We start from the raw sequence: 57,671 nt of genomic DNA, 5'->3' as shown, positions 1-57,671 counted from the left end.
GACCATTCCAGAACTCCATGTAAAGCATTTACGTCCAACAGGGCATGGCTATAGCTCCAAAAATTTTCAAGCTAAAGGAGCAGCGCTTTACAAAATGCGTTACGGAATTACTCTTACCAAAATAGCTGCCTTAAAAATGTCCTGGCAAGCCAAAAATCCATTTTTGTACTTCTCCATGCTTGTAGGCTATCTGAAAGCTATGGCAGCCAGCACCCCGCGTTTTGTCTCCAAAGAAGAAGGTGTTTTTATAAGAAAACTTAGATGGAAAGGAATAAAAGCCAAATTAGTCTAACACTTCTCCAATAGGTCTTCCTGTAGCTCCGTTGGGAAATGCTGTCCCCAACAAGGTTGCTATGGTAGGGGCAATATCTGGGATTTCGGTTCTATTGGCGGTGCTTCCGTGTTTAACGCCCTTTCCAAAAAACAACAAGGGTACATGGGTGTCATAAATCATTGGGGAACCGTGGGTAGACCCGGTTAATTTATATGAAATGAATCCGGGCTTAGGTACCATCAAAATATCTCCAGAACGTTTTTGATTGTAACCATTCTGTAAGATATAGGGAATTCCTTCGCGATATTCGTTCTGCCACATCTGATGTCCAGTGAACACCCTATCCAGTTGATTGTAACTTAGCAGTTCCATGGCCATTTCCTCTTGTGCATCATCCAAATCAATATCCAAATTGGCCAAAATCTTATGATTTAAGAAAATCTGGCCGTTAGAAATGCTCTTTACCACATCCGTGGTTCCGTATTTGTACTTCAAAAACTCCGTGAATTTTTCCTGCATGTTGTCCATATCCAAGTATCCAGCAGGTATTTTTTCATCCTTTAAATAGCTCGGCACATGAATAGCTCCATGATCAGCAGTGAGAAAAACGGTATACTGTCCTTTACCTACTTTTTCATCCAAAGTATTAAAGATTCGAGCCAAATCCTGGTCCAATCGCATATAGGTGTCCTGAATTTCCTTTGAATTGACACCATAAAAGTGTCCCACATAATCCGTACTGGAAAAACTTATGGCTAGAAAGTCAGTTATAGCATCCATCCCTAAATTCTCGGCTTCCAAGGCTGCTAGGGCAAAATCAGCAGTAATGCTGTTTCCATACGCAGTTTTTCTTAAGAGATCAAACTGCATGTTAGCTTCCCATAGTCCAGGTAAGTCATGCGGAAATGTTGTATTGTTTTCACCCTCCAGCTTGCCTTCATAATTATTATTGTCCTGGCCACTTTCTAGATAGATGTTTATAGGCTTCAATGTGGTCCAAGGTTTTTTATAGACCTCAACTGCATCGGAAGCGTTAAAATCGTTTACCCATTGCGGCAATGTATCCATATAGTATGAACTGGTAATCCAGTTGCCGTTTTCGCCACCTTCAAACCAATATGCGGCATTGGCCATGTGTCCTCCAGGCAATACCGCCCCCCTGTCCTTTAAAGCAACTGCAATTACTTTTCCTCTTTTTTGGGTATGCAATCTTAGCTGATCGGTTATTGTTGTGGAGAGCATTCTATGAGGGGACATTTTTCCAGCATCTGAAGAGCTCCCAACCGAAGAATATCTGTCATCCGCAGCACAATAAACCTCTTCATCCTGAAATTTGTCATACCAATCATTGCCAATAATTCCGTGGGTGGCCGGCGTAGTTCCCGTATACACCGAAGCGTGTCCGGGCCCAGTACTGGTTGGCGCATAATTGAAATGATGGTTCTTACAATTGAATCCTTCTCCAACCATACGCTTAAAACCTCCTTCTCCATATTGCCCCCAAAAACGGGTCAGGTAATCATAACGCATCTGATCAACCACAATTCCCACAACCAATTTGGGTGTCTCTACAATTTCAACAGGTTTTACTTCTTCGGTATTTTTCTTTTTTCGTTGGGCGTTGGCAACGTTCAAAATACAAATTGACATCAGCACAAATAAAAGTCTTGTATACTTCATGGATGGAGTTTATCTAGTGATGCAAAACTATTCATTTCTCCCTTTTATAAATTTAAATGAAGGTTAAATGCTCCACAATATTCTTATTTTTATCACCGCAAGTCTATTTTTAGCACATGAAATACCTTGAAGCGATTGGAAAGTACTTCATCATGGTATGGGAAGTATTTAAAAAACCAACCAAGTGGCCAATCATGAGATCCCTGATTCTTAAGGAAATCGATGAGTTGATTTTCGGTTCCATGGGTATCATCATATTTATTTCCTTTTTTATAGGAGGGGTGGTCACTATCCAAACTGCTTTAAACCTCAATAGCCCCTTTTTACCTAAAAGTTTGATTGGTTTTGCAACCAGGCAATCGGTAATCCTAGAATTTGCCCCAACCTTTACCTCCATCATTATGGCAGGAAAAGTGGGGTCCTATATCACCTCGAGTATTGGAACCATGCGCGTTACAGAGCAGATTGACGCCTTGGAAGTAATGGGTGTCAACTCGCTGAACTATCTGGTATTTCCAAAGATTATTGCGATGCTCATGTATCCGTTTGCCGTGGCCGTGGCCATGTTTGTTGGTGTTTTTGGAGGTTGGATTGCTGCTGTTTTTGGTGGATATGCTCCCAGCGGAGAATTTATCAAAGGTTTACAGATGGATTTTGACAGCTTCCATGTTACCTATGCATTCATAAAAACCTTTGTTTTTGCGTTTGTCATTGCCACCCTGCCCTCCTATCATGGCTTTTATATGCGCGGTGGCGCCTTGGAAGTAGGTAAGGCCAGCACCACTTCCTTTGTGTGGACCAGTGTGGTCATCATTATTCTGAACTATATCCTAACACAATTACTACTAGGCTGATGATCATTGTTGAAAATCTACATAAATCGTTTGGCGATTCGCATATACTAAAGGGGATAAGCACCACCTTTGAGCAAGGAAAGACCAATCTGGTAATTGGACAAAGTGGTTCTGGAAAAACGGTGTTCTTGAAGTGTCTTTTAGGTCTTTTTGAACCCGAAGAGGGCCAAATCTGTTACAATGGGCAATACTATTCTGAACTTTCCATTAGTGAACGTCGCGATTTAAGACAGGAAATGGGAATGGTCTTTCAGGGAAGTGCGCTCTTTGATTCCATGACCGTTGAAGGAAACGTAATGTTTCCCTTGGACATGTTCACCAAACAATCTAGGTCCGAAATGCAAGATCGTGTGGATTTTGTCCTGAAACGCGTCAATCTTATTGATGCCCATAAAAAGTATCCTTCAGAGATTTCCGGAGGAATGAAAAAACGTGTGGCCATTGCCCGTGCCATTGTAATGAATCCTAAATACTTGTTTTGTGATGAACCTAATTCTGGTCTGGACCCCAAAACAGCTATCTTGATTGACAATCTTATCCAGGAAATCACGCAAGAATACAACATCACCACGGTCATCAATACCCACGACATGAATTCGGTGATGGAAATAGGGGAAAAGATTATTTTTCTTAAAAATGGTTATAAAGAGTGGGAAGGCACCAACAAGGAAATCTTTAAAACGGACAACAAGGCAGTAACCGATTTTGTATACTCCTCTGAACTGTTTAAAAAAGTACGACAGATGTACCTAGAAGAACGGAATTGAACTACTCCACCTCTTTAATGACCAAAGTAGAATCTTGAAGCCTTAGTTTCAGCCAGGCCAACATTTTTTGGGCGTCCGTGTTCTTTTGGCTCTGTCGGATTCCATCTTTCCATTTCACTTCAAAAACAGGAACAGTATCCAATTTGCTAAAGTCCGTTCTCATTTGATAAGAGAACCCCAAACCAGCTATATTCTCATAATTGGCCTTGGCTTCAGCACTGATATCCGTAAAAGGGATTTGTTTACCAGCATTTTTGGTCAGGCTGGCCACTTCTTCTTCCAACAGTCTGATTTGCTCATCCTTGTTCAGTAATTCTGCTTTGTTCTTCTCATAAAGTTCACTTACATAATTGAACTTTTCTTCGGAATCGTCCTTACCCCCCTGGATAATGTGCAATTCAGCTTCTTTAAGTCTGGAGAATTCATTTTTTTGAGTTCGCCAGGTATTCACCACATTTTCCGGAATAATCTCGTCTCCCATGCAGACGAGCTCAATCAATGGAGTCTTTCCATCATTGTACTCCAATTTGGTTAGATTATCCACATATCTTCCAGCCCCCTGAAACTGGTATACCTCGACGGTCTCTTTTAGAAATTCCTGTGCCTGTTTTTTAAATAAGGATTCTTGAAAAACCTTATAGAAGGTAAATCCGGCAGGTACCATTACTAAAATTCCGGTAATGGAAGCAACTCTGGCTATAAACCTCCTTTTTTGGGAGTTGGCATAACGTACCATCGGAAATCGTAAAAACTTGATGACCAAAAACGTGGCTAAACCTATAAAGATGGTATTGATAATGAACAAGTACATGGCTCCGGCTGCATACCATGGTTTGCCAATGGCCAATCCAAAACCTACCGTACAAAGCGGTGGCATAAGAGCTGTGGCAATAGCAACACCAAAAATCACACTGGCTATAGTCCCTTTTTTTGCACGTGCAATGACCAGGGCAAGACCCCCGAAAAAGGCAATCAGTACATCTCGAATGTCCGGTTTTGTACGGGCCAAAAGTTCAGATGATTCATCACGAAGTGGAAAGAGGTAAAAGAACAAAAAGGCGGTAACCACACTCAAGACCACCATTACGGTAAAATTCTTTATTGAGCGCCTCAGCGTATCAATGTCGTTGATGGCCAATGACATGCCCATACCCAAAATAGGGCCCATAAGCGGGGAAATTAACATGGCACCGATAACAACAGCGGTAGAATTAGCGTTGAGTCCAACAGAGGCTATGAAGATGGAACAGATTAGAATCCAGGAAGTATGTCCCTTAAAAGGGATATCATCAATGATAGATTCCTTGGTTGCAGCGGCATCCGTGTTGGTCCTTATTTCCAAAAGTTCCGAGAGAAACTTTCGTATACTGCCCAAAAGTCCTTTGAAGTCCTTTTTTACTTCATCTCCACTATCCTGCGGAGTAGGGGGCTCATTATCTGCAAATAAATGTTCACTCATATGCTATGCATACTGATCTCCAAATTTGTCTTTTACCTGGTTCAGTACTTTTTTAATATCCTGTTGTTTGGATTTGGGGTAAATCAATAAAACTTCCTCCTTGTCCACTATAATATAGTCTTCCAGGCCATCCACTACCACAATCTTACCTTTCGGCGAACGTACCATATTACCTTTTGCATCTTCCATGAGCGTCTGGGCATTGACAACGGCATTTCCTGACTCATCTTTATCCAGTTTATCATATAATGCCCCCCATGTTCCCAGGTCGTTCCAATCAAAAGTGGCCGGTAAGGTGAAGATGGACTTGGATTGTTCCAAGATAGCATAATCTATGGATATGTTTTCGGCCTTGGCATAGTTTTCTTGTATAAAAGCCTGTTCATCAGCAGTATTATAACAAGAAATACCTTCCCCAAAAAGTTGGTATTGTTTGGGTTGATAATTTTTAAACGCGGTTACTATGGTATTCACACTCCACATAAAAATACCGGCATTCCAAAGAAAATTGCCCTGGGCCAAAAATTCCTTTGCGGTTTCGTAATCGGGTTTTTCTCGGAATTGTGACACCTTTTTCAACTTTTCGTCACTTCCCTTTTCAAATTCAATATAACCGAAACCTGTATTGGGAAAAGTAGGTTGGATTCCCAAGGTGCACAACACTTCCTCTTTTTCACATTTATCAAAACACGCCTTGACATCATTCTCAAAGGCTTGTTCATCTTCAATCCAATGATCACTGGGTGCTACGATCATTACCGCATTGGGATTCATTTTTTGGATTTTCAACGCGGCATACAAAATACAAGGCGCGGTATTCCGCATGGCTGGCTCCAACACCACCTGCTCCTGTTTTACCTTAGGTAATTGTTCCAAAACCAAATCATTGTACCGCTCGTTGGTGAGTATCAAGATATTTTCGGTGGGGATAAAACGATTCAACCTATCAAAGGTTTTTTGAATCAACGTCTTCCCAGTACCCAGCATATCGTGAAACTGCTTGGGATTAGCTGTGGTACTAACTGGCCAAAAACGGGAACCAACTCCCCCGGCCATCAAAACTGCGTAATAATTTTTGTTCATTTTATCTTGATTCTTATTTAGAAGGGTGGTTCAAAGGACGTATCATTAATCAACTCCACCTCGGCATTGGGTTGAAACAAATATAATCTGCCCGAGGACAATTCCACACATTCGTATCGTTTTACTTTTTTCTTTCCCTTTTTGAACAATCGCCCGTTGTACAACCTAAACACGCTTCCCATGGGCAATTCATACACATAACTTTTATCACTTTCCTGCGAATCAAAGCTTTTTAGGGCTATGGACAATCGAGCATCCGTACTGCTACTTGCCTTAGGGTTTTTAAAATGATGCGCTATAATGGGCAATAGTTTAGAAGGAAACACTTCGGGTCTAATAAAGGGAACCATCAGATGTTGAAAGGTACGTTTCCATTCGAGCCCATGAGGTTTAATTCGTCGTCCGTAGGTTTCAAAAGCAACCAAATGGGCAATTTCATGAATCAGCGTGATTAAAAACCGATATTTATTGAGAGATGCATTAACGGTAATTTGATGTAGACCATTGGGCATCCTTCTATAATCCCCGTGGCGGGTAACCCGATGGTTGACAACTTTTAAATGCACTCCATGCTTCTTGATCAATTCAAAACAAGGTTCAATGGCGCGTTCAGGTAAATATTTTTGTAAAGTGGTGTTCACTGCCACAAATTTACAAGTTTGCCGCTAGCGCGACTTCGAAAAGTTAGTTTTCCGAAAAAGGGTATGAAAAATTTCGTCCCCAGCTGACATAAGGCTGTCATAACCCCTTCCTATTTTTGCATCAGTAAAACAAAATAATATGGCAGAACTCTTAAAAACTATATACAGTGATTCATTCTTCGAGCGGTTCCTTAAATCGTTCGAAGAAGTTCTACCGCAGTTTGATTCAGCAGGTTTTATGAAGAGTGTGCATGATGCTGAATGGGAAAGCAGGGAACTAAAACAACGAATGCGCCATATTACCCTCTGCTTGGGAAACTATCTGGGTGATGATTATAAAAAGAACGTTGGCACCATACTGGATTTGGTCGAGATACTTAGACAAGATGATTACGGTATTGATACATTAGGTTTTATTTTTCTACCTGATTTTATAGAAGTTTATGGCCAGGACGAGTTCGAGATTTCCATGAATGCCATGGAAACTGTCACTCAATTTGTTTCTTGTGAATTTGCGATAAGACCTTTTACCCTTAAAAATCAAGAAGCTGCTTTTGCAATTTTATTGAAGTGGTCCAAACACCAAAATCTACATGTTAGAAGATTATCTTCCGAAGGTTGTCGACCTCGTTTGCCATGGGCAATGGGCCTTCCCAATTTAAAGAAAGACCCCAGTGCCATACTTCCCATATTGGAAAACTTAAAGAATGATGAGTCGGAATACGTACGACGTAGTGTGGCCAACAATGTCAATGATATTTCCAAGGACCATCCTGCCATTGCTATTGATTTGGTAAAAAAATGGCATGGAACCAACCCGAATATGGACTGGGTTGCCAAACATGCCAGCCGTACGCTATTGAAGCAAGGGAACAATGAGATAATGCAATTGTTCGGTTTTGGAGATATTGACCATATCAAATGCAAGGATTTTAAGGTTATAACTCCCAAAATTCGAATCGGAGAGAGTCTCGAGTTCAGTTTTAAACTTCAAAACACGAATACCGCATCTTCAAAAATTCGAGTGGAATATGGTATTTATTACCAAAAGGCCAATGGTACACTATCCAGAAAAGTGTTTAAAATCAGTGAAAAAGAATATCCCGGAAAGAGCATTTCAGAAATCATACGAAAGCAATCCTTTAAACCCATTACCACAAGGGTATATCATTTAGGGAAACATGAAGTTTCCATTATTTTGAATGGAAAGGAAGTGCAGCGAAAAAAGTTTGAACTGATTTAATTGAAATTGTACCCCAAAGCGCGTGCAGGAATGACATGGATCAAGGGGTACTATTGCTTACCTGCAATAGTTTACCATTGTACAACTTGTGTCCGGTCAAAGCAAAATCCTTGATGTATGATGCCATTTCCAAGGCCGTAACCGGGGCTTGATAGCCTGGAAAGGCTTCTTCGAGCATTTCTGTCTGCACTGCGCCCAAGGCCAACACATTAAAACTTGGTCCTGTTTCCTTGAATTCTTCGGCCCAAAGTTCCGTGAGGGTGATTACAGCTCCTTTACTTGAGCTATAAGCGGAAAGTCCGGGAAACTTTACGCTCCCTTGCACTCCTCCCATGGAACTAACGGTCACCACATGCCCTTCCCGCCCCATTTTCGGTAAAACGGTTTGGGTCAACTGCGCTACACCAAATACATTTACTTTGTAAACCGATTCAAATTCGGTCAAGGAGGTTTCTACAAAAGGCTTGTTGAGCAAACTTCCGGCATTATTGATCAACACATCCACCTTATCCCATTGTTCCAAAAAGTTGGACACTTTTGAAAAATCTTGTGAATTGGACAAATCAAAAGGAAAAGTATGTACTTGAGGTAAGTTTAAATCCGCTATAGGTTTTTCGTTTCGGGACAAAGCCAATACCTGATGGCCCTCCTTTGCAAAGAGTTTCACCAATTCAAAACCAATACCCCTACTAGTTCCAGTTATTACAATATTTGCCATGAATGGATTTCTTAATCAATTCATTTTTATCTCTTGTGTGGATGAATTTGCTATACCCTCAAGCACGGGCAACATTCGGTTCACCAAAGTGGCCATGTGGTCAAAGTCCATGAGTTCAACCTCATCCCCAACCTTATGATAGTGGTCAAAATTGGTGAAATCAAATGTGCAATACGTGTGGGAGGGTACTCCAAACTCCTTATGAAAAGGGTAGTTGTCTGATCTTTGGAACAGGCTGTACTCTTTAGCCGTGGGTAAAAACCCTACCAAGTTATCCCCAGCATATTTGTTGCTCACTTCAGCAAGATTAGACCTGTGATATCCTGTGATGTACACATAATAATCTTTTCCTTTCAATGGGACACCAGTCATTTCAAAGTTGAGCATGCTATATAAGTTCAGTTCCTCTTTCTTCATTCTTTGGGCCAGATGTTCGGAACCCAACAATCCTTTTTCCTCGGCACTGAAAAGTGCAAAAATCAAACTGCGTTTGTTGGTTTTTTTGGTCCCAAAGTATCGCGCCATTTCCATTACAGTCGTTGTCCCGGAAGCATTGTCATTTGCACCATTTGCTATGTAGTCCCCATGTTCCGGAGAGATGGTACCAATATGGTCATAGTGTGCACCAATAACAATATATTCCTTTTTGAGTTCAGGGTCATTCCCCTCAACAATACCGACAATATTATAGGATGGTTTTTTAAAATTGGTCAGTGTATCTCTGTACGATTCATAAAAGGGCTCCACTCCATAGGACTTGAAATAATTTTCAATATAGATAGCCGCCATTTCAATTCCTTCACTTCCTGAATCTCTTCCTTTAAGGTCATCTGAGGCCAAGTAATTCATGATATCCCCTACTCTACCCGAATCAGTAAAAGCAAAATTTGTATCCGCGGAAGTATTGTCGGGGTTAGCACCCACTGCACTTCCTTTTACCCCTTCTGGTCCTGAAACCGGAGCTGTTTTAGTTTCAACTATTTGTGCTGAACCGCAACTTAACAGCAGCACCAATCCAAAGAAGCTAAAAATTTTCTTCATCTTGTTCAATTTATGTTTTTAAAGATAAAAAAAGCATCCTTAAAAGGATGCTTCATTATAATCGGTTATTCTTTTTTCAAAATATAAAACTAGGCCAACATAGTTACCGGATTCTCCAGATAAGCCCTCAAGGTTTGAAGGAACTGTGCCCCGGTTGCACCATCTACCGTTCTATGGTCGCATGCCAAAGTTACTTTCATGGTACTTCCCACTACAATCTCTCCATTTTTGACCACTGGTTTTTCCACAATGGCTCCAACGGATAATATTGAAGAGTTTGGCTGGTTTATAATGGAAGTAAACTCCAATATGCCGAACATTCCCAGATTGGAAACTGTAAAAGTACTTCCTTCCATTTCATCGGGTTTGATCTTCTTGCTCCTGGACCTACCTGCCAAGTCTTTTACAGCCGCACCTAGTTGGGTTAAGCTAAGTTGGTCTGCGAATTTGATTACAGGAACCACAAGGCCTTCATCAACGGCAACGGCCACACCCATATGTATATGATGTTTGTATACCGTAGTATCACCATTCCATGAAGTATTTACCTGTGGATGTTTTTTAAGTGCCATCGCGCAGGCCTTCAATACCATATCATTGAAAGACACTTTAGTGTCCGGCAGATTGTTGATCTGCGCTCTTGATGCCTTGGCATTGTCCATATCCACTTCAATGGTCAAATAATAATGTGGGGCAGAGAATTTGGATTCACCCAATCTCTTGGCAATGACCTTACGCATGGTAGAGTTCTTAACTTCCTCCATGCTCTCCTCTCCAACAGGTAAACTTATTGGTGCCGCAGGGGCGGAAGCTGTAACGGCTTCTGAAGGTTTTTCAATAGATGGAGCTGGTGCTTGTGAGGGTTGATAGTTTTCAACATCTCGTTTCACAATCCTTCCATGGTCTCCAGAACCTTTTACATCAGCAAGGTTGATTCCTTTCTCACTAGCAATTTTCTTTGCCAATGGCGATGCAAAAACGCGTTGTCCATTTTGAGATACTACTGGTGCTTCAACCGCAGCTTCTTGTACTTGTTCCACATTTTTTGGAGCAGCATCCGTCTCCGGCGCGCTTTCAGTGGTTGCTCCATTTGATTGTGCATTGAGTACTGCATCAACATCAGTGCCCTCTGGGCCAATTATGGCCAGCAAAGAGTCTACAGGTGCTCCTTCACCTTCCTGGATTCCAATATGTAGCAGCGTACCCGAGTAGAACGATTCAAACTCCATGGTAGCCTTATCTGTCTCAATCTCTGCCAAGATATCACCTTCCTCAACAGCATCCCCTACTTTCTTTAACCAGCTGGCCACGGTACCTTCTTCCATGGTATCGCTCAAGCGTGGCATGGTAATTATTTCAACTCCCTCTGGGATGGAGGCCCCTGCAGGAGCGGCAGTTTTTTCAGGTTTACTTTCAGTTGCCGGAGCTGGAGCTTCCTCTGCCTGGGCAGGGGCGGAACCTCCTGCCAACAAGCCTGAAATATCTTCACCTTCTTCTCCAATAATTGCCAAAAGTGAGTCCACGGGAGCCCCATCTCCTTCAGCAATACCAATATGCAAAAGGGTACCTTCATGAAAGGATTCAAACTCCATGGTAGCTTTATCCGTCTCGATTTCAGCCAAAATATCGCCTTCCTCTACCTTATCCCCGACGTTTTTGAGCCATTTTGCCACGGTACCTTCCTCCATGGTGTCGCTCAAGCGGGGCATGTTGATCACTTCTGCCATTTACCTATAATTTATGTTGTAAAAATGGATAATCTTCTTGTTCGTAAACGGTATCGTACATTTGCTCCAAAGGTGGAAAATCCGACTCTTCAGCAAATTTTTCGCATTCCGATACCAATGCCTTTACTTTTTTATCTATTTCCTTTATGTCTTCTTCTGAGGCATAACCTTTCTCAAGAATCACATCTTTTACTTGGGTGATAGGGTCAATCTTTTTGTACTCTTCCACCTCATCCTTGGTACGATAGTGTTGTGCATCGGACATAGAGTGACCGCGATAGCGATAGGTCTTCATCTCTAAAAATGTTGGTCCGCCTCCAGTACGAGCTCTTTCTACAGCCTTGTCCACTTCCTTGGCAACAATGGCAGGGTCCATTCCATCTACCGGAGCACATGGCATTTCGTAACCCAAGCCCAGTTTCCAAATATCCGTTGTATAAGCAGTTCTTGCAACCGAAGTTCCCATAGCATACCCATTGTTCTCACAGATAAAAACTACGGGCAACTGCCAAAGCATTGCCAAGTTGAATGCCTCGTGCAAAGCACCTTGTCTAACTGCTCCATCTCCCATATAGCAAAGGGTGACTGCATCTCTTTTAAAGTATTTATCCGCAAAAGCCAGTCCTGCTCCCAAAGGAATCTGTCCTCCTACAATTCCATGTCCACCATAGAATCGGTACTCTTTAGAGAAAATGTGCATGGATCCTCCCATACCTTTGGAAGTCCCAGTAACCTTTCCATAAAGCTCTGCCATTACTTTTCTGGGGTCCACTCCCATTCCAATTGGCTGCACATGGTTTCTATAAGCAGTAATCATTCTATCCTTTGTAAGGTCCATTGCGTGCAATGATCCTGCCAGTACGGCTTCCTGCCCATTGTACAAATGCAAAAATCCACGTACTTTTTGTTGGATATAAACTGCGGCCAACTTGTCCTCAAACTTTCTCCAGAACAACATGTCCTCATACCATTTAAGGTAGACTTCTTTGGTGATTTTTCTCATCAACGGTAATATTATGTGAAAATGCCCTCTAATAGGGAAGAGCAAAAATACATATATATCTGTTTTGGGAAAAGAATTGGTCTAAGAATCACCCAAAAATGAGCTACTGAATGCCAAGGGCAAAATATCTGCCATGGAAGCACATTTATATATAGGCCCTACCTTCCCCCGAAATAGTATGGGAATAGGACTTTTTTGCTTTTGCTCGTATTCAATAATTGCTTGTCTACAATTGCCGCAAGGTGCAGCGGGAGTCTTTGTGACATCTTTTTTGGAAGAAGCACTTATAGCAATTGCCTTGATGGGAACCCCAGGGAATTTTGCCCCAGCGTAGAAGACTGCAACACGCTCCGCACAAAGCCCGGAGGGATAGGATGCATTCTCTTGATTGTTACCATGTACTATCTCCCCATTTTCTAAGAGTACGGCCGCACCAACCTGAAAATTTGAATACGGTGAATATGCATTATCTCTGGCGGTTTCTGCCTCACTTAACAATTTTTGATCGTTTTGTGATAGCTCTTCGGGAGTTTCAAAGATGGAAAGTTCAAAACTGATCTGTGTTTTCTTCATGATTCAACCTATCAGGTATGTGCTAAAATAAGAAAACCTGTCCAAGGACAGGTTTATTACGAATATTGATTTTGTTTCTAATCGTTTAGGTATTCTTCCCCCAAATTAAAGGTAAGGGAAAACCTAAGGGTGTTTTCAAGCGGGTTTCTGACCTGCGAAGTCGAAAACAGGTAAGACAAATCTATTTGAGCAGCCTTAAACTTGAATCCTGCACCCATGGTAAAAAACTGTCTTGCCCCTTTGTCTTCGCTTTCATTGAAATACCCTCCGCGAAGCATAAAGGCTTCACGAAACTTATACTCTGCGCCTAAGGCCCACGTTATTTCCTTCAACTCTTCGCTAAATCCATCCGGAGCATCTCCGAAGGATTCAAAAACACCATTAAAAAAGGAAATGTTCTGATATTCATCGTTATCCTCAGGAGTAATAAGTCCATCTCCTGTAAAATCACGTGGAGTAGGCACCAAAAGTTTATTGAACTCAGTATGAAGTCCCAAGACATTATCTTGATCGAAAATAAAATCGAACCCGGCCCCAAACTTTAGGTTAGTAGGTAAAAAATTCTGCTGACCTCCCTCATCGTATTGCAGGGACCCTCCAAGATTTGAAATATTAAAGCCTGCTCTCCATCTTCCATCAAAACTATTGTATGCAATTTCTCTAGAACGGAAAAATCCAGCTATATCAACTGCAAAAGCATTGGCAGCCTGAGAATCCTGTGCTCCATCCTGAAATCTTAGATTGGAACTGATAAATCTTCCCCCAACAGCCATGGAAAAGGTTTGGCTCAACTTTAGGGAATATGATCCATCTATGGCAAATTCGTTTGGTTTGACCAAAGTGGCAGGATCACTAATTGTTTGTCGAAGTTCAATTTCCCCGAGGCCAAAATATCTCAAACTAAAAGCAAACGCGCTTCTATCATTGATTTTGTTGTAAAAACTGGCATTTAATAAGGATACATCATTGACGATACTCTCCAAATACGGAGTATAACTCACTCCAATTCCTGTTTTTTGTGTGGCAAAGGCAAACTTTGCAGGGTTCCATTGTTGGGAAAAAGCATCAAATGAAGTCGCCACACCCATATCGCCCATACCGGAAGCTCTAGCATCGGAGGAAATGGTCAGAAATGGGACAGCTGTTGTAATTACTCTTTCTTGTTGTGCGCTTAAACGTGCAATCGTTGCAAGCAACACCGCCAATATCAGTAACTTTTTCATTTTTAATTTTTAGCGTTTAGTTCATTGTTGAGGCCTAAATACTTTTAGACGTATTACATGTAAACGAGCATTTCCTTAATTTCTTATAATAACCGAATAGTTTTTTTAAGCTTCCGTTAAGAATAATAGCCAACCTATATTTAACAGGGGTAGTATACACCTACTTAATGTGCATACAGTTAAAACTTAGGTGTTTCATACTATTTTGACATGCTGTACGTTACAAAAGTATGGCCAACGCCCGTACCGGGCTTGCCAGATTTATTTGAGAAGCACAAAATATTATGGCCAAAACATCGTTTTAAAGCCATCAAAGGATTTTAAAAATCAAAACAAGTTGAAGTTACTGAGGGTCTAAAGCCCTGAGTTTTAAAGTACTCAAGCCCAAATTATGAAAAAACACTTTATCAAAGTTGTACTTTCTTGCGCTATTGTGATAGGAGGTTTTACCAGTTGTAAAAATTCCTCATCTTCCTCTAAGAACGTCTCTAGAGCCACGGGATGGAAAATAAATGCAAAAGAAGGTGGATTTCAATACAATTCAGATTTCAAGGAGCAGGAAACTCCTCCAGGGACCGTATTTGTTGAAGGTGGAACTTTTACCAAAGGTAAAGTCCAAGATGATATCATGCATGATTGGAACAATTCCCCTACACAACAACATGTACAATCTTTCTACATGGATGAGACCGAGGTGACCAATGTAATGTACTTGGAGTACTTGGACTGGCTGAAAGCCGTATATCCACCAGAAAATCCAAGCTATGCCAATATTTATAAAGGAGCACTTCCTGACACATTGGTATGGAGGAACCGATTGGGCTTTAATGAAACTATGACCAACAACTACCTTCGTCACCCTGCCTACGCAGAGTATCCGGTAGTTGGTGTAAACTGGATTCAGGCTTCACAATATGCTGAGTGGAGAACCGACAGGGTAAACCAAGCCATGTTGGAAAGAGAAGGATATTTAGCTCAGGATTCAAGGTATCAAGTGCTTAGTGGAGAAGTGGAAGGGACTTTTAGTACAGAAGCTTACCTGAACAATCCAGAATCTGTTTATGGTGGACAAATAGACTCCCTACAAGGAAAACAAAAGAGAGATTCTATCAATGTATTTGCCAAAAGGAGCAGTGGTGTAATTATGCCAGAATATAGACTCCCAACGGAAACTGAATGGGAATATGCCGCGCAGGCCCTAATCGGTTCCAGAGAATACAATAACTACAGAGGTAGAAAAAAATATCCTTGGGAGGGTGACTATACCCGAAACGGTCAACGTGTAGGCCGTGGAGACCAACTTGCCAACTTTAAGCAAGGAAAAGGTGACTACGGTGGTATTGCTGGATGGTCTGATGATGGTGCTGATATTACTGCCGAAGTAAAATCCTATAAACCAAACGATTTTGGTCTTTATGACATGGCCGGTAATGTAAGTGAGTGGGTGGCTGATGTATACAGACCCATTGTTGATGACGAAATCAGTGACTTTAATTACTATCGTGGAAATATCTTCTTGAAAAAAGCTATCGGTGAAGATGGCAAGGTAGAGATCCTTAAAGATCAAATTGTTTATGATACCCTACCTAACGGTAAAATTGTAGCAATCAACCTTCCAGGAGAAATCAAGGAAGTTCCAGTTTCGGATGAAGAAACCTATTTAAGGACCAATTTTGACAAGAGTGATAACAGAGGATATAGAGATGGTGATGCTGGTTCTTCAAGATTCTTCCAAAGATTCAGCGATGAAGCCGATAACCGTAAAATGTACGATTCTCCAAAACATAAGGTAGAGCGTGATTCCACCGGAAAACTACTTCGACAGTACGACACCTCTAACTATCGTACCTCATTGATCAATGATGAAGTGCGTGTTTACAAAGGTGGTTCTTGGAGAGATAGGGCATTTTGGTTAGACCCTGCACAAAGAAGATACCTGCCTCAATATATGGCTACTGACGATATCGGGTTTAGATGTGCAATGTCCAGAGTAGGATCAAAATCAAAATCCAAGAACAAAACTGTTCGACATAAAAAAGCAAAATAAGTTTTAAGTTGTGTATTAGAAAGGCCCTGATTTAAACATCAGGGCTTTTTTTTATCTTCGACCAATGAATTTGGAAGAACTTCATTCGTTGTTTTTGCAGCATCCAGATGTTTGCACCGACACCCGTAAGATTACTGAAAATTGTCTGTTTTTCGCCCTTAAAGGTCCAAACTTCAATGGCAACAAGTTTGCAAAGGAAGCTCTGGAAAAAGGAGCGGCCTACGCAATTATTGATGAAGAATCCTATAAATTATCCGACAAGTACGTTCTATGTGATGATGTATTGGAAACCTTGCAAAAACTATCCACCTTCCATAGAAATCAATGCAAGGCTAAAATCGTATCACTTACAGGAAGTAATGGTAAAACCACTACCAAGGAACTTATCCACGCCGTGCTCTCCGGAAAATATAGCACCATTGCCACAAAAGGAAACCTGAACAACCACATCGGGGTTCCCCTTACCCTATTGTCGATAAAGCCCGAAACCGAGATAGCGGTGGTGGAAATGGGTGCCAACCATAAAAGAGAGATAGCATTTTTAAGTTCTATTGCACAGCCGGACTTTGGGTACATCACTAATTTTGGTAAAGCCCATTTAGAAGGTTTTGGTGGTGTAGAAGGAGTAATTCAGGGCAAAAGTGAACTTTATGAATACCTGACCTCCAACAACAAGTATGTTTTTCTAAATGCCGATGACCCCATTCAGATGCAAAAACTGGATTCCTATGTTAAAAAGATAGGGTTCAGCACAACCAATCATCAATATTTCAACATCACGTATATAGAAGCCAATCCGTTTGTGGTTTTGGAAGTAGAGGGGACCAGCATCAAAACTCAGCTTATTGGCAAGTACAATTTTACCAATTGCTGCGCCGCCATAATTATAGGCAAATATTTTGGAGTTCCTTTGGAAGAGATAAAAATTGCCCTAGAAGCATACCAACCTCAAAACAACAGATCTCAGGTCATGTCTCAAAGTGGCTTTAAGATTGTTTTGGATGCCTACAATGCCAATCCATCTAGCATGCAGGTTGCATTGGAAAATTTCAAGGAAATGGAAGGTGATGAAAAATCTCTTATCCTTGGAGATATGTTTGAGTTGGGAAGTGAAGCCGCACAGGAACATCAACGAATAGCAGATTTGGCCAAAGGATTGGAGTTCCAGGAAGTATTCCTAGTGGGAGAGAATTTCCATTTGACCGAAACACCGTTTAGAAAATTTAAATCCTTTGAAGCGCTTAAAGATTACATTGGTCAAAATCCATTGAAAAAGGGAAACTTGCTTATCAAAGGTTCAAGAGGAATGGCTCTGGAAAGAGTTCTTGATGTCCTTTAGCCAGTATTGGTTTTATACAACAGACATTTTTCAACCTTTGGTTGAAGAACCTTACCAAAATCCTCTCTAAAGTAAATGTTCCCGAAGATGATTTACGTAATTCCTTATCGGTAAAAACTTCAACTCATTGATTTTGTAGTAACTAGAAGCATAGTTTCCACAAAACAGCTTTTGATGAGAACAATTTTGAAACATTGGTTTTCAGGAAATAAAGGACAACCAGACTTGCAGAATGGTGTTTTAGTGACCAAATATGCCAAATCTGGACTGACCCAACAGGAAGCTTCCGAAATAAAACAGAAAATCGAGAGAGCCTTTGAATTGGACAAGCTTTTTAAGGACAATTCCATTGGTCTCAACGACCTATCCCACCATATAGCTCAAGACCGATACAAAGTTTCCCAGGTACTCAATGAGTATCTGAATAAAAATTTCTATTCCATACTAAATTATTATAGGGTAAGAGAGGCACAAGAATTACTTCTCAACCATCCACATATGAGTGTCAAAGCCGTTATGTATGAAGTAGGATTCAATAGCAAGGCCAGTTTCTACAGTGCCTTTAAAAAAGAAGCAGGCCTAAGTCCCAACGACTATAGAAATTTGGTCCTCTACGCCTCATAAACTACACTTTTCAAGCTGTATCAACACAGCTTCCCAATCCCAAAACCCAGATTAACAGCATTTTCCTTTTATTCTTTCCAGACTAACAGGAAATTTTTGCTATTCTAATCAGAAGTATCAGATAAAAAACTGTTAAAAAGAGTACTTCCCGTTGGGCATATATAGAATATAGGTTCTCCCCGTTTTAGAAGTACTCCTCTCGCCGCATGATGCCCTTGTTTTGCTACTGCAATTGTAAAGGTAAGGCGGTGAGAGGCCTTACTACCATATAATAGAGACTTTCCATTAAGTTTTGTTTTCGTATTAGGGAGTATTATTTGAATTAGCTATCAAACCCCTTCTCCCGCCTACCTTTCTCAGTTGCGCTAACTCATTTTAATTACTAACAAAACTTTTAACTCTATGAAAGTAAAGAAACTGTTTGGGACATTAGTCTTCGCCTTATTGTGCGTAATGGCGGCAAGGTCCCAAGAAAAAACAATTACGGGTACCATCGTGGACCAATCGGGAATACCTCTTCCCGGGGTTAACATTGTGGTTGAAGGAACCACCAACGGTACCCAGTCCGATTTTGACGGTAATTATGCGATTACCGCCAGCGAAGGGCAGACATTGGTTTACACATATATTGGACAGCGTGCAGAGAGACGTTCAGTAGGTCCTCAGAATGTAATCAATATCCAGATGGAAGAAGATACCCAAGCTCTGGAAGAGGTCGTGGTTACCGCATTGGGTATAAAACGTGAAAAGCAGGCTCTGGGTTATGCTGTAACCGAGGTAAACGAAGAGCAACTAGAACAACGTCCTGAAGGTGATGTGGCCAGGGTTCTACAAGGTAAAGCATCTGGTGTACAGATTATCAACCAAAGTGGACTGTCTGGATCGGGTACTAACGTAATAATCCGAGGACAAACCACCTTTAGTTCAAGTAACCAGGCATTATTTATTGTGGATGGTGTTCCGTTTAGTACCGACACCAACTCGCAAGGTAGACAAGGTGATCGCAACGATTTTGTGAACGGAAATAACGGTTCCAGTCGTTTCTTGGACCTTGACCCCAATAATATTGAAAGTGTTAATGTCTTAAAAGGTTTGGCCGCCGCCACCCTATATGGTTCCCAAGGAAGGAACGGTGTGGTTTTGATCACTACAAAAGGTGCTTCAGCTGGAAACGTTGGACCGAAAAAAACCGAGATTACGGTGAATTCGTCCATTTTCTTCAATGAAATTGCTTCTCTGCCCGACTATCAAAATGAATATGGGAACGGATTTGATCAATCCTTCGGTTGGTTCTTCAGTAACTGGGGACCAAGCTTTAGTCGAGAAGGTGCAGCCGGATGGGCCAATCAAGCTGCCATTGATGATGCCGGAACACTGGAACACCCTTATTCCAGCGCCAATCCAGCAACTGGTATTCCTCAGGCATTTCCTGAATTCCAGGGAGCTCGATACGCATGGAGGCCTTACGATAGCGTTAGAAATTTCTTTAAAACCGGAACAGTAACCAATACATCAGTAAATGTGCGAGGTGGTTCGGATGATGGGAAATTAGCCTACAACATGAATTATGGATATTTGAAGGACAATGGTTTCACGCCAAACAACAGTGTAACCAGAAATACTTTATCCATTGGTGGTCGGGCTCAGCTCAGTAATAAATTTACGGTAACCGGAACCCTTAATTTCGCCAGAACAAAATTTGTATCTCCACCCGTGGCCTTAAGTCAGGGTAACGGAGCCACAGGTTCTGGGTCTTCCGTCTTTGGAGACCTTTGGTTTACTCCAAGAAGTATTGACATTCTTGGACTTCCATTTCAGAATCCGCTTACCGGAGGTAGCGTTTACTACAGACAGGACAATACCATACAGCACCCGTTATGGACCGTTGCCAATGCGGAATCAAGACAAGACACAAATCGTGTTTTTGGGCAAGCCGCGGTTCAATATGATATCAATGATAATCTAAATATTATATATAGGGCCGGTATAGACATCTACAGTGAAAACAATACCAACTCCCAAAATAAGGGTGGTATCAATAGTAACAGTGGTGATATCCGTTTGGCCAGTGGCGTTTACGAAACCTGGAACAACACCAATACCATTTGGGATCATAACTTGGTACTGAACGGGGACTATGACATAAATGAGAAGATTGGGGCAACCTTCAATGTGGGAGCCACTTCCAGAAGAACGGTCTTTGACCAAAATGGGGTTTCCAGTGACGGACAGCAAGTTTTTGGAATATTAAGACATTTCAACTTCTTGAACCAAAATGAGATTCAACTGTTTTCAGAAAGAAACCTAGTAGGGGTTTATGCTCAAACAGATTTCGATTACGATAATTTCGTCTACCTGACATTGGCAGCCAGAAATGACTGGGTATCAAATTTTGCAGTGGAAAATCGTTCTCAATTCTACCCCAGTGCCAGTTTATCATTCATTCCAACTGCAGCTATTGATGGGTTAAGGTCCGAGAACATTTTGAACTACTTGAAGATAAGAGGGGGAATTGGTGTTTCCGCCAACTTTGAATCCTCTGCCTATCCTATAGCAAGAACCCTATCCTTGGACACGCAGGATGCACAGGACGCATCTGGCACCAACATCGTGACCAATACTACTGGGGTTCGACTTGGAAATCCAGACTTACAACCTGAAACATTGCAGGAAATTGAATTGGGTATCGAGTCAAGATGGTGGAACAGCAGAATTACTTTGGATGCCTCCATATATAAAAGGAACACCAATGATCTGATACTTGACAGGCCTTTGGATCCAACAAGTGGTTTTACTGTTACAGCCACCAATATTGGTGAGATCGAATCGGAGGGTGTAGAAATTGATTTAGGTGTTCAATGGTTAAGACCAAAGGAAGAAGGAGGATTCGGTTGGAACACCAATCTGAATTTTACCGCCTATGAGACCACAGTTACTGATTTAGGACTGGACACAGACCAAGTTGTTTACTCCGGATTCAACAATTTAGGTAATGCCGCCATTGAAGGGGAGCCTCTTGGAGTTCTTTTTGGAACTAGAATACTTACCGATGATGATGGCAACTATGTTGTAGGTGCCGATGGACTTCACGTGCAGGCCCCAACAGACGGTATCATTGGAGATCCAAATCCAGATTGGGTAGCTAATTTGCGAAACAGCTTAAGCTACAAAAACTTTACACTGGGCTTCCAATGGAACTACACCCAAGGAGGGGATATCTACTCTTCAACCATATCTACATTGTTGGGTAGAGGTTTAATTCCAGAGACCAACAACAGGGAAGATACCTATATCCTACCAGGGGTGGATAGCTCCGGAAATCCAAATAACCTGCAGATCAACAACTCCACCTTCTGGTTCAGCAACCAGTTGTTTGGTCCTAGTGAATTGCAGGTATTCGATGCTACAACAATCCGTCTACAGGAAGCATCCCTTTCTTATAGGGTACCCCAAAAATTCTTGGACAATACACCATTTGGGGCCTTGTCATTCACCGTTTCCGGTCAAAACCTATGGTTTAGGGCAGTTAACACTCCCAAGGGAGCAAATTTTGACCCAAATACATCAGGTACCGGAGTTGGAAATGGGTTTGGTTTTGATTTTATCAATGGACCGAGTTCAAGAAGATATGGTTTCAGTGTAAAGGCATCATTTTAAGTAAAAACTATGAAAAAAATGAAAAACATCAATAGATACATAACAGCTGTTTTACTTGGAGCCATACTTGTTTTTGCTTCCTGTGAAACAACAGAACTGGATTTAACGGAAGATCCAAACTTTTTGACTCCAGAACAGGCCAGTGTGGACTTTTTCCTTAGTTCTATACAGGAAGATTTTGTGAGACAATTTGAAGGAGATGCGAACTTTGATCCAAATGACAATTGGGTATCTGGTGGCGTCACCAATGGAGATGGTTTCAACGAACTTGGTATGCAGCTTACCCGTATCATCAACATGAATGGGAGAAACTATCCTAGCGTTTACCAAGGAAGCGACATGGCTGATGAATGGACAAATGCCTACCGAGGTATAATGGCGGACATCAGAACAATGACCCCACTTGCCATAGAAGCAGAACAAACCCGTCATTTAGGAATTGCCCAATTTATTGAGGCCTATTTAATGGTTACCATGGTAGATTTCTTTGGTGATGTCCCTTATTCCGAAATCTTTCAGGCAGAGGAAGGAAACTTCAACGCCTCATTAGATTCTGGAGCCGAAATATATGATACCATGCTGTCGTTGTTGGACGAGGCAATCGCCAATTTCAACACCACGCCTCCTACAGATCCTGCCGCTGATTATTTCTACGGCAATGATTATGAAAAATGGGAGAGGGCAGCAAATACCTTGAAGATGAAAATCTATTTGCAGCGTAGATTGGTTGACGCCAACGCAATAGCCAGCTTCAATGCCATAGTGGATTCCGGCAACTATATTCAGGATACCGCTGACGATTTTCAATACAACTGGCCTGGTACCAGTGCCTCCCAACCGGATACGCGTCATCCTAGATATGGGCTAAACTACACGGCAGGTGGAGGGCCCGACTATATGTCCAATTGGTTGATGAACCTTATGGACACTACCGATGACCCAAGAATCAGGTATTATTTCTACCGTCAGAATGAATTTGTACCCGGAGCTGAAATTCCACCAGATGAAGAAGTATTGAACTGTTCTTTGGAGGCTCCGCCACAACATTACATAGATGGTGGCTTTACCTTCTGTTGGTTGGACAATGGATACTGGGGGCGTGATCACGGAGATGCTGACGGAACTCCTCCGGATGGTCTTCTTAGGACCAATTTTGGGACCTATCCCGTTGGAGGAAAGTTCGATGATAATTCCTTCACTGGAATCAGTGCAACCGCAGGTTCCGGAGGAAATGGAATCACAAACTTGTTAACCGCCTTTGGCGTGGACTTTATGCGAGCTGAAGTGGCAATGGTCACTGGAGATGATGTAGCCGCAAGAGGTTTCATGTTGGCAGCATTGGATAAATCAGTGATCAAGGTCCAAAACTTCCTAACAGGTCGCGAAGCAGGAGCAGACACTTCTTTTGTTCCCACCTCTGGAGAAGTGGACAGTTACAGAAGCAGCATTGCTTCCAATTTTGACAGTGCCGACATGGATGGGAAATGGGATGTTATTGCAGAACAATACTGGATTGCCCATTTTGGTAATGGAGTTGAGCCATATAACTTCTACAGAAGAACTGGTTTCCCTACTACGCTACAACCTAATTTGGAGCCTAATCCAGATGTCTTTATTAGATCCATGTATTATCCTACCAATGCGGTAAACAATAATTCCAGTATTTCCCAGAAGCCAAACCAACAACAACCGGTTTTTTGGGACAATAACCCAAGTGCGCCAGTAGCGAACTAAATACAAGTTGAATGAACAAAAATTTAAGTGTATGAAAAATCTAAAATTATATTTTATGTTCGCCTTGGGGATGCTGATTGTTTCCTCTTGTAGCGAAGACGATAAGATTACCAACGAAGTGGTGGATGCCACCACTAGAGGTGCTGTAATAAGAACCGTCAATATAGACCCTAATTCCTTTAATGTTTTTGATCCATCATCTGTTTGGACCATTACAGCGGAATATCAAGATGTAACCGACGGAGAATTACTTTCTGACATAGATGTATTCCTGGATTTTGTGGACAACTCCGAAGAAAATGGCACAACAACTGCAACGGAAACACTGTTTACCAACATTGCAGCTTCTGCCTTTTCGCAAAGTGTAAATGGACTCCCCGAGACCACTTTTTCTATTGGGTATGGGGAAGCTTTGAATCTTTTGGGAGTACCTAATGATCCAGCTTCTGTAACAGGAGGTGACCAAATCAATATAAGATTGGCCGTAAACCTTACGGACGGGCGTTCTTTTACCGATGTGGATGCGACAGGTAATGTTTCTGGGGGATCGTTCTTTTCTTCTCCTTATGCATATAGAGCCAATATTGTATGTCCTCCTACGGTACCTACCCCGGGTACATGGAGTATAGAAATGCAAGACTCTTTTGGTGATGGTTGGAACGATGCCAGTCTTGATGTTACCATTGACGGCACCACAACACAATATACATTTACCACCGGAGGGGCAGCAAGCTTTACTTTTGATGTACCCACGGGAACCGAAGTAATTTCGATTATTTTCACTTCAGGAGATTTTGATGAAGAAGTAACCGCTCAGGTAACTTCTGCGAATGGCAATGAAGTGGTCGATTTACAACCAAGCCCGGCAGCGGGAGTGGAACTTTTGGATTACTGCTTGGACAATCTCTAGCACAATCCATATAGTAACAGTGTTTAAAAAGGGGCCTTAAAAGGCCCCTTTTTCTATGGAACCAAAAGAATTCCATAAAGTATGGTGATTGAGAACAAATTTCCGATATTGCACCCTCTTTAATGGGATATTAGCTCAGTTGGTTTAGAGCGCTGTCTTGACAGGGCAGAGGTCACTGGTTCGAATCCAGTATATCCCACACAACTGGACTTCTTCCCTTCTTTGGTCGAAGTCCTTTTTTATTGCCCTTATTTTTTCAACTCAGTATCCAGGTTGGGCCAATAAAGTTCAAACATGCTGGTTCAATATGTTCTCGTAAAGCTCTTGTTTACCACTTATTTGTTCTGGCTCCCCTCCTACTTTTGCATATTCATACAAATCATTCATGGTTAGAGATCCTCGAACAAAGTCAAGCCCTTTACCAGATTCAAAAGAGGCATACCGATTTGCCAGTAGTTGTTCATAGTTGGAGTTGTTCAACACGGAATCAGCCACCAAAAGACCTCGTGCAAACGTATCCGCCCCGCCAATATGCGCCAAGAAAATATCTTCCAGATCAGTAGAATTTCTTCTGGTTTTGGCATCAAAATTAATTCCACCACCTTGCAGACCCCCGGCCTTTAAAAATACCAACATGGCTTCTGCGGTTTCAAGGATGTTATTGGGAAACTGGTCCGTATCCCATCCATTTTGGTAATCCCCCCTATTGGCATCTATGCTTCCCAGCATACCAGCATTGGCGGCCACCTGTAGTTCATGTTGAAAAGTATGTTGGGCCAATGTAGCGTGATTGACCTCAATGTTCAGTTTAAAATCATCCTGTAAATCCTGTTCGCGGATAAAGTTTATGGAAGTGGCCGCATCAAAATCATATTGGTGCTTTGATGGCTCCATAGGTTTGGGCTCAATAAAGAAAGTTCCCTTAAAACCTTGCCCTCTTGCATAGTCCCTAGCCATTCTCATAAAACGTCCTATGTTGTCCTGCTCCAACTTCATATCGGTATTCAAAAGTGACATATAGCCTTCTCTTCCTCCCCAGAAAACATAGTTTTCCCCATTAAGTTCCATGGTGGCATCCAAGGCAATTTTCACCTGAGCTCCTGCACGTGCCACAACATCAAAATTGGGGTTTGAAGCCGCGCCATTCATAAACCTCGGATGTGAAAACAAATTTGCCGTACCCCAAAGTAATTTTACTCCAGAGGCTTTCATTTTTTCCTTTAGATATTCCACCGTTTGGTGTACTCTTTTTTCCGATTCCACCAAAGTATCGGCCTCATCCACCAAATCGTAGTCATGAAAACAGTAATAATCAAAACCCATTTTGGTCACAAACTCAAAAGCGGCATCAGCTTTCTCCCTAGCAGCTTGCACAGGGTGGTCCGCGGAAGTGGTCCAAGGAAATTGCTTTGTACCAGGACCAAAAGGGTCTCCTCCGGTTCCACAGAGCGTATGCCAATAGGCCATGGCAAACCTGAAATGTTCCCGCATGGTCTTTCCTGCTACAATTTGATCAGGATTATAGAATTTATATGCCATGGGATTATCGGATTCCTTTCCTTCAAATTTGATTTCTTTGATTCCCTTGAAATATTCCTTTTCTCCAATTAATGCTGCCATTTTTTTGATTTGTTATTTATTTAATATCAATTCCAGTTCAGTTTTCCAGTTGTCATATGCTTTTTTGTAGGCCGATTTATCCTTTAGGGGCATATAGGTCATCACATGGTCATTTTTGGCAAACGATGAAAATCTTTCATAATCCCCGTCCTTAAGAGTGCATGCCCTTGCTGCACCAATGGCTCCAGTGGTATCGTATATTTCGATTTCCTGGTCTATAAGGGTGGCGATGGTATTGGCAAATATCTCAGACCGGAAAAGATTGTCGTTTCCGGCTCGAATCACCCGAGGGTCAATGCCATCAGATTGCATAATTTCAAAACCGTAAACAAAGGAAAATGCAATACCTTCCAAGGCCGCCCTACACAAATGTCCTTTATGATGTCGATTGAGATTTAGATTCACAATCCTTGTCCCTATATTTTTGTTGAGAAGCATCCGTTCTGCACCATTCCCGAAGGGAATTAAACCAACCCCATCTGAACCAATCTCAATATCCGAAGCCAATTGGTTCATTTCTTCATAAGAAGAAACAGCCAGATTGTTCAATAACCATCGGTATTGAATTCCTGCTCCATTGATGCAAAGCAACTTTCCAATATTCTGAACTTTATCCCTTTGATAATTGACATGTGCGAAATTGTTCACCCTTGCACATTCCCTTACAGAAAGGTTATCGGTAACCGCGTACATAACACCACTGGTCCCACCGGTTGCAGCTACCTCACCAGGATGGAACACATTTAAAGAAAGGGCATTGTTGGGTTGATCTCCCGCTCTGTACAAAATAGGAGTCCCTTCTTTTAATCCGCTTTCCTCAGCCCCAATTTTTGAAACCAAAGCTTGTTCCGAAAAGGTTTCCACAAGGTTAGGCACAAGTTTTTGGTCAATATTGAAATGATTCAACACTTCAGTTGAAATTCTATCCTCTTTAAAGTCCCATAAAATACCTTCGGACAGTCCGGAAACGGTAGTGGTGATCTCTCCAGAAAACTTGAATGCGATGTAATCTCCCGGAAGCATAAACTTGTGGATTTTGGAATAAAGCTCCGGTTCGTTATCCTGGACCCATTTTAATTTGGAAGCGGTGAAGTTAGCTGGAGAATTCAGAAGATGATCTTCGCAAAAACTCTCTCCCATTTCACTAAATGCCTTATTCCCAATAGCAACAGCACGGCTATCACACCAAATAATGGATTTTCGTAATGGAGAACCTTCAGAATCAACAACCACAAGGCCGTGCATCTGATATGATATGCCTATACCCTGAATCTCATTTTTTGAAACATTATGGGCTTTCTTGATTTTCTTTATCCCTTTACAAACACATTGCCACCAATCTTCAGGTTTCTGCTCGGCCCAACCTTTTTGTGCAGCATACATGGACATTTCTTCTTCTGGCTCCTGAACCACACCAAGGTTTTTACCGGTTTTGCTATCTACCAAGGCTATTTTAACTGAGGAGCTTCCTATATCCAATCCTAAAAAATACATCAGTGCAGCATTGTGTTTCATCAAATATAATTACTAAAGCTTCCGAAAGATTAAAATTCAATCAATTATGTTCAAAAAACGGATTCAACCTGGAAGCATGCAGCTATGAGACCAGTATTTTTCTTGCTTTTATTTTTAGAAATAACAGTGACACTAGTTTTAGTGCCATTTCAAACAAAAAAGCCATCCATAGCCAAATTATTTTAGCAATTGACCTTCATGATCATAAAAACTTTTAAAGCATCCCAATAGAAATGCTTATCTTTCCAATTCTGACCTAGGCCCATATTGGGGATATATCCATCGGTCTAACTACCATTATTGATAATACTTAATAAGCAACCAATGACCAGTAAAAAGAACTCCTTAAAACTTGTGTTTGTAAGTGCCATTGCCGCCTTGGGCGGTTTCCTGTTCGGATATGATACAGGAGTAATCAACGGCACACAGTTTTACTTTAGTAAATTCTTTGAATTAGATCCGGCAACCAAAGGCTGGGTCGTAGGTAGTGCTTTGTTGGGCTGTTTTGTTGGAGCAATAGTTTCAGGTCCTTTGAGCAGAAAATTTGGACGAAAGTATTCACTTATATTTTCGGCATTGTTGTTTACCGTTTCGGCTTGGGGGTCTGGATTGCCGGAGTTTTTACCGCAAACCGTCCCAGTTCTTGTAATGTTTCGACTTATAGGAGGTATGGGAATTGGTATTGCTTCCATGAATGCTCCCATGTACATTGCGGAATTGTCGCCAGCTAACATTCGAGGTAAAATGGTTACCCTATATCAAATGGCGATCGTACTCGGCTTTTTCATTGTCTTCTTGGTCACCTATCAAATTGGTGCAGGAAAGACGGAAGCTTATAATACCGAAACAGGATGGCGTATGATGTTCTGGTCAGAATTGATCCCCTGTCTTCTCTTTTTGTTGCTCTTATTCTTTGTTCCCAAAAGCCCCAGATGGCTGATGCTGAAAAAAAGGGAGGAAGCATCGATAAAGGTCCTCACTAGTTTACATGGTTCTGAGCAAGCTATTGAAGAAGCCAAGGAAATCAAAGAGTCTATTGAAAAAGATACTAGTATTGGCTTCAAGCAGATTTTCGCCAAAGGAATACTTCCAATTATTGTTATAGGAGCTGTCCTATCCTTTTTGCAACAGTTTACAGGAATAAATGCTGTTTTGTACTATGGTGCTGACATTTTTGAAAAAGCACTTGGTTTTGGCCAAGAGGATGTTCTTGCTCAGCAGGTTTTATTGGCCGGGGTCAACGTGGCTTTTACCATTTTGGCCATGACCACTGTAGATAAATGGGGTAGAAAACCACTTGTTATTGTCGGTTCATATGGCATGTTTCTAGGTTTTGGCCTACTAGGTGTAACGCTTATGACCGGTAACGTAGGTATACTGTCATTAATTGGTATTTTACTTTTTGTTGGTGCTTTTGCCATGTCCATGGGCCCTGTGGTATGGGTAATGTTGTCTGAAATGTTCCCAAACCGAATGAGATCTATTGGAATGTCGATTGCGGTTGCCGTACAATGGGCTGCCAACTATTTGGTTTCCCAGAGCTTTCCCATTGTTGCGGAGAGCGAAGTAAATACCCAAGGAATTTGGAATGGCTCCCTTCCCTATTTCTTGTTTATGATTTTTATTGCAATCATAATCTGGTTTGTAAAACGATTAATGCCCGAGACCAAAGGAAAGACTTTGGAGGAAATTGAGACCGTTTGGCAGGAAAGGTATAAGGATTAAAACATTTTTATCAGGAAACTAGAAGTCCTTTCTATTGGCTTTATAAGCCAATCTGAAGATAGGGAGAATGGTCCATAACAAGAGAATGGCAATAGAAACGAACAGACCAAAATCAGTTCCAAAAAACTTCTTGAACACAGCACCGGTATAACCCAGCAAAGCTGAAATATCCAATTTTAGCAGAATGAGGGTACGAGAAAGATCTATCGGATTCAACATGGACGCAACAAGCGAAAATGTATCCAATGGGTAATCCTCTAGAATTATAAGAGACATCAGGAAAAGCCCATCATATATAACCGCCAAAAAGAGCCATAAAAGAACGGCATAGCCGAAACCTTTTATCTTGTTTTCATTGGATATGGCAATATTGAAGGCCAAGGCAGTAAAAATTAGGGTCAAGAAGGCTCCAGTGACCAGTAGCAGGGAAAAATCCCAAATGACATTGCTTCCAAAAAGTCCGTAGAGAACAAAGGGAATACCAAGTCCTAGTACAAGACTCAATGTCAAAGAGAAAGCTACCCCCAGATACTGTCCTAGAAAGATTGAAGACCTTTTAATGGGTTGGGCCAAAAGCAATTCGGTGAATTCCCTGGAATTATAATAGTACATTACCCCAAAAATCGTCCCGATAAGGGGAACCAATACTATAATCACGTTCATAAGGGTTATTACAGCCTTAGAGACATCGTTGTTTAAAAACAATAGGACAAAACCCAACAACAAATAGAATATGAAGTATACATAGCTCCATCGGCTACGCATAAGGTCATAAAAGCTATATTTTAAAATCTTAATCATTGGATTGTGATGCTATGGCAGCTATGGCGTGTTCAAAATTATCTTTTCCAGTCTTTTTTCGTAGGTCAGCTATGCTACCCTTGAAATATATTTTTCCTTCCAACAGATATATCACCTCATCTGCAACTTCTTCTACAAATTGTAGAATATGCGAAGTGATCAGAATCATCTTCCCGTTCTTCTTTTCTTGGTCCAACAATTGCTTTAGCTGAATCAACGCGTTGGGATCTAATCCAGTAGTCGGTTCATCCAGAATGTACAGTGGACTATCAAACATAAATGCTAGAACTATGTTTACTTTCTGTTTGGTCCCTCCTGAAAGAGTCGCCAATTTTTTGTTCAAATGTGGCTCTAAATTGAACTGTGCAATCAACTTCTCCGCATCTACTGGCTTTTGTCTAAGATCCATTATCATGGAAATCAGCTCTTTTACTTTAAGGTTTCCTGGAAAATTGGCTATTTGCGGAAGGTAATTGATTTCTTTTCGGTATTTCCATTTGGTCTTGACCCGGTTTCCTTGTACCGATATATCTCCCTTGTTTGGGATGACCATACCCAGAATACTTTTTATAAGGGTAGTTTTTCCCGAGCCATTTGGGCCAAGCACCGCAAAAATGCCCCCATTATCTATGGAGAGGTCCAATCCTTGCAGCACCTGATTCTTTCCAAATTTTTTGTGGAGATCGTTTACCTGAATCATTGTACTTTTTTCATTAAAGGGGAACTGTCCATTAGATTATCCGGGGTAAAGACCGGTGATACTTTTTCAGAGAAGTCGATGATATCCATGAAAAGGCTTCTTAGCAAAACAATGGTCTCTGGAGTCCTGTTTACAATATACGAAAAGAGTTTAACCGGTCGGTACGGCACATCTCCGATACCATTTCTATCCAAATCGTAACCAGTATAGCTGCTCCAAAAGTTTCCTTTGAACTCATTATCGTTCAACTTGCTGTTATAGGAAACATCAAAGGAATTGTACATAAAATTGTTTCCTTCAAAGGAGTTGCCATAGCAGGCTCCCCTAACCTTAAGTGCCCAACCATTGTTGGCAAAATCGTTTCTGTGGTATTTAATCCTATTGGAACCTTCGATACTTATACCTACGGTATTTTCCTCAAAAACATTGTTAATGATATCAGCATCATTGATTTCCTTGAGCAACAACCCAAAGGAGGCTGTACCCCAATTCTTTCGAAAAATGTTATCCTTCATCTTAATGTGCTTGGAAAACATTACGGCAACACCAGCGCCATTGTTTTCAAACGTGTTCTTTTCATAAGAGTCGTTGTTGGAGAACATAAAATGAAGTCCGTACCTAACGTTATTTATGCTTATGTTGTTCTTGATCTCAACTTCATCCGAAAATTCAAGATAAATACCATCCCTTACACGCTGAACATTGTTCTGCTCCACTTTTATGTTCTTGCAATACCAAAGCTGTATACCATTACCCGAATTGAATTCCTCTACGGCATCACCTATAATTTTATTGTGATAAACAATTCCGTCCGTGGCCTTTTCAAGATAAATTCCAAAAAAGAGCTTTTCCAGAACTACATGCTGAATCTTAAAGTTTTTGCTCTTTATAACTCGAATGGCTGCATAATCCCTGGTGTAACTTGTTCCTACATTGATGATAAAAAGTCCATCTACCGTAACGTCATCAGAGACAATGGTAATAATTTCCCCTTGATCTTCACCATCGATCACAGGATACCCCTCCCCCAATAAAGTCAGTGGTTTGTCCACGCGGATATCAAATTCTTTGTAGGTTCCTTTTTTAATCAGTAAGGTATCATAAGGCGATGCCAGGGAGACTCCCTGTTTAACGGAACTTACTGGACACGAAGGGCAAACCTCGATCGTGTTACCATGAGATAGCCAGCTGCCAAGTACAAGAAAAATAAAAACTAGCCTATCTAGAAATTGCATGGTATAGGTTTATTGGAAGATACGGTTTAGTATCCAAAACTTTTTATAATCTTTTAAAAATGTTTGTTTGTGAGCTACCTGATAATCAAAAACTTGGAATTTTCGTTGGCCTCCACCCAATGCTTTTCGTCCTTAGGAAAATTGAAATGTTGATGGGCCGTAAGACTATATTTTGAATTGTTGATATGAAAATCAATGCTCCCTTCCAAAACAAGCAGTTGGGCATCCTTAGGTGATGCATGTTCGGGAAAAACCGAGTCTTTTTCCATACTTATGGATAAGACTTCAAAAGACTCGGTTTTGATCAAGTTGTGTAATTGTAGCCCATTATAGGTCTCGTTCTTGATGTGATTGTCTATGGTGTACATTTTTTTATTCAAATTTTATCTATTGAACTTGGTCAACAACTCATCCCAGGAATACAATTCTCCTCCGTTATCTTTTTGTTGGATATGTGCTTCGTCCGCCGTTTTAAAAGCGGTCAAGAATTCACCCATAGGACTGGGAATATTCTCGCTTATCAAAAAGGTGGCTTGTGTAGCATCTATAAGTTCTTTGGGTTCTGAATAATGATTGCATAGGTACAGGGAAATTTCATTTGGGTCTATTTCCTTTCTGTAGTTCACCATACATTCCACTGCATCAAACTTAAAGACCTTACCTTTGTTAGTGACCACCTCTGCTGCATGAAGCGCATCAACAATGGTCATTCTACAAAAATGGCAATTATCCGAACCGTACTCAATGGGCTTTGGCTTAGGGTTGCAACCCAGAAAGAGTAAAACAACAACTCCAAAAAAGAGATTACGAGTATACATGGCTAGGTTTTCACAATGTGTTTTTTACCCAAACGATATGCTACAAAGCCCAAAGCAATTCCCAATCCCAAACAATAAGCTCCAAGCTGGGGATAGGAGTGTGCCGTAAAGTTCAAAATATCCTTAGATCCGAAGAAGGGAGGTTGAAATCCCATAATTGAACCATCTGGATTGGTAAACTTCATAATGGCTTTAGGGTCAAGATCGTGACCATATTCATGTTCCCATAAATAAAAATCTATAAGACCCGCCGTGCTTACCAGGACCATCATAATAAACCAATACAGGAACCATTTGTAGTTTGCCTTGAAGGCGATGATCAAACCAATGAAGGTGGTAATAAGAATCCCAATTGGAAATATCTTAAATTCAGGGATTGCGTCAGGGATATACTTCATCCCTACATAGTGGTTCATCAAATTGATGTTCTTAATGTCATGTGGATTGGCATCGGCAAAATCATTGATGTGAATGTACATTCCCAGCGGTGTGGGATACTGAGGGGCTTCCAATGTGATCTTCCATAACGGAAACACGAAAAGCAACAAGGGCAACAAGGCGCCCAAAGCCATAATCATTCTCGATTTTTTCATGGTACTTTAAACTATTTATTGGACAAAAGGTGGGCCGGCCACACAGCCAGCCCTACCTATCACTAAAAACCATATGCATCCTTTACTCTCCCAAAGACCATGAAAGGTCTATATTGGAACTAGCAGGGGATACTCTTACATACCCTTGCATCTCTTGGTGCAAAGCAGAGCAGAAATCCGTACAATAGAATGGCCATACACCAGGTTGCTTGGGTTCCCAAACAAAAGTCTCTGTCTGACCGGGCATAATCAATAACTCAGAGGTATTTGCCCCTATCATACTAACACCGTGTGGCACGTCATAATCCTGCTCCAGATTTGTGACGTGGAAATACACTTTATCTCCTACCTTAACTCCTTCAATATTGTCTGGGTTAAAGTGGCTACGGATCATGGACATATATATATGTACCTCATTTCCGTCGCGTTCCACACGTACATCGGCATCAGATGTAATGCCATATTTATGTTTGTTGTCTTGAAGATCAAAGATCTTTTTAGAACGTTCTTTTATAATATCTGCGCTTATACCTGCAGCATAGTGTGGTTCACCAACGGTTGGGAAATCTAAAAGAAGCTCCATTTTTTCACCAGAGATATCATACAATTGTGCTGACTGTGTAACCTCTGGTCCTGTTGGCAAATATCTATCCTTGGTAATCTTGTTCATGGCTACCACATATTTTCCATAAGGTTTTCTTGAGTTACCTCCAGGAATCATCAAGTGTCCAACGGAATAATAACAAGGCTGTCTGTCGACTACTTCCCAAGTTCCAAGCTTCCATTTTACCACCTCAGAGGAGATAAAGAATGTGGTATAAGCATTACCCTTGCCATCAAACTCAGTGTGCAGGGGCCCAAGACCTGGTTGGCTCACTGTTCCGGCCAGTACATCCTCGAATTTCAAGATTGGAATGCCGTATGCATCACCATCAAACTTTTCGCCTTCTATGGCATCCATCATTTTGGTAAATGAGTGAACAGTTAAATCTGCGGATAGTTTTCCGTTTCCTACGATATACTCCCCAGTTGGGTCAACATCACATCCGTGAGGGGATTTTGGAGTAGGCAATAGGTAAACAGCTCCTGGAACCTCGCTCGGGTTCACCACCAAAACCTCTTCTTTCATTGTTGAGGTTCCTGTGTGCGTAGCATCATCGTAAACGTTATGGGCATATCTTGCGGGCATCATAGTACCTCCTCCATTGTTTACATACTCCTCAATTTTCTTCCAGTTTACCGCTGCGATGAAATCCTTGTCATTTTGAGAAGCATTCACTTCAAGAAGTGTACTGGCCTCTTCGGTATTGTATGTAGTGAAGAAGAACCATCCGTGGGATTCACCTCTACCTGGGTGAGATAGGTCATAATCAAATCCAGGCATGATCAGCTGGAATTTTATATCCATTCCGCCATCTTCCGGATCTACACTGATAAAGGTTAAAGCACCTTTGAAGTTACCTTTATATTCACTGATTGGCATATCGCGTTGTGGAACTGGTACTGAGAATCGGGTACCGGCTACAACATACTCTGTATTCTCGGTAACGAATGCAGAACTGTGGTTACCTGCACTGTTAGGGATTTCAATAATCTCTGTGGTTTCAAAAACACTTAGGTCGATTTTTGCGATCCTAGGAGTATTGTTACCATTGATGAACACCCAACGTCCATCAAGCTCACCATTGGTTTGGGAAATATCTGGGTGGTGAGAATCATCCCATGGTATAAACCCGTGGGAAGTGTTCAACATAGGTTTGGTCTCTTCGTTATATCCCCATGCTTTTTCTGCATCTTGGGAAAATACCGGTATTACTTTGAAAAGTCTACCGGATGGAAGACCGTAAACAGATAATTGTCCGCTGAAACCTCCTGAAATGAACGCATAGTACTCATCATGTTCTCCAGGGGCCACATATACTCTTTCCGCGGCATTTGAGGTAAGTGCCCCATTGTTCCCTTGATTTTGGTCTTTACAGTTCACCAGAAAAAGAGATAGCCCCAGCATTAAGAGCATCGGATTTTTGATTATTTTCTTCATAGTTTTTATGTTATTAGTTGTTCTTTACTGATTTATTCTGATGGTGGGAGCATCACTTTGTCCACAACATGAACAATTCCATTACCTGCCGGAACACTGGCCAAGATTTTGGCCCCGCCCACAAATACATCATCGCCTTTTACTTCTACCAAAACATCTTGATTGTTTGCCTGTCCCAACTTTTGAAACTTCTTCAAGAAATCTTTGGTGTATCTACCAGGAGTAACATGGTATTTTAAAATATTGGCCAGGTCACCTTTATTTTCTGGCTTCAGTAGATTTTCTACGGTTCCTTCTGGTAAGGCTGCGAATGCGGCATTGGTAGGAGCAAAAACCATTAATGGTCCTGCATTTACTAGGGCATTCTCAAGTTCAGCGGCTTGCACTGCGGCTACAAGTGTACTGTGGTCTTCTGAACCAATGGCAATATCCAAAACATTAGGTGTGGCCTCATCATCCTTTAAAAAGGCCTGACCTTGCTTTTTGGTGGATTGTTCGGTTTCCACTTTATTGGAAGTGGTGGACGTTTCTGTCTTGGCTTCGTTCTTACAGCTCCAGATAAGACCGGCTGCAAGAAACGAACCAAGAACTAATTTAATCTTGGTGGTTGTTTTCATTAGCTAAACGTTACAATGTTCTAAAATATTCAAGCACGGCTCTAGCCTCTTCTTCTGTAAGGCTCTGATTGGCCATGGGAGATCCGTTGAATTCCACTAGCAATTCTTTAGCAAGAGGGTCTTCCTTCACCATTACCTCGGGATTCAAAATCATGTTCATGATCCATTCCGGAGTACGTCTTTCCAATATACCGTCTGGTGCAGGACCCACGAATTTTTTACCAATTCTATGGCAGGCAAGACACATCTTGTCATAGACTTCCTTGCCTTTGTCGGCCATGGCTTGGTCAATCTGGGCATCCAGGGTAATGGTTTTAATAGGACCTACTCCCTTAGTGGTAAGATCTACCCTTTCTGAAGCTTTAGTCACATTAGCAACAGGAGCCTCCTCCTTTTTCTGCTCAGTCTTTTGCCTTTTTACGCTAAATCCATCCTCTTCCTTTTTTTCAGTTTTTCCTCCACAGGCTGCGATGAGCATAGCCATTAGCACAGTACTAATTAAATTATTGATTTTCATGGGCTTCCTTTTTTGTTAATTCCCCAAAAATAGATAGGTGGAATTATTGAAAACATGATTTAAATCATATTTAAGACAAAAACATCTTTTTATCATTATATTTCGAAAAAACACATACATAGAATGCTTTCAAATTCTGCAAAATATGCCCTAAAAGCAGTGCTTTATCTGTCCTTAAACTCCAATGAAGAAGAGAAACTTATGACTAAGGACATCAGTGAAAAAATCAATGTCCCAAAATCGTACCTGGCAAAAATTTTACAGGATTTGTCGAGACATGGGGTCATCGCATCCTCCAAAGGGCCAAAAGGAGGGTTTTATCTTCATGACAACAATAAAAAAATATCCTTGATTGATATTATTGAGGTAATCGACGGTAAGCAACGCTTGAGTTCTTGCATACTTGGTTTCCATGAATGCGATAGTGAAAATCCTTGCGTGCTACACGATATTATGGGCGGTGCAAATAATCAATTTGTTAAAAGTTTGGAGGAAACCACTCTTGAAGATCTTATTGCTGATTTAAGCGAGGGCAGTTCTGTTTTCCCTGTTGATTGAATCTATTCAACATTGATATTAATCAAAGATTCTTGAATAAAACCTAGCCCAAAACTTTAGGCGTTGTCAATATTGTAGTAACCTCCCCTATTGTTCTTTCGGGATAGGGATTGGCCAATTATCAAATGGGCCACATTCACCATATTTCTAAGTTCACAAAGTGAAGTGTTAATCTTTGATTCTTTGTACAAACCTTCCACCTCCTTGTATATGGTATCAAGTTTTATGATTGCCTTGGTCAAACGACTATTGCTTCGAACAATGCCCACATAATCCCGCATCAGTGCCTGTAATTCCTTTAGGTTATGTTGAATGAGCACATGTTCTTTGGGAATACTGGTTCCTTTATCGTTCCAAGCCGGCAAATCGGAATGGTCAAACAATAGAGATTTGTCCGACAGATGTTTAAATATGTTATGTGCATAGACCAATGCTTCCAACAAAGAATTGGATGCCAGCCTATTTGCGCCATGTAATCCAGTCCTTGAGCATTCTCCACATGCATATAGGTTGTCAATGGTAGTTTTCCCATTTTCATCCACAACAATTCCACCACACAAATAATGGGCCGCGGGCACTACCGGTATCCAATCTTTTGCAATATCGATATGCATACCCCTACATTTTTCATAAATATTGGGAAAATGCTCTTTGAATGCTGTAATGTCCAAATGTGTACAATCCAAGTATACATGGGCATCTCCAGTCTTTTTTAGTTCGTTGTCAATACATTGCGAAACAATATCCCTGGAAGCCAGCTCAGCCCTATCATCATAATCCGGCATAAAGCGATGCCCTTTTTTGTTTCGCAAATAGGCCCCAAAACCCCTGACTGCCTCTGAAATCAAAAAAGACGAATCTTCGTTGGAATCATATAGTGCCGTAGGATGGAATTGTACAAATTCCATGTCCTTAACACGCGCTTTGGCCCTATAAGCCATTGCAATGCCATCTCCAGTAGCAATATTGGGATTTGTAGTATGTCCATAGACCCTGCCAATGCCCCCTGTGGCCAACAGAGTGTATTTTGCCTTTATGGTTAAAATCTCTCCGGTTCTTTCATTGAGCACATAAGCCCCATAACATGACAGTTTTCCGGAGTCCTTTTGTGTTAAGTGGTGCTCCGTAATCAGGTCTATGGCAAAATGATACGGTAGCAACTCCACATTTTTAAGTTGATGCGCCCTTTGTAGAAGCGCCCGTTCCACTTCATAGCCCGTAATATCTTTATGGTGCACCACTCTATGTTCAGAATGTCCGCCTTCGCGGCCTAAATTAAAGTTCCCTTGGGCATCCAAATCAAAATTCACACCCCAATCCAGAAGCTCTCGGAACCGCTTAGGTCCTTCTTTGATGACCATTTGCACAACAGATTCATCGCAAAGTCCATCCCCAGCAATCAAAGTGTCCTGAATATGTTTTTGAAATGAATCCTCAATATTATCTAGCACTACGGCCACCCCTCCTTGTGCGTATTTAGTGTTGGACTCTCCTTCATCGCTCTTGGTCACGATGGTAACGGTCCTGTCTGGAAACTTTTCTGCTATTTTGACTGCAAAAGTCAACCCGGCCACACCGGACCCAATGGATAAGTAATCGGTTTTTATCATTCTATTTTGATAGTTCGAGCATCCGTTCTATGGGAATAAGGGCTTTTTCCCGGATATGACGCTCCACCTCAACACTTGGATTCTCGTTCAACAAGCAATCATAAAGCTTTTGCAATGTGTTCCTTTTCATAAAGGCACATTCACTGCAAGCACAGGTGTTATCTTCAATTGCCGGTGCGGGAATAAGCTTGGCCGAAGGGACCTCCTTTTGCATCTGGTGCAATATCCCGGCCTCTGTGGCAACAATGAACTTGTCTCCTTGATATTTCTTTACAAATGCTATCATTTCTGAAGTTGAGCCAATAAAAGTGGCGCTCTTCAAAATGTGTTCTTCTGATTCTGGATGGGCGATAATCTTGGCATCTGGATGCTCGTTGTGCACTTCCAATAACTTCTCAATTGAAAATGCTTCGTGGACAACACAGCTTCCATCCCACAATACCATTTCCCTACCGGTTTTTTGCATAATATACCTCCCTAAATTTTTATCAGGAGCAAAAATTATAGGACGCTCTTTTGGGATGGATTCCACTACTTTAATGGCATTGGAAGATGTACACACGATATCGGTCAAGGCTTTCACCTCTGCACTACAATTTACATAGGTGACTACAGTATGGCCAGGGCGGGACTCAATAAATTTTTTGAAATTTCTGGGCGGACAAGATTCTGCAAGGGAACACCCTGCTTCTAGGTCCGGTAGCAGCACTTTTTTTGATGGATTCAGGATTTTTGCAGTTTCTGCCATAAAATGCACTCCGGCAAACACGATGATATCGGCCTCGGTCTCTGCCGCTTTTTGCGATAATCCTAAGCTGTCCCCGATATAATCCGCTACTTCCTGAATTTCGGGAACCTGGTAATAATGTGCCAGAATCACCGCATTCTTTTTTTCCTTTAGGTCTTTAATTTTACTTTTCAAATCCATCATGCCACTAGTCCTGCTTGGCGCGAAATTAAAATGGGGCCTTATAAAAAAGCATGATTTAAATCATATGGAATATGGATTAACACACCTTTAGAACTTAATATCAAAGCTCAAAAAAACTGTTTATCAATCCATTGCAGATTCCAATGCATGACTTAAATGGTAAGCGGTATGAAAGACGAGCTTGGCCCGTTTCTCCAAAATACCATAATCTATCTTTTCAGGGGTATCTGATGGAAGATGGTAGTCATCATGTAGTCCTCCAAAATAGAACAGCACCGGAATTTCTTTCTTTGCAAAGCTCCACTGATCCGAAAGTTTAATGTAATTCTCAGGATATATCCCATCTTGGTTGAAATCCAAATCCAAACCTATATATTGGTCGTTTACAATTTTCGCCAACCTTTTCAAATCATCCGAGAGCTTGTCCTCCCCCAATAGATATACATAATTGCCGTAGTCATCGTACTCTGGAGCTATTCGTCCAATCATATCCATATTTAGATTTGCCACTATGTTGATATCTGGAAAGGTCAAATTGTTAACGAAATGGTCCGATCCAAACAAGCCTTGTTCTTCTGCTGTAAATGCTGCGAAAATTATCGATTTTTTTGGAGGAAATCTTGAGTTTTTTGCCACAACAAAAGACTCCGCAATGTCCAACAATGCTGCTACTCCAGAAGCATTGTCGTCAGCCCCTTGGAATATTGCACCATTAATCTCCCCTTCATGATCATAATGTGCGGATATTACAACATACTCGTGCTTTTGCTCTGATCCTTCCAAAAGACCAATAACATTTTGGGTTTTCAAAACTTGTTCTTTTCGCTTTATAAAGTATTTAATGTTAGTAGCATATCGTTTATTGGGGTCTTGAATGCCGAACTTTTTTAAATCCTCAATAGGGAAATCAAATACGATGGAAGCCACATCAGAATTGATTACCATGATTCCTGGCGATGTAATTTCATCTGACTTTTTTAGATGGGTTTTGCGATTTAATTCTGATGAAAAGTTTTTCCGAAATTCTTTCAACGATTCATCAACAATAACAACGACCAATTGATTACTGAATCTTTGTGATATTGAGCTTATGGAAGAATGGCCGTCTTCAGGATATACCAAAACTACTTTGTTAAGCACATCTCTCTCCCATGGAAGCCCACTTTCAAGATCAACATAATGGATTCTGGCATCTTTTTCTTCACTCATATTGTGCTCTCCGATATACAGAAAGTCTTTTTCGTGAATAAGGTCTGTTGATGAAATTGTTAAGGAGACAAAATCCGGTGCAGATTGCACTAAACTGAATTCTTGATAATAGGTATCTGATGTTTCAAACGAACTAAGCCCCAATTTCTTAAACTCGTCACTAATGTATTGCGCAGCCTTGAATTGGCCAATTTCCCCGGTTTTTCTTCCCTTTAGCTCTTTTGAGGCCAGATAACTGACCATTTCCTTTAGCTCCTCACCATCAATACCCTCAGAAAACTTTAGTTGACCAGATGCCTTGCATCCCAATAAAAGGATAAGAATTAGGCAAACAAAAACCACGCTTCCCTTATTCATGATAGACCTTTTTTGCCCTTAAAACATCTCGTTCTTCCACTTTGTTAGCATTGAACAAGAGGCTTATTATCCTATTGGTTTTTCTACTTCTTGTAAAATGAACTTTGAGAAATGGATTGTTTTCCACAAAAAACTTATCGGGATATTGCGCCACCAAGGTCAGCTTTTCCAAAACTGTATACCTTTCCCCGTTTTCTTCAACATCCTCTTTAGGAAGTATGATGGCCAGTCTCCCATTTTGAGCATTGACCTCAATTCTCAAATTGTTTGAGTCATTGATACTATACTCCCCAATATAATCATCCAATTTGTCCTCGGACAGCTTCATCACTTTAAGCACTTCCACCGTCTTTTTTTCCTCTTGGCTGAAGCCTATGGCTATAGTAAAAAACATAACGGAAAGCAAAAACGCCTTTGTAATTTGATATTCTTTTGACATGATTCGTTTTTTTGATTTGTTCCGTAAACATCTTGTGTTCTTCAAGCAAAATCAAAGAGGTGTTATGAATAAATCAATTATGGTTGCATAAGCATGATAACTGTGATTTGAGCTAAAATTGCAAGAATTGGTTGTTTACGGCCCATAATGGGGCGAACATTTAAAAAAAGGATTGTAAATATTCATTAAGTTTATTTTTAATCTATGAGAAAAGCTCCTCTCAATTTGTACATAGAACCTATTGCCCATATTATTTTCTGGTTAGGGCTGTTTGTTCTGTTGCAGAACTCTGATAGCTCCATGAAGGTTGTGGAACAATATGGTAGTGGCAACAAACGTCAAATTGATGCACATCACTGGTTGGTGTACCTAATGAGTGCAATGATTTTTTATTTTAATATTTTAGTGCTCTATCCACTTTTCTTCAAGCAAAGAAAATACCTTCACTATGTCCTAGGCCTGATAGCCGCTTTTATGGTTATCGCGATTGTTGAGTATTATTATTTTAGACCAGGGATCATGGTCATTGAATTACTTTTTAAGCAATACACCACAATCAATTTTGTCTTTCTACTTTTCTCAGTGGTTTATGTTTTTGCAAAAGATTTCATTCTGACCGAAAGCAAGCAAAAAAAAATTATTCAGGAGCAAACGGTAAACGAATTGATCTTTTTAAAATCTCAGCTTAATCCCCACTTTCTATTCAATACCATCAATAACATCTATTCCGTTGCCCAAAAGAATCAAGATCCTGAGGTTGCCAAATACCTTGCCGACCTAACCAAAGTTTTAAGATATTCTCTCTATGAGTCAAATCAACCCATGGTGTCATTGGAGAAAGAGCTGTTTTTTCTGAAAAGTTATATAAATATGAGCATGCTTAAATTTGATTCAAACGTGTTGAAAATAGATTATGAGATGGTAGGTGAGACATCAAACTTTAAAATTGCCCCTTTGATATTGATCCCAATAGTTGAAAATGCCTTCAAGCACAACTCAATGAATCACGAAGACCCTTTTATCAAAATCAAAATCGATATTGATGATAAAAACTGTTTGAAACTAGTGGTAGAAAATTCTTGCTATCCTCAAAATCAGGAAACACAACTCAAAAAAATAGGTGGTATAGGAATTAAGAACTTAAAAAGAAGACTAGAATTACTCTATCACAAAAAACATGAGTTTTCAATTGAAAGAAGTGAGAGGTCCTTTAAATCAACATTAAAACTGGAACTTAATGAATGACCCTATAAATGTTATTGTTATCGATGATGAATTTAGAGCAGTTGAGCTGCTGAAAGATTACTGTAAACGCACTTCATTCATCAATTTTTGTGAGGGATTCACCAATCCTGTTGAGGCCATTGATTATATAAACACAAACAGTATCGATTTGGTTTTTACCGATATCAACATGAGTGAACTATCTGGTATTTCCGTGGCAAAGATGTTTGATAATATGAAGTTCGTTTTTACCACCGCTTACTCGGAATTTGCCGTTGAAGGTTTTGACATGGACGTCGTGGACTATTTATTGAAGCCCATTGAATACGAACGATTTTTAAAAGCCTGCGTAAAAGCAAAGAAAAAAATTCAGCAAGGGAACGTTGTAAAAGAGCAAGTAGAGCTAATCAATTCACCCAGTTCAATAAAAATAAAAAGCGAAAATGCCATATACTTGATTCCCACTCAAGATATTCTGTATCTAGAAAAATTGGGCAACAATATGTTGTTTATGACCAAAGAGCAACAGATTTCATCTAGAATCAATATGAAAGATGCCTTTACTTATTTAGACCCAACCAAATTTTGTAGAGTACATCAGTCATTCATTGTATCGTTGGAAAAAATAGTCAAGGTTGAACACAATCACATACATATTGACAAGTACAAGATCCCCATTGGAAGGAGATATAAAAAGGATTTTTTCGAGCGGATTTAGGCCACTTTGTAAAAGTCTTTCCTTGAACATAATTTGAGTTAACATAGACCATAAATCATAGACATAAATAATGAAGAAATGAGAAAATACTTTGTAGCGTTGCTAACTATTTTAATCTGTGCCCTCTCCCATGCCCAAGGAACGGTGGAAGCCGAATTTGATACTATTTACAATTATGCTTTTGAAGCATTAAAAGGAACGCACAGTAAAAAAATATTGATAGATGAATCGCACAATACCATCTATTCCCTTCCCTATGGAAAAGATACTGCCCGTGAAATGCTCCGTATTATGGAAGAGGATGGTTTTACAGTTGAGTTCACTGGTCAGAAACTGGATTCAACAAACCTGAATAAAAATAAACCTGACATTTTAGTTATTCATGGCATGCCCAATGATAAAATTGAACTAACCGGGACTGGAAAAAAGGAAGTTATGTACAAATCACCATTGCATAATGAAGAGGTTACGGACATAACAAAATATGTGTATAACGGAGGTAGCCTGTTTTTGTTCTTGAGCCACTTCCCTGGAGGAAGTGGGGCGTTACCCTTGTTGGAAGCTTTTAGTATTAAGTTTAGGGACGGCTACGCTTATCATCCCAATTTCCCTGGACACAAATGTGGTTTATGCAGTCACTTCATAATGACCAAAAAGAATGATTTGATCAATACGAATCACCCTGTGCTGACCTCAAGACTTTCCGAAAAAACTCTTCCTGAGACCGTTAAATTCCTGTGTGGTGCGGCCATATTTAGAAACCCAGAAGATAATATCCTTTCCTTTCCAAAGAATACAATCAATTTCTCACCAACGAGTGATAGGAGCATGGATATTGAAGAAGGCTCAGATGCTTACGCGGGAATGATAGGGTTTAATTTCGGTGCTGGAAGGGTAATAGTCTGCACTGACCAAGGTATTTTTAGAAGTTTGAATCTACTTATTGATGGTGAGAAAATTCCAGTAACTATTCATGACCCCGAATGTGATAATGCAGGGCTATTTTTGAACTCCATTAGATGGCTATCCAAGCTACAGGAATAAGCAATCAGACATTGTGTCCTACTATGCCTTGGAATCCCTCAGTTTCATGCATTAATTATTTTGAAAGCACTTCCTTCCATCAAACAGGAGGGTTTTAAAATGAAAAAAGCTTCCAATAAATTGGAAGCTTTTTACCTCTGTGGGCGCGAAGGGATTCGAACCCCTGACCCCCTGGGTGTAAACCAGGTGCTCTGAACCAACTGAGCTACGCGCCCGAAAACGGAGTGCAAATATAACATCATTTTTTACATACAAAAAGGAATATGAACAAAAAAGTTATATGATTTCTGCAACCACAAATGTACTTCCTCCAACAAAAATCAAATCATTGCCGCTAGCATTGTGCAGCGCATCCTTAAATCCCTTGTTCACCGATTTGTAACCAGAACCTTTTAAATGAAGCAAAGAAGCCATTTCCAATATTTTCTCCACCTCCATACCCCTAGGCACATTTGGTTTCACAAAATAGTATTGCGCATCTTTTGGAAAAAGGTCGAGCAAATTTTCAATTTCTTTGTCATTTACAAATCCCAATACCAAATGAAGCTTTTCATATTTCTGATTTTTGAGCTGTTGCAACACCCAATACAATCCTTCCTTATTGTGCGCAGTGTCACAAATTACCGTCGGTTTACTTTGTAAAATCTGCCATCTGCCCAAAATACCCGTGTTGGATACCACATTTTTCAATCCTTTTTTTATGTGCTTTTCCGTTACTTCAAATTCTTGGAGCTGTCTTAAGCAGGCAACAACTCCTCTAATATTTTGCTTTTGATAATCCCCGAGCAAATCTGATGGATAATCGGCAATCTCCAATTCATCGGAAAAAACAATATTTGACCGTCTTTGGCGCGCGATAAGGGTGAATATAAGTTCTGTTTCTCGCTGCCTCTCACTGATTACCAGAGGGACATTTCGTTTTATGATTCCTGCCTTTTCCATGGCAATCTTCTCAATAGAATCCCCTAGAATATGGGTGTGGTCCAATCCAATATTGGTGATAAGACTAACTTCCGGCATAATAATATTGGTTGAATCCAATCTGCCTCCCAGACCCACTTCAATTATGGCAATATCAATATTTTCCTTAGCAAAATAGTCAAACGCCATCCCAACGGTCATTTCAAAAAAGGATAGTTTATGATATTCCAAAAATGGTCTGTGTTGCGCTATAAACTCGATTACAAATTTCTTGGGAACAGGCTTTCCATTGATTTTGATTCGCTCCCTAAAATCTTTTAAATGTGGAGAAGTATAGAGTCCTACCTTGAAACCGGCCTCCTGAAGTATGGAAGCCAACATATGACTACTGGAACCTTTTCCATTTGTTCCTGCAACATGTATACTTTTGAATTTCTTTTCAGGATTTCCAAGGATTTCGGTAAAGTTGACAATATTATCCAACTTATTCTTGTAAGCAACCTCCCCTTTCTGTTGGTACATGGGAAGTTGAGCAAACATCCATTCCAGGGTTTCGTTGTAGGTCACTATTGTCCTAATTTAAAGTTGACCACCACAAAGCCAATCTGTTGAGACGGGGCATTGGAATCTAGGTTCCATTTATGAAGAAGTGCTGTTTTCCTTGCAGGCTCCAAAAGACATTGAGCTGTATTTGTACTTCCTTTTACACCAGGCTCAGCTTTTATTACGCGACCATTTCTATCGACTGTGATTCGCACCCAAACAACTCCTTCTTCATTACATTCTTGCTGTACTTTTCCTTTGCTCACCAAAGATCTGCCTCTCAGTCCATAACCTGAACCACCATCTCCCACTCCAGGCGCTCCATAATATGTTGGGGCATAGGGATTCCCATCTGGTTGCCCTTTATCACCTGGTTTATTGTCATCCCCTTCGCTTCCAGTTGCGGTTCCATCAGATTTACCAATTCCTCCAATTAGTGCGTCCAAGCTTTTTTTCTTGGCTTCCTGCTCCTGTCTTTTTTGTTCTTCAGCCGCTTTTTTCTCCCGCTCAATACGTTCAGCTTCGGCTTTCGCCTTTTTGGCAGCCTCATCCGCCTTGCGTTTGGCCTCTTGTTGTTGTTTGATTTTTATGCTTTCTTCCGTTTCACTCGTCAAAACCTTTTCAACTGGCTCCTCCTTAACAGTTTCTTCTTGTGTTTCTTGTGGCTGAACCTGCTCAACGGGTTGACTTTCTACCTCTTTGGGCTCCGAACGGATTTTTTCCTTTGGCTGCACTTCGCCACTTCCATAATCCATGGTTCCAAAATTGACAGCTATGCCATTTTCAATGGGCGGATCTAGGTAAGTGAGCCCAATATAAAAAAGCAATAAAAGGAGTGCGCTTAAAATTAGTGTGGTAAGCGTGAATGATTTTTTCTTGTGTCTCGTATCTAAAAACGACATTATTTAGGTCGCACAGCCAAGATTACCTTGTAACTGTTCCTATTGGCAATGTCCATTACGTTTACGGCCTCTTTAATGGCCACGTTTTCCTCTGCCCTAAGAATTATGGTAGGTTTGTCCTGACCTTCAAGCACTTTTTTTAATTCAATTTCAACGTATTCTTTACTTATCTGTTCACTGTTCACAAAATATTCCAGATCCTTGTTAATGGTAACCGAAACATTTTGTGTGTTGGTGGATTTGCCCTTTGCCTTTGGCAAAAGTAAATCCAACGCATTGGGCGCATTAGATGTTAGCATGAAAAATACCAATAACAGAAAAACAATATCTGTCATGGAAGACATACTGAACTCCGGGCTGATTTTATTTCTTCCTTTAAGCTTCATGCCCGTGGCTTAAATGGGTTCATTTAAAAGATCCAAGAACTCAACGGCATTTGCTTCCATTTTGTGCACTACTTTGTCTGTTCTGTTTACAAGGTGATTATATCCAATGTAAGCTATAATACCTACAACCAATCCTGCAACAGTAGTGGTCATAGCCGTATAGATACCTGAGGCCAAGGAGCCCATCTCCGCCTGTCCTCCACTACTTGCCATTTCATGAAAAGCCAAAATCATACCAATTACGGTACCCAAGAAACCAATCATTGGCGCAGCACCTGCCACTGTAGCGAGTACACTCACATTTTTCTCGAGTTTATATACTTCCAAGGTACCGGCATTTTCAATTGCCGTATTTATATCATCAAGCGGTTTTCCTATCCGAGAAACTCCTTTCTCCGTCAATCTAGCTACTGGAGAATCAGTTTGGGCACACAGAATTTTTGCCGCCTCCAACTTTCCATTCATCACATGATCACGAATCTGGTTCATGAAGTTTTTGTCAATTTTGGAAGCAGCCTTTATGGCAAAGATTCGCTCAAAGTAAATGTAGAGCGCTACAAAAAGAAGTACAAAAAGTACCATGATTATGATGATACTTCCAGTACCACCATTAACAATCAAATCAATCACAGAAAGGGTTTTTTCTTCCGAAATGGATGCACCAATCTCGGTCCCTTCCTCTAAATCTTGAAAAGTAATCATATAAAATCCCCAATTTAAGTTGCAATAATAACGGAGATTTTTGAGCTAAAGTATTTTTTAGAATAAATATCTCATGGCCATGTAACATATAGCTCCAGCTATGAAACCAATGAAAGCTAGCCATCCTATCTTTTTGAGATACCAAAAGAAGTCGATTTTTTCCATTCCCATGGCCACAACTCCAGCTGCAGAACCAATAATCAGCATACTACCTCCTGTTCCAGCGGAGTAGGCAATAAAATGCCAAAGCTGATCATCCATAGGTTCTGAAAACATTCCCAAACTTGCAGCTACCAAAGGAACATTATCAATTACCGCCGATCCAATACCCAACAAGAGCACCACCAAATCTGATATTTGTGTGCCTGCCATTTCTGTTCCCAACAATGGCATTCCCTGTTTTAGGCCTTCAGCAAAATTGAAAAGCATACCTAGAGATTCCAAAGCGGCGACCGCCATCAATATTCCCAAGAAAAAGAGGATACTGGGAAGCTCTATTTTGGTCAATGCGCTATGCAAAGGGCTATGGTGACCTGTGGTATCGTGACCCTCACCGCCAACACTGGAAATACTGAATTTTGCACTGCTATATATCTCGGCAAAGGTGGCCACAACAGCTAGTGATAACATCATTCCCACATAAGGTGGCAAATGGGTAATAGTTTTAAAAATAGGAACGAAGACAATAGCACTCAACCCTAAATACAACATGGTAGGACCAAACTTTGATTTTGAAGGAGGTGTTTCTTCTTGCTCAATAGTTCCTTTGAAAGCTGGAAGAAAAGTGGCTATGAATGTTGGTATCAACATACAAACCAAAGAAGGAATAAGCAAATGCTCTATGAGCATTGCAGTCGATACTTTTCTACCAATCCACAACATGGTGGTGGTAACATCCCCAATGGGTGACCAGGCGCCTCCTGCATTTGCCGCTATGATGATAAGTCCCGCATACCATATTCTTACATTCCTTTCCTTAACTATCTTTTGAAGAATTGAAATTAAGACTATCGTTGCCGTAAGGTTATCAATGATTGCTGACAAGATAAACGCCAAAAATGCAAAAATCCATAGAATCCGTTTCTTGCTTTTGGTCTTTACAAAGGTTTTGATTGTAGCAAACCCATCAAAATAGTCTATGATCTCTACAATGGTCATGGCTCCCAAAAGGAATACCAGGATTTCAGAGGTCTTCCCTAAGTGATGGAGCAAGGTCTCCTCCAAAATATGCATCTTCTCCTCATGGCCAAAAGCAGCAAAGTTTTCCATTAAGGCATGTTTACCAGAGTCAAACCAAGTTGTGAAGGTATCAATGCCAAATGCCATCAAAGCCCACAAAACCGCCATCATGGCCAAAGCCGGAATAAGCTTGTCAATTTTAAGGTTGTGCTCTAAAGTTATGGCTAGGTATCCTACGACAAAAATGACAATGAGAAGGGTTTCCATGAAAAGTTTGGTTTAGTTAGGTAAACAATTTTAAACGACGCGTTCAATAGTGCTTAAAGATATTCAAAATGAATTTTTCAGCATAATCTAATCCAAATAATATCGGTATGGCCAACAGCTCCAACTCTAAAATATCTTTCAATATTTTTAAATCATTCTCATTCAAGGCTAGTTTTTTATGAAAAATTCCCATCTTACCGCTATATTTGTATTCCATTTTTAACTTTTTCACAATTTTATGGAGTTTACACTTTCTGAAGAGCAACTGATGATTCAACAAGCTGCTCGGGATTTTGCCGAAACCGAATTGTTGCCCGAAGTCATTGAAAGAGATGATGCGCAACGTTTTCCCAAAGAACAGGTTAAAAAAATGGGAGAGCTGGGTTTCTTGGGAATGATGGTGGACACAAAATATGGTGGCAGCGGAATGGATACCCTCTCCTATGTTTTGGTAATGGAAGAATTGTCCAAAATTGATGCTTCCGCTTCCGTAATAGTTTCAGTAAACAACTCTTTGGTATGTTGGGGATTGGAAACTTATGGCACAGAAGAGCAAAAACAAAAATACCTCACACGTTTAGCCTCTGGTGAAATTATAGGTGCCTTCTGTCTTTCAGAGCCAGAAGCAGGAAGTGATGCAACTTCGCAAAAAACTACCGCACTGGACAAAGGTGACCATTATGTACTCAACGGAACCAAAAACTGGATTACCAATGGAGGCACAGCAGAAGTATACCTTGTTATAGCGCAAACCCATTTGGATAAGGGCCACAAAGGAATAAATGCCTTTATTGTGGAAAAGGGCATGGAAGGCTTTGAAATAGGGCCAAAAGAGAACAAATTGGGAATTCGTGGTAGTGACACTCATTCTCTTATGTTCAACGATGTAAAGGTGCCTAAAGAGAATAGAATCGGTGAAGATGGATTTGGTTTCAAGTTTGCAATGAAAACACTAGCCGGTGGAAGAATCGGTATTGCCGCTCAAGCACTGGGCATAGCAGCAGGAGCTTACGAACTGGCCAAAAAATATTCCAAAGAGCGTAAAGCTTTTGGTACAGAAATCAAAAACCATCAAGCCATTGCATTCAAATTGGCCGATATGCACACCAAAATAGCTGCGGCTAGGCATTTGGTATACAAGGCTGCTTGGGATAAGGATAATGACAACAACTATGACCTTTCTGGAGCAATGGCAAAACTATATGCATCCGAAGTTGCCATGGAAACTGCCGTTGAAGCGGTTCAAGTTCATGGAGGAAATGGATTTGTAAAAGACTACCACGTGGAACGCTTGATGAGAGATGCCAAGATTACCCAAATCTATGAGGGTACTTCAGAAATTCAAAAGATTGTGATTTCAAGAAGCATTCTTCGAGATTAAAAAGGCTTTTATAAATACCCCTGATAATTTAGGGGGCTCCATCCAGAATTTAAGAAATAAATCAAAATACCCTATAAACAAATAGGGTATTTTATCTTTTTATATCTCTTTTGCTCCCGGTATATCCAATATTTATAGGGTTACCCATATTAGGTACAGCCTTTTTACCATAATCCCAATTTACTGTTATTCAATTTTGGCATTTGAACATTTTTTAACGTTTTTATATAAACGTTGATGAATTGTGTGATATTTCTAAAATTACTTATCATTTATATAGTTCTAATGATATATTTGAGCAAATATCGCAATGATGAAATTGGAAAGACAAGGGCTTTATTTACCAGAATTTGAACATGATAACTGTGGTGCGGGATTCATTTGCAGCCTTAAAGGCAGGAAATCCAACGATATAATACATAAGGCACTTGAAATTCTAGATAAACTAGAGCACAGAGGTGCGGTAAGTGCGGATGGAAAAACCGGGGATGGCGCAGGAATTTTGATTGATATTCCCCACGATTTCTTTCAGGAAGTATGCCAGTTTCAACTGCCTAAGCCTGGAGATTACGCAGTAGGCAACGTTTTTCTGCCCCAAAAAGAAAACCAACGAGAGTTTTGCATTACAACTTTTGAAAAAAATCTTGAGGAGCAAGGTCTGCAGCTTTTGGGCTGGAGAGATGTTCCTGTAAATCGTTCGGTTCCAGGAAGAATAGCAAAAGAGACCGAACCATTTGTAAAACAGGTTTTTGTTGGAAAAGGCAATGCGCTGGACAGCTTTCAGTTCAACCTGAAGCTTTTTATAGCCAGAAAAATTACCGAACACACCATTATTAATAGCAAACTGTCGCAGTTGCAATTTTTTTATCTGCCCAGCCTATCCACCAAGATTATTATTTTCAAAGGGCTTTTAGTTCCCAATGATATAAGTAAATATTACGAGGATTTATTGGACCCAAGGGTTGTGACCAGATTGGCTCTGGTTCATCAACGTTTTTCCACCAACACCTTTCCTACGTGGGATTTGGCCCAACCTTTCCGATATATGTGCCACAATGGGGAAATTAATACCCTACGGGGAAATGTTTCCAGAATGCGATCTAGGGAAGAGCTCATGGAAAGTGAATGGTTCGGTGAGGATATCAAAAAAATACTACCTATAGTATTGCCCGGAAAATCAGATTCCGCCAGTATGGACATGGTTGTAGAGCTCTTGCTGATGACAGGCAGGTCTTTGCCAGAGGTAATGATGATGTTGGTACCCGAAGCTTGGGAGAAAAACCCAGACATGTCACCAACCAAAAGGGCATTTTATGAATACAATTCCTGTTTAATGGAACCTTGGGATGGCCCGGCCTCTATTCCGTTTACTGATGGAAATTATATTGGAGCCGTTCTGGATCGAAACGGATTACGTCCATCCCGCTACTCGGTAACCAAAAAAGGGTATGTGATCATGTCGTCAGAAACAGGAGTGGTGGATTTACAACCTGAAGATATTGAATTCCATGGGCGACTGGAACCTGGGAAAATGTTCTTGGTGAACATGGAAGAAGGACGTATTGTAAATGATGAAGAAATTAAGGAGTCCATTGCCAAAAAACATCCCTACCAAAAATGGCTGAAGAAAAACCTAGTTCACCTTAAGGACATACCCTATAACGATTGCCCTGTATTTTACGGTGAGTTCCCACTGGAAACCAGAACCGCGGCATTTGGCTATACCCTGGAAGACATCAACACTATAGTACTTCCCATGGCCAAAAACGGAAAAGAACCCATTGGGTCCATGGGCTCGGACACACCAATAGCCGTTTTGTCAGAGCGACCACAATTGATTTACAATTACTTCAAACAGCTATTTGCGCAGGTAACCAACCCTCCGCTAGATGGTATTCGGGAGGAATTGATTACCGACATAAGCCTTACTCTTGGCAGCGACCATAATATCTTTGATTATTCTGAGCTTCATTGTAGAAAGCTTAAAATTCAAAACCCCGTAATTTCTAAGGAAGACCTGGACAAAATCAAAAACTATGATGCCAGTCCAGATTATAAGGTTGTCTCCATTTCTATCCTGTACGAGATCTCAAAAGGACACAACGGACTGGAGGAAGCTTTGGATTCCATCTTGGAACAAGCTTCCAATGCCATAGACCAAGGCGCCAATATCATCATTCTGTCTGACCGAATGATAAGTACTGAAATGGCCCCAATTCCCGCGCTGCTAGCATGTTCCTATGTAAATAGTGGCTTACGAAAGATGGGGAAACGCTCCAAGTTAAGCATCATTGTAGAATCGGCTGAACCCAGAGAGGTCCACCATTTTGCTCTCCTTTTCGGGTTTGGGGCGAGCGCCATCAACCCTTATTTGGTCAATGAGATTATTGGACAACAAATAGAAGAAAACGATATTACAGAATACACTTTTGAAGAAGCCATTAAAAACTACAACAAAGCCATTGGCAAAGGCATCTTAAAAGTGATGAACAAAATTGGGATTTCAACACTGAATTCTTACAGAGGATCCCAATTGTTCGAGTGCATTGGTATCAATACCAAAGTAGTAGACAATTATTTTCCCAATACACCAACAAGAATTCAAGGCATTGGTTTGTATGAAATTGAAAAGGAAATTGCCAAACGACATGGGAAAGCATTTAAAAAACAGGAGTTAGCAGCCAATTTAGAGCTAGAAATTGGCGGAGAGTACCGTTGGAGAAGGGATGGTGAGAAGCACATGTTCAATCCATTAAGCATCGCCAAACTTCAAAAAGCGGTACGCAATAACGAGCCGAAGACCTATAAGGAGTATTCCGAGTTGGTCAATGAGCAATCGAAAAATCTGATGACCATCCGGGGACTGTTCGAGTTTTCCAACTATGATCCCATACCGATTGAGGAGGTGGAACCCTGGACGGAAATTGTAAAACGGTTTAAGACCGGAGCAATGTCCTACGGAAGTATCAGTAAAGAGGCACATGAAAACTTAGCGATTGCAATGAACCGAATTGGCGGAAAGAGCAATTCGGGTGAGGGAGGTGAGGATTCGGCTCGTTTCTATAAAAATCAATCTGGTGACTGGAAAAATAGTGCCATCAAACAAGTGGCATCGGGAAGATTTGGGGTAACCTCCAACTATTTGACCAATGCCCAAGAGATACAGATAAAAATGGCCCAAGGTGCCAAACCAGGAGAAGGAGGGCAACTTCCGGGACCTAAAGTCAACCCTGCTATTGCCAAAACAAGGAATTCCACTCCTTATGTGGGGTTAATTTCCCCTCCTCCGCATCACGACATTTATTCCATTGAAGATCTTTCCCAATTGATTTATGATTTGAAATCGGCCAATAGGGAAGCACGAATCAATGTAAAGTTAGTATCCGAAGTTGGTGTAGGAACCGTTGCCGCTGGTGTAGCAAAAGCGAAGGCAGATGTAATCCTAATTTCAGGTTTTGATGGCGGCACAGGAGCTTCTCCCCTCACTTCCTTAAAGCATGCCGGACTCCCATGGGAATTGGGAATAGCTGAAGCACAACAGACTCTGGTTCTGAACGATTTGCGAAACAGGATTGTTTTGGAATGTGATGGACAACTAAAGACCGGAAGAGATGTAGCAATAGCATGCCTCTTGGGAGCAGAAGAATTTGGTTTTGCAACCGCTCCCCTGGTGGCTTCAGGTTGTGTAATGATGCGTGTATGCCATTTGAACACCTGTCCTGTAGGGATTGCCACACAAAACCCTGAACTGCGTAAAAAGTTCAAGGGAAAACCCGAGCACGTAGTCAACTATATGTATTTCATTGCTCAAGAATTAAGAGAAATCATGGCTAAGCTTGGTTTCCGAACAGTTAATGAAATGGTAGGTCAAGTTCAAAAATTGGATAGAAAAAAGGCCATAGAGCATTACAAAGCTTCAGGAATAGATTTAAGTCCCATTTTATATCAGGTGGATGTTCCTGAAGACACTGCATTTTTCAACACTGAAAGTCAGGAGCATTTTGTAAATGAATCCATAGAATTTGATATTATAGCGAAAGCCCATCCGGCTTTGTTCAGAAAGGAAAAAACCTCTTTGGACTTTCCAATCCACAACACTGACCGTGCAGTAGGTGCTATTATCAGCAATGAAATCTCAAAAATTTATGGTGAAGAAGGACTGCCGGAAAATACTTTGAAGCTCAATTTTACCGGAGCGGCAGGCCAAAGTTTTGGAGCATTTGCCACCAAGGGACTAACCATGATAGTCAATGGGAACACCAATGATTATCTGGGCAAAGGACTCTCCGGAGCCAAATTGGTTGTAAAAGTGCCCTATCAGTCCACTCTACAACCAGAAAAAAACATCATCACAGGCAATGTAACCCTTTATGGCGCCACCTCAGGAGAGGTCTACATCAACGGAAAGGCGGGAGAGCGTTTCTGTGTAAGGAATTCAGGAGCTACAGCAGTGGTCGAGGGTATAGGCGACCATGGTTGTGAGTATATGACAGGTGGTATAGCGGTTATCTTAGGGTCTGTGGGAAGGAACTTCGGTGCGGGCATGAGCGGAGGTATCGCTTATGTATACGACGTAGATAAATCATTCAAGAAAAATTGTAATGGGGAGGCGTTGAATCTTCTTTCTGTGGAAGAAGATAAGGACATTCAAGAGCTAAAAAACCTTATTGAAAACCACTATAATTCAACTTTGAGCCCAATAGCCCAACATATATTGGAAAATTGGGAAGAAAGCTTACCAAATTTCATCAAGGTATTCCCTGAGGAATATAGACAAGCCTTAATTCGATTGGAAAAAGAAAAATTACAAACCTTATAATCTGAGCTATGGGAAAGACAACCGGATTTATGGAATTTGACAGAAAGGTGGAGACCTATGCCCCTGTTAAGGAACGTATCAAAAATTATAAGGAGTTTACCATTCCCTTAAAGGAAGACGAACTAAAAAAACAAGGAGCTCGCTGCATGGATTGCGGTATTCCATTCTGCCATAGCGGCTGTCCTTTGGGAAACCTTATTCCCGATTTCAATGATGCCGTATATCAAGGCAAGTGGGAAAAAGCAGCGAAAATTTTACATTCCACAAATAATTTCCCTGAATTTACAGGAAGATTATGCCCTGCTCCATGTGAAGAAGCCTGCGTACTGGGTATTAATGAAGACCCGGTATCCATAGAGAATATTGAAAAAAGTATAGTGGAAACTGCTTTTGACAAGGGCTGGATAAAAGCAGAGCCTCCTCAAAAAAGAACTGGCAAAAAAGTAGCCGTAATTGGGTCCGGTCCAGCTGGACTTGCCACGGCCCAACAGCTGAATCGCGCTGGTCACTCCGTCACCGTATTCGAAAGAGATGAAAAAATAGGGGGTCTGCTTCGATATGGTATTCCTGATTTCAAAATGGAAAAACATATCATAGACCGGAGACTAAAAATAATGGAGGCCGAAGGAATTACCTTCAAAACCGGAATACATGTGGGAAAAGATATAAGTGCTACCACGCTCAAGCAAGATTTTGATGCCCTGGTCCTTTGTGGAGGAGCAACCGTCCGAAGAGAACTTCCAATTCCTGGCTCTGATTTAAACGGAGTGGTTCAAGCAATGGATTTTCTTCCGCAGAATAATCGTAGAGTAGATGGAGTTCCATTTAAAGGCAAAGAAATCTTGGCAAATGGAAAACACATTATTGTGATCGGGGGCGGGGATACTGGTTCAGATTGTATCGGAACATCTATTAGGCAAGGCGCAAACTCAGTAACCAACTTTGAAATTATGCCAATGGCCACTACTGAGCGCCCAGAAGGTCAGCCCTGGCCTTTTTGGCCAATGCGGCTCAGAACCAGCACTTCACATGCTGAAGGGGCAGAAAGGTTTTTCAGTATATCTACCAAGAAGTTTTTGGATGATGGAAAAGGAAACTTACAAGGATTGGTCACTGTAGAGGTTGAATGGCAAAAAAAACCTGGAAAGCGGCCTGTACTAAAGGAAATTGAAGGAACGGAGAAAGAATGGAAGTGCGATTTGGCACTACTTGCCCTTGGTTTTACAGGTTCCGAGACCTCGATATCGGAACAGTTGGGGCTAGAAATGGACACTCGCACAAACATAAAAGCCTCTGTGAAGGATTATAAAACCAATATTCCAGGCGTGTTTGTTGCAGGAGATCAAAGAAGAGGGCAATCTTTGATTGTATGGGCCATCTCAGAAGGAAGACAAGCTGCCCATCATGTTGACGCCTATTTAATGGGAAAATCTGAACTTCCTTTAAAAGGAAATGGAGACTTGCCAAGAGTATAACCAATAAATTTCCAACCAACCAATATAGAAGACTCCCTTAAATTACTTTTAGGGGAGTTCTTCATTTTATGATGTATCTTCTTTGATTTTAAAAATAGGGAAGTATTCTAACAAAAAAACCCTTCTCAGCTATTGCTAAGAAGGGTCAAGGAAGGCGGCGACCTACTCTCCCACCTGGTGTGGCAGTACCATCGGCGCAAACGGGCTTAACTTCCCTGTTCGGAATG

49 protein-coding genes, 2 tRNA genes and 1 rRNA gene (1 of these 52 running past the window's edge) are annotated in these 57,671 nt (G+C 40.9%); 19 read left to right on the top strand and 33 right to left on the bottom strand.

The annotated features are described in order from the left end of the window. Positions 1-292: the 3' end of a glycosyltransferase family 2 protein gene (locus DX873_RS00250; protein ID WP_116182535.1), read on the top strand. Its footprint begins 554 nt before the window's first position; 292 of the gene's 846 nt are visible here — the last part of the coding sequence; the start codon falls outside the window, past its left edge; its stop codon occupies positions 290-292. On the opposite strand, the gene pafA is transcribed toward DX873_RS00250, so the two are convergent. Further along, entirely contained in the window at positions 284-1,954 is a 1,671-nt protein-coding gene (gene pafA, locus DX873_RS00245) for an alkaline phosphatase PafA (RefSeq protein WP_116182534.1), read from the bottom strand. The genes DX873_RS00250 and pafA overlap by 9 nt on opposite strands. Positions 1,955-2,070: 116 nt before the next feature. Here pafA and DX873_RS00240 point away from each other — a divergent pair, with 116 nt between their 5' ends. Both DX873_RS00240 and DX873_RS00235 read left to right on the top strand, forming a co-directional pair. Next, positions 2,071-2,808: an MlaE family ABC transporter permease gene (locus DX873_RS00240; protein WP_116182533.1), complete on the top strand. Its 738-nt coding sequence runs from the start codon at positions 2,071-2,073 to the stop codon at positions 2,806-2,808. Continuing rightward, positions 2,808-3,575 (top strand): ABC transporter ATP-binding protein, encoded by a 768-nt coding sequence (locus tag DX873_RS00235; RefSeq protein ID WP_116182532.1) that lies wholly within the window; start codon positions 2,808-2,810, stop codon positions 3,573-3,575. The genes DX873_RS00240 and DX873_RS00235 overlap by 1 nt, the downstream gene beginning before the upstream one ends. A 1-nt stretch (position 3,576) precedes the next feature. On the opposite strand, the gene DX873_RS00230 is transcribed toward DX873_RS00235, so the two are convergent. The 3 genes from DX873_RS00230 to DX873_RS00220 are packed head-to-tail and all read right to left on the bottom strand — an operon-like array spanning position 3,577 to position 6,758. Beyond that, entirely contained in the window at positions 3,577-5,034 is a 1,458-nt protein-coding gene (locus DX873_RS00230; protein WP_116182531.1) for a DUF389 domain-containing protein, read from the bottom strand. A 3-nt stretch (positions 5,035-5,037) separates the two neighbouring features. Beyond that, positions 5,038-6,117: a mannose-1-phosphate guanylyltransferase gene (locus DX873_RS00225; RefSeq protein WP_116182530.1), complete on the bottom strand. Its 1,080-nt coding sequence runs from the start codon at positions 6,115-6,117 to the stop codon at positions 5,038-5,040. Positions 6,118-6,134: 17 nt separating this feature from the next. Then, the gene (locus DX873_RS00220; protein ID WP_116183758.1) at positions 6,135-6,758 is read right to left on the bottom strand and encodes a SprT-like domain-containing protein; all 624 of its coding nucleotides are present in this window, start codon (positions 6,756-6,758) and stop codon (positions 6,135-6,137) included. 139 nt (positions 6,759-6,897) lie between these two features. Here DX873_RS00220 and DX873_RS00215 point away from each other — a divergent pair, with 139 nt between their 5' ends. Then, complete coding sequence (locus DX873_RS00215; protein ID WP_116182529.1) at positions 6,898-8,001, top strand: DNA alkylation repair protein; 1,104 nt, start codon at positions 6,898-6,900, stop codon at positions 7,999-8,001. Positions 8,002-8,041: 40 nt separating this feature from the next. On the opposite strand, the gene DX873_RS00210 is transcribed toward DX873_RS00215, so the two are convergent. The 6 genes from DX873_RS00210 to porV form a co-directional block, all read right to left on the bottom strand. Further along, positions 8,042-8,719, bottom strand: a complete 678-nt coding sequence (locus tag DX873_RS00210) for an SDR family NAD(P)-dependent oxidoreductase (protein ID WP_116182528.1) — start codon at positions 8,717-8,719, stop codon at positions 8,042-8,044. Positions 8,720-8,734: 15 nt separating this feature from the next. Continuing rightward, positions 8,735-9,760: a M28 family metallopeptidase gene (locus DX873_RS00205; RefSeq protein ID WP_116182527.1), complete on the bottom strand. Its 1,026-nt coding sequence runs from the start codon at positions 9,758-9,760 to the stop codon at positions 8,735-8,737. Positions 9,761-9,849: 89 nt separating this feature from the next. Continuing rightward, positions 9,850-11,487, bottom strand: coding sequence for a pyruvate dehydrogenase complex dihydrolipoamide acetyltransferase (locus DX873_RS00200; protein WP_116182526.1), 1,638 nt, complete (start codon positions 11,485-11,487; stop codon positions 9,850-9,852). Positions 11,488-11,491: 4 nt separating this feature from the next. Then, positions 11,492-12,490: a pyruvate dehydrogenase (acetyl-transferring) E1 component subunit alpha gene (pdhA, locus tag DX873_RS00195; RefSeq protein ID WP_116182525.1), complete on the bottom strand. Its 999-nt coding sequence runs from the start codon at positions 12,488-12,490 to the stop codon at positions 11,492-11,494. Between the two features lie 81 nt (positions 12,491-12,571). Then, positions 12,572-13,063, bottom strand: coding sequence for a cytidine deaminase (cdd, locus tag DX873_RS00190; protein WP_116182524.1), 492 nt, complete (start codon positions 13,061-13,063; stop codon positions 12,572-12,574). A 77-nt stretch (positions 13,064-13,140) separates the two neighbouring features. After that, a complete protein-coding gene (porV, locus tag DX873_RS00185; protein WP_116182523.1) occupies positions 13,141-14,286 on the bottom strand; it encodes a type IX secretion system outer membrane channel protein PorV in 1,146 nt (381 codons plus the stop codon). 391 nt (positions 14,287-14,677) lie between these two features. Here porV and gldJ point away from each other — a divergent pair, with 391 nt between their 5' ends. The 7 genes from gldJ (at position 14,678) to DX873_RS00150 (ending at position 24,796) form a co-directional block, all read left to right on the top strand. Next, the gene (gene gldJ / locus DX873_RS00180) at positions 14,678-16,333 is read left to right on the top strand and encodes a gliding motility lipoprotein GldJ (RefSeq protein WP_116182522.1); all 1,656 of its coding nucleotides are present in this window, start codon (positions 14,678-14,680) and stop codon (positions 16,331-16,333) included. A gap of 64 nt (positions 16,334-16,397) precedes the next feature. After that, positions 16,398-17,672 (top strand): UDP-N-acetylmuramoyl-tripeptide--D-alanyl-D-alanine ligase, encoded by a 1,275-nt coding sequence (locus DX873_RS00175; protein ID WP_116182521.1) that lies wholly within the window; start codon positions 16,398-16,400, stop codon positions 17,670-17,672. A gap of 174 nt (positions 17,673-17,846) precedes the next feature. Beyond that, entirely contained in the window at positions 17,847-18,296 is a 450-nt protein-coding gene (locus DX873_RS00170) for a helix-turn-helix domain-containing protein (protein ID WP_116182520.1), read from the top strand. 402 nt (positions 18,297-18,698) lie between these two features. After that, positions 18,699-21,953: a SusC/RagA family TonB-linked outer membrane protein gene (locus tag DX873_RS00165; protein ID WP_116182519.1), complete on the top strand. Its 3,255-nt coding sequence runs from the start codon at positions 18,699-18,701 to the stop codon at positions 21,951-21,953. 9 nt (positions 21,954-21,962) lie between these two features. After that, the gene (locus DX873_RS00160) at positions 21,963-23,687 is read left to right on the top strand and encodes a SusD/RagB family nutrient-binding outer membrane lipoprotein (RefSeq protein WP_232520822.1); all 1,725 of its coding nucleotides are present in this window, start codon (positions 21,963-21,965) and stop codon (positions 23,685-23,687) included. Between the two features lie 31 nt (positions 23,688-23,718). Continuing rightward, a complete protein-coding gene (locus tag DX873_RS00155) occupies positions 23,719-24,597 on the top strand; it encodes a hypothetical protein (RefSeq protein ID WP_116182518.1) in 879 nt (292 codons plus the stop codon). Positions 24,598-24,721: 124 nt separating this feature from the next. Next, positions 24,722-24,796: transfer RNA gene (locus tag DX873_RS00150), tRNA-Val, on the top strand. An 89-nt stretch (positions 24,797-24,885) separates the two neighbouring features. On the opposite strand, the gene xylA is transcribed toward DX873_RS00150, so the two are convergent. Together xylA and DX873_RS00140 are read right to left on the bottom strand one after the other, a co-directional pair. Then, a complete protein-coding gene (gene xylA, locus DX873_RS00145) occupies positions 24,886-26,217 on the bottom strand; it encodes a xylose isomerase (RefSeq protein ID WP_116182517.1) in 1,332 nt (443 codons plus the stop codon). 12 nt (positions 26,218-26,229) lie between these two features. After that, positions 26,230-27,711: a xylulokinase gene (locus DX873_RS00140; protein WP_116183756.1), complete on the bottom strand. Its 1,482-nt coding sequence runs from the start codon at positions 27,709-27,711 to the stop codon at positions 26,230-26,232. Positions 27,712-28,056: 345 nt separating this feature from the next. On the opposite strand from DX873_RS00140, the gene DX873_RS00135 reads away from it, so the two are divergent. After that, positions 28,057-29,457, top strand: a complete 1,401-nt coding sequence (locus DX873_RS00135; protein WP_116182516.1) for a sugar porter family MFS transporter — start codon at positions 28,057-28,059, stop codon at positions 29,455-29,457. A gap of 18 nt (positions 29,458-29,475) precedes the next feature. Here the strand turns inward: DX873_RS00135 and DX873_RS00130 are convergent, their stop codons facing one another. From DX873_RS00130 to DX873_RS00090, 9 genes are all read right to left on the bottom strand, one after another. Continuing rightward, positions 29,476-30,258, bottom strand: coding sequence for an ABC transporter permease (locus DX873_RS00130; protein WP_116182515.1), 783 nt, complete (start codon positions 30,256-30,258; stop codon positions 29,476-29,478). Then, complete coding sequence (locus DX873_RS00125) at positions 30,251-30,958, bottom strand: ABC transporter ATP-binding protein (protein ID WP_116182514.1); 708 nt, start codon at positions 30,956-30,958, stop codon at positions 30,251-30,253. The genes DX873_RS00130 and DX873_RS00125 overlap by 8 nt, the downstream gene beginning before the upstream one ends. Next, the gene (locus DX873_RS00120; protein ID WP_116182513.1) at positions 30,955-32,193 is read right to left on the bottom strand and encodes a nitrous oxide reductase family maturation protein NosD; all 1,239 of its coding nucleotides are present in this window, start codon (positions 32,191-32,193) and stop codon (positions 30,955-30,957) included. The genes DX873_RS00125 and DX873_RS00120 overlap by 4 nt, the downstream gene beginning before the upstream one ends. A 74-nt stretch (positions 32,194-32,267) precedes the next feature. Further along, positions 32,268-32,561, bottom strand: a complete 294-nt coding sequence (locus DX873_RS00115) for a cupin domain-containing protein (protein ID WP_116182512.1) — start codon at positions 32,559-32,561, stop codon at positions 32,268-32,270. A 15-nt stretch (positions 32,562-32,576) separates the two neighbouring features. Further along, on the bottom strand, positions 32,577-33,011 hold the full coding sequence (locus DX873_RS00110; protein WP_116182511.1) for a nitrous oxide reductase accessory protein NosL: 435 nt from the start codon (positions 33,009-33,011) through the stop codon (positions 32,577-32,579). 2 nt (positions 33,012-33,013) lie between these two features. Continuing rightward, a complete protein-coding gene (locus DX873_RS00105; RefSeq protein WP_116182510.1) occupies positions 33,014-33,604 on the bottom strand; it encodes a hypothetical protein in 591 nt (196 codons plus the stop codon). 82 nt (positions 33,605-33,686) lie between these two features. Beyond that, positions 33,687-35,645, bottom strand: coding sequence for a Sec-dependent nitrous-oxide reductase (nosZ, locus tag DX873_RS00100; RefSeq protein WP_116182509.1), 1,959 nt, complete (start codon positions 35,643-35,645; stop codon positions 33,687-33,689). A 32-nt stretch (positions 35,646-35,677) separates the two neighbouring features. Beyond that, on the bottom strand, positions 35,678-36,262 hold the full coding sequence (locus DX873_RS00095) for a fasciclin domain-containing protein (protein WP_116182508.1): 585 nt from the start codon (positions 36,260-36,262) through the stop codon (positions 35,678-35,680). A gap of 10 nt (positions 36,263-36,272) precedes the next feature. Further along, positions 36,273-36,779 carry a c-type cytochrome gene (locus tag DX873_RS00090; protein WP_116182507.1) on the bottom strand — a complete coding sequence of 169 codons (507 nt, stop codon included), beginning with the start codon at positions 36,777-36,779 and terminating at the stop codon, positions 36,273-36,275. A 123-nt stretch (positions 36,780-36,902) separates the two neighbouring features. On the opposite strand from DX873_RS00090, the gene DX873_RS00085 reads away from it, so the two are divergent. After that, a complete protein-coding gene (locus DX873_RS00085; protein WP_116182506.1) occupies positions 36,903-37,337 on the top strand; it encodes an RrF2 family transcriptional regulator in 435 nt (144 codons plus the stop codon). 56 nt (positions 37,338-37,393) lie between these two features. Here the strand turns inward: DX873_RS00085 and nadB are convergent, their stop codons facing one another. From nadB to DX873_RS00065, 4 genes are all read right to left on the bottom strand, one after another. Then, entirely contained in the window at positions 37,394-38,947 is a 1,554-nt protein-coding gene (gene nadB / locus DX873_RS00080) for an L-aspartate oxidase (protein ID WP_116182505.1), read from the bottom strand. Between the two features lies 1 nt (position 38,948). Next, positions 38,949-39,875 (bottom strand): quinolinate synthase NadA, encoded by a 927-nt coding sequence (nadA, locus tag DX873_RS00075; RefSeq protein ID WP_116183755.1) that lies wholly within the window; start codon positions 39,873-39,875, stop codon positions 38,949-38,951. 126 nt (positions 39,876-40,001) lie between these two features. After that, positions 40,002-41,444: a M28 family metallopeptidase gene (locus DX873_RS00070; RefSeq protein WP_116182504.1), complete on the bottom strand. Its 1,443-nt coding sequence runs from the start codon at positions 41,442-41,444 to the stop codon at positions 40,002-40,004. Further along, on the bottom strand, positions 41,437-41,883 hold the full coding sequence (locus tag DX873_RS00065) for a hypothetical protein (protein ID WP_116182503.1): 447 nt from the start codon (positions 41,881-41,883) through the stop codon (positions 41,437-41,439). The genes DX873_RS00070 and DX873_RS00065 overlap by 8 nt, the downstream gene beginning before the upstream one ends. Before the next feature lie 204 nt (positions 41,884-42,087). Here DX873_RS00065 and DX873_RS00060 point away from each other — a divergent pair, with 204 nt between their 5' ends. The 3 genes from DX873_RS00060 to DX873_RS00050 all read left to right on the top strand — a co-directional run bounded on the left by DX873_RS00060 (position 42,088) and on the right by DX873_RS00050 (position 44,869). Next, positions 42,088-43,128 (top strand): sensor histidine kinase, encoded by a 1,041-nt coding sequence (locus DX873_RS00060; RefSeq protein ID WP_116182502.1) that lies wholly within the window; start codon positions 42,088-42,090, stop codon positions 43,126-43,128. Beyond that, on the top strand, positions 43,121-43,825 hold the full coding sequence (locus DX873_RS00055; RefSeq protein WP_116182501.1) for a LytR/AlgR family response regulator transcription factor: 705 nt from the start codon (positions 43,121-43,123) through the stop codon (positions 43,823-43,825). Before DX873_RS00060 ends, DX873_RS00055 begins: the two co-directional genes overlap by 8 nt. A gap of 78 nt (positions 43,826-43,903) precedes the next feature. Continuing rightward, positions 43,904-44,869: a hypothetical protein gene (locus DX873_RS00050; protein WP_147296578.1), complete on the top strand. Its 966-nt coding sequence runs from the start codon at positions 43,904-43,906 to the stop codon at positions 44,867-44,869. Between the two features lie 140 nt (positions 44,870-45,009). Here DX873_RS00050 and DX873_RS00045 read toward each other — a convergent pair. The 7 genes from DX873_RS00045 to DX873_RS18745 form a co-directional block, all read right to left on the bottom strand. Further along, positions 45,010-45,084, bottom strand: a tRNA-Val gene (locus tag DX873_RS00045). 61 nt (positions 45,085-45,145) lie between these two features. Beyond that, on the bottom strand, positions 45,146-46,357 hold the full coding sequence (locus DX873_RS00040; RefSeq protein ID WP_116182499.1) for a bifunctional folylpolyglutamate synthase/dihydrofolate synthase: 1,212 nt from the start codon (positions 46,355-46,357) through the stop codon (positions 45,146-45,148). Then, complete coding sequence (locus tag DX873_RS00035) at positions 46,357-47,235, bottom strand: energy transducer TonB (protein ID WP_116182498.1); 879 nt, start codon at positions 47,233-47,235, stop codon at positions 46,357-46,359. Before DX873_RS00035 ends, DX873_RS00040 begins: the two co-directional genes overlap by 1 nt. After that, positions 47,235-47,621, bottom strand: a complete 387-nt coding sequence (locus DX873_RS00030) for an ExbD/TolR family protein (protein WP_116182497.1) — start codon at positions 47,619-47,621, stop codon at positions 47,235-47,237. Before DX873_RS00030 ends, DX873_RS00035 begins: the two co-directional genes overlap by 1 nt. 9 nt (positions 47,622-47,630) lie before the next feature. Beyond that, on the bottom strand, positions 47,631-48,323 hold the full coding sequence (locus DX873_RS00025; RefSeq protein ID WP_116182496.1) for a MotA/TolQ/ExbB proton channel family protein: 693 nt from the start codon (positions 48,321-48,323) through the stop codon (positions 47,631-47,633). A 57-nt stretch (positions 48,324-48,380) separates the two neighbouring features. Beyond that, a complete protein-coding gene (gene nhaD, locus DX873_RS00020) occupies positions 48,381-49,769 on the bottom strand; it encodes a sodium:proton antiporter NhaD (RefSeq protein ID WP_116182495.1) in 1,389 nt (462 codons plus the stop codon). Between the two features lie 43 nt (positions 49,770-49,812). Continuing rightward, positions 49,813-50,001 (bottom strand): hypothetical protein, encoded by a 189-nt coding sequence (locus DX873_RS18745; protein ID WP_147296577.1) that lies wholly within the window; start codon positions 49,999-50,001, stop codon positions 49,813-49,815. 6 nt (positions 50,002-50,007) lie between these two features. Here DX873_RS18745 and DX873_RS00015 point away from each other — a divergent pair, with 6 nt between their 5' ends. From DX873_RS00015 to DX873_RS00005, 3 genes are all read left to right on the top strand, one after another. Beyond that, positions 50,008-51,150: an acyl-CoA dehydrogenase gene (locus DX873_RS00015; protein WP_116182494.1), complete on the top strand. Its 1,143-nt coding sequence runs from the start codon at positions 50,008-50,010 to the stop codon at positions 51,148-51,150. 313 nt (positions 51,151-51,463) lie between these two features. Further along, entirely contained in the window at positions 51,464-55,969 is a 4,506-nt protein-coding gene (gltB, locus tag DX873_RS00010; RefSeq protein ID WP_116182493.1) for a glutamate synthase large subunit, read from the top strand. Positions 55,970-55,977: 8 nt separating this feature from the next. Then, positions 55,978-57,444: a glutamate synthase subunit beta gene (locus tag DX873_RS00005; RefSeq protein WP_116182492.1), complete on the top strand. Its 1,467-nt coding sequence runs from the start codon at positions 55,978-55,980 to the stop codon at positions 57,442-57,444. A 149-nt stretch (positions 57,445-57,593) separates the two neighbouring features. Here the strand turns inward: DX873_RS00005 and rrf are convergent. Next, positions 57,594-57,671, bottom strand: a 5S ribosomal RNA gene (gene rrf / locus DX873_RS19225); the annotation flags it as partial.

It is taken from the genome of Flagellimonas nanhaiensis, assembly GCF_003382275.1.
Taxonomy (GTDB): domain Bacteria; phylum Bacteroidota; class Bacteroidia; order Flavobacteriales; family Flavobacteriaceae; genus Flagellimonas; species Flagellimonas nanhaiensis.
This window is presented reverse-complemented; position numbering and strand designations above follow the sequence as displayed.

What these genes read in the sequence shown, in the direction of transcription:
- pafA (WP_116182534.1), bottom strand. Translation starts at nt 1,954, where the DNA reads ATGAAGTATACAAGACTTTTATTTGTGCTGATGTCAATTTGTATTTTG.
- DX873_RS00240 (WP_116182533.1), top strand. Translation starts at nt 2,071, where the DNA reads ATGAAATACCTTGAAGCGATTGGAAAGTACTTCATCATGGTATGGGAA.
- DX873_RS00235 (WP_116182532.1), top strand. Translation starts at nt 2,808, where the DNA reads ATGATCATTGTTGAAAATCTACATAAATCGTTTGGCGATTCGCATATA.
- DX873_RS00230 (WP_116182531.1), bottom strand. Translation starts at nt 5,034, where the DNA reads ATGAGTGAACATTTATTTGCAGATAATGAGCCCCCTACTCCGCAGGAT.
- DX873_RS00225 (WP_116182530.1), bottom strand. Translation starts at nt 6,117, where the DNA reads ATGAACAAAAATTATTACGCAGTTTTGATGGCCGGGGGAGTTGGTTCC.
- DX873_RS00215 (WP_116182529.1), top strand. Translation starts at nt 6,898, where the DNA reads ATGGCAGAACTCTTAAAAACTATATACAGTGATTCATTCTTCGAGCGG.
- DX873_RS00210 (WP_116182528.1), bottom strand. Translation starts at nt 8,719, where the DNA reads ATGGCAAATATTGTAATAACTGGAACTAGTAGGGGTATTGGTTTTGAA.
- DX873_RS00205 (WP_116182527.1), bottom strand. Translation starts at nt 9,760, where the DNA reads ATGAAGAAAATTTTTAGCTTCTTTGGATTGGTGCTGCTGTTAAGTTGC.
- DX873_RS00200 (WP_116182526.1), bottom strand. Translation starts at nt 11,487, where the DNA reads ATGGCAGAAGTGATCAACATGCCCCGCTTGAGCGACACCATGGAGGAA.
- pdhA (WP_116182525.1), bottom strand. Translation starts at nt 12,490, where the DNA reads ATGAGAAAAATCACCAAAGAAGTCTACCTTAAATGGTATGAGGACATG.
- cdd (WP_116182524.1), bottom strand. Translation starts at nt 13,063, where the DNA reads ATGAAGAAAACACAGATCAGTTTTGAACTTTCCATCTTTGAAACTCCC.
- porV (WP_116182523.1), bottom strand. Translation starts at nt 14,286, where the DNA reads ATGAAAAAGTTACTGATATTGGCGGTGTTGCTTGCAACGATTGCACGT.
- gldJ (WP_116182522.1), top strand. Translation starts at nt 14,678, where the DNA reads ATGAAAAAACACTTTATCAAAGTTGTACTTTCTTGCGCTATTGTGATA.
- DX873_RS00175 (WP_116182521.1), top strand. Translation starts at nt 16,398, where the DNA reads ATGAATTTGGAAGAACTTCATTCGTTGTTTTTGCAGCATCCAGATGTT.
- DX873_RS00170 (WP_116182520.1), top strand. Translation starts at nt 17,847, where the DNA reads ATGAGAACAATTTTGAAACATTGGTTTTCAGGAAATAAAGGACAACCA.
- DX873_RS00165 (WP_116182519.1), top strand. Translation starts at nt 18,699, where the DNA reads ATGAAAGTAAAGAAACTGTTTGGGACATTAGTCTTCGCCTTATTGTGC.
- DX873_RS00160 (WP_232520822.1), top strand. Translation starts at nt 21,963, where the DNA reads ATGAAAAAAATGAAAAACATCAATAGATACATAACAGCTGTTTTACTT.
- DX873_RS00155 (WP_116182518.1), top strand. Translation starts at nt 23,719, where the DNA reads ATGAAAAATCTAAAATTATATTTTATGTTCGCCTTGGGGATGCTGATT.
- xylA (WP_116182517.1), bottom strand. Translation starts at nt 26,217, where the DNA reads ATGGCAGCATTAATTGGAGAAAAGGAATATTTCAAGGGAATCAAAGAA.
- DX873_RS00140 (WP_116183756.1), bottom strand. Translation starts at nt 27,711, where the DNA reads ATGTATTTTTTAGGATTGGATATAGGAAGCTCCTCAGTTAAAATAGCC.
- DX873_RS00135 (WP_116182516.1), top strand. Translation starts at nt 28,057, where the DNA reads ATGACCAGTAAAAAGAACTCCTTAAAACTTGTGTTTGTAAGTGCCATT.
- DX873_RS00130 (WP_116182515.1), bottom strand. Translation starts at nt 30,258, where the DNA reads ATGATTAAGATTTTAAAATATAGCTTTTATGACCTTATGCGTAGCCGA.
- DX873_RS00125 (WP_116182514.1), bottom strand. Translation starts at nt 30,958, where the DNA reads ATGATTCAGGTAAACGATCTCCACAAAAAATTTGGAAAGAATCAGGTG.
- DX873_RS00120 (WP_116182513.1), bottom strand. Translation starts at nt 32,193, where the DNA reads ATGCAATTTCTAGATAGGCTAGTTTTTATTTTTCTTGTACTTGGCAGC.
- DX873_RS00115 (WP_116182512.1), bottom strand. Translation starts at nt 32,561, where the DNA reads ATGTACACCATAGACAATCACATCAAGAACGAGACCTATAATGGGCTA.
- DX873_RS00110 (WP_116182511.1), bottom strand. Translation starts at nt 33,011, where the DNA reads ATGTATACTCGTAATCTCTTTTTTGGAGTTGTTGTTTTACTCTTTCTG.
- DX873_RS00105 (WP_116182510.1), bottom strand. Translation starts at nt 33,604, where the DNA reads ATGAAAAAATCGAGAATGATTATGGCTTTGGGCGCCTTGTTGCCCTTG.
- nosZ (WP_116182509.1), bottom strand. Translation starts at nt 35,645, where the DNA reads ATGAAGAAAATAATCAAAAATCCGATGCTCTTAATGCTGGGGCTATCT.
- DX873_RS00095 (WP_116182508.1), bottom strand. Translation starts at nt 36,262, where the DNA reads ATGAAAACAACCACCAAGATTAAATTAGTTCTTGGTTCGTTTCTTGCA.
- DX873_RS00090 (WP_116182507.1), bottom strand. Translation starts at nt 36,779, where the DNA reads ATGAAAATCAATAATTTAATTAGTACTGTGCTAATGGCTATGCTCATC.
- DX873_RS00085 (WP_116182506.1), top strand. Translation starts at nt 36,903, where the DNA reads ATGCTTTCAAATTCTGCAAAATATGCCCTAAAAGCAGTGCTTTATCTG.
- nadB (WP_116182505.1), bottom strand. Translation starts at nt 38,947, where the DNA reads ATGATAAAAACCGATTACTTATCCATTGGGTCCGGTGTGGCCGGGTTG.
- nadA (WP_116183755.1), bottom strand. Translation starts at nt 39,875, where the DNA reads ATGGATTTGAAAAGTAAAATTAAAGACCTAAAGGAAAAAAAGAATGCG.
- DX873_RS00070 (WP_116182504.1), bottom strand. Translation starts at nt 41,444, where the DNA reads ATGAATAAGGGAAGCGTGGTTTTTGTTTGCCTAATTCTTATCCTTTTA.
- DX873_RS00065 (WP_116182503.1), bottom strand. Translation starts at nt 41,883, where the DNA reads ATGTCAAAAGAATATCAAATTACAAAGGCGTTTTTGCTTTCCGTTATG.
- DX873_RS00060 (WP_116182502.1), top strand. Translation starts at nt 42,088, where the DNA reads ATGAGAAAAGCTCCTCTCAATTTGTACATAGAACCTATTGCCCATATT.
- DX873_RS00055 (WP_116182501.1), top strand. Translation starts at nt 43,121, where the DNA reads ATGAATGACCCTATAAATGTTATTGTTATCGATGATGAATTTAGAGCA.
- DX873_RS00050 (WP_147296578.1), top strand. Translation starts at nt 43,904, where the DNA reads ATGAGAAAATACTTTGTAGCGTTGCTAACTATTTTAATCTGTGCCCTC.
- DX873_RS00035 (WP_116182498.1), bottom strand. Translation starts at nt 47,235, where the DNA reads ATGTCGTTTTTAGATACGAGACACAAGAAAAAATCATTCACGCTTACC.
- DX873_RS00030 (WP_116182497.1), bottom strand. Translation starts at nt 47,621, where the DNA reads ATGAAGCTTAAAGGAAGAAATAAAATCAGCCCGGAGTTCAGTATGTCT.
- DX873_RS00025 (WP_116182496.1), bottom strand. Translation starts at nt 48,323, where the DNA reads ATGATTACTTTTCAAGATTTAGAGGAAGGGACCGAGATTGGTGCATCC.
- nhaD (WP_116182495.1), bottom strand. Translation starts at nt 49,769, where the DNA reads ATGGAAACCCTTCTCATTGTCATTTTTGTCGTAGGATACCTAGCCATA.
- DX873_RS00015 (WP_116182494.1), top strand. Translation starts at nt 50,008, where the DNA reads ATGGAGTTTACACTTTCTGAAGAGCAACTGATGATTCAACAAGCTGCT.
- gltB (WP_116182493.1), top strand. Translation starts at nt 51,464, where the DNA reads ATGAAATTGGAAAGACAAGGGCTTTATTTACCAGAATTTGAACATGAT.
- DX873_RS00005 (WP_116182492.1), top strand. Translation starts at nt 55,978, where the DNA reads ATGGGAAAGACAACCGGATTTATGGAATTTGACAGAAAGGTGGAGACC.